Genomic DNA, 57,671 nt, shown 5'->3' on the forward strand with positions numbered 1-57,671 from the left:
CGTGCCTTTTTCCAGTGCCTGGTACACGTCGCCCGCAGGCATGTTCTGCGACACCACGCCAAGCTTGGCCATGGCCTCGCCAAACACGCCGCCGCCCAGGCGCATCTTCAGGCCCTTGAGGTCTTCCGGGCCCTTGATTTCCTTGCGGTACCAGCCGCCCATCTGCGTCGTGGTGTTGCCGGCGCTGGCGGTCTTGAAGTTGTATTTTTCAAAGAAGGCGTCAAGCAGCTTGCGGCCGTTGCCGTGGTCTTTCCAGGCCGACATTTGCAGCGGCGTAAAGCCAAAGGGCACGGCGCAGCTGAAGGCAAAAATAGGATCCTTACCCGTGAAGTAATAGGCCGCCGTGAGCGAAATATCGATGGTGTCGCCCTGCAGCGCATCGACCACGCCAAAAGCGGGCATCAGCTCACCCGCCGGATGCACCGAGATTTCAAACTTACCGCCCGAGAGCGCCTTGACGGTTTCCGACAGCTTTTCGGCGCTGCCAAAAATGGTGTCGAGCGACTTGGGAAAGCTCGCCGCCAGGCGCCAGCGCACCGTTTCCTGGGCATGTACGGCTGGGGCCACGCCTGCGGCCAACACGCCGGCGATACCGGCGTTTTTGATGAGAGAGCGACGATCCATGACAAGGGTCTCCTGTGTCGTTATAAAAAACCGGCCACCGCTTGGCAGTGGCCGCGCGCATTGTAAAAAGCCTCTATGCCGCCGCGCTTACAACGCGCCCCCGGACAAACCAGCAAAGCGGGCCCGAATGGCCGCCTCGATGCCCGCAGCGTCCAGCCCCTGCAGCGCCAGCAGTTTGGCCGGGTCGCCGTGCTCGATGAAGGCGTCGGGCAGGCCCAGCTGCAGCACCGGCAGGGAGACGCCGGCAGCGTTGAGCGCCTCGCACACCGCGCTGCCCGCGCCGCCCTGGATGCAGCCCTCTTCCAGCGTCACCAGCGCGTCGTGCGTGGCCGCCAGCTGCAGCAGCAGTTCGGTATCGAGCGGCTTGGCCCAGCGCATGTTGGCCACGGTGGCGTCCAATTTTTCTGCCGCCGCCAGCGCCGGGTACAACAGCGTGCCAAAGGCCAGGATGGCGATGCGCGGCCCGGCGCTTTCGCCTTGGCACTCACGGCGCACTTCGCCCTTGCCGTAGGGCAGGCCCTCCAAACCCTCCAGCGGCGCCACACCGGCACCGCTGCCACGCGGGTAGCGCACGGCCACGGGGTAGTTTTGCGCGTAGGCGGTAGAGAGCAGCTGGCGGCATTCGCGTTCGTCGGCCGGGCAGGCCAGGGCCATGTTGGGAATGCAGCGGATGAAGGCGATGTCGTAGGCGCCGGCGTGCGTGGCGCCGTCCGCGCCCACCAGGCCGGCGCGGTCCAGGGCAAAGACCACGGGCAGGTTCTGCAGCGCCACGTCGTGGATCAGCTGGTCGTAGGCGCGCTGCAAGAAGGTGGAGTAGATGGCAACCACGGGCTTCACGCCCTCGCAGGCCAGGCCGGCGGCGAAGGTGACGGCGTGCTGCTCGGCAATGCCCACGTCGTGGTAGCGCGCGGGAAAGCGACGGTGAAACTCGACCATGCCCGAGCCCTCGCGCATGGCCGGGGTGATGGCCACCAGGCGCGCGTCCTGCGCCGCCATGTCGCACAGCCACTGGCCAAACACCTGGGTAAAGGTTTGTTTGGCGGGCGTGGCCGGGGCCACCAGGCCCACGCTGGGATCAAACTTGCCCGGGCCGTGGTAGGCCACGGGGTCTTGCTCGGCGAGCTTGTAGCCCTGGCCCTTCTTGGTGACCACGTGCAGGAACTGCGGGCCCTTCAATTCGCGGATGTTCTCCAGCGTCGGGATGAGCGAGTCGAGGTCGTGGCCGTCGATGGGGCCGATGTAGTTGAAGCCGAATTTCTCGAACAGCGTCGCCGGCACCACCATGCCCTTGGCCTGCTGCTCCAGGCGCTTGGCGAGTTCGAGCAGGGGCGGCGCGTTTTTGAGCACGTTCTTGCCCACGTCGCGCGCCTTGGCGTAGAACTGGCCGCTCATGAGCTGCGCCAGGTAGCGGTTGAGCGCGCCCACGGGCGGGCTGATGCTCATGTCGTTGTCGTTGAGGATGACCAGGAGGCGCGCATCTTCCTGCACGCCGGCGTTGTTCAGCGCCTCGAAGGCCATGCCCGCCGTCATGGCGCCGTCGCCAATGATGGCCACGCAGTGGCGGCTCTCGCCTTTTTGCCGCGCCGCCAGCGCCATGCCCAGGGCGGCGGAGATGCTGGTGGACGAATGCCCGGTGCCAAAGGTGTCGAACGCGCTCTCGTCGCGGCGCGGAAAGCCCGAGACGCCGCCCAACTGGCGCAGCGTGCCCATGCGCTCGCGCCGCCCGGTGAGGATTTTGTGCGGGTAGGTCTGGTGGCCCACGTCCCACACCAGGCGATCGTGCGGGGTGTTGAAGACGTGGTGCAGGGCGATGGTCAGCTCCACCGTGCCGAGGTTGGAGCTCAGGTGACCGCCGGTTTTGGCCACGCTGTCGATGAGGTAGGCGCGCAGCTCTTGCGCCAGCTGCGGCAGTTCATGGCGCGCCAGGCGGCGCAGCGCAGCGGGCTCGGTGACGCGCTCAAGCAGGGGGTAGGTCTGGGTGGACATTTACTATCTTTTTGATAGCTACTCACGCTTATTCAATAAGCGTTAGCGGCCTAAAACACTTCAAAATTTCGTCAATGCGAGCGGTGCACCACGGCCTGCGCCAGCGCGGCCAGGGCCTGGGTGTCTTGCAGGCCGCTGGCATCGAGCGCGGCCTGCGCCTGGCGCAGCAAATCATCGGCGTAGGCGCGGGCGGCGGGCAGTCCCAGGAGCGACACGTAGGTGGGTTTGTCGTTGGCCGCGTCCTTGCCTGCCGTCTTGCCCAGGGTGGCCGAGTCCTGCGTCACGTCCAGAATGTCGTCCACCACCTGGAACGCCAGGCCCAGCGCCGCGCCGTAGGCCGCCAGCTGCGCCTGCGCCTGGGCACTGGCCGCGCCGCAGGCTGCGCCCATCGTCACGCAGGCTTGGAGCAAGGCGCCGGTTTTCAGGCGGTGCATGTGGCGCAGCTCGGCCTCGGTCAGTGCCAGGCCGACGCTGGCCAGGTCGATCGCCTGCCCGCCCGCCATGCCGTGCACGCCCGAGGCCTGCGCCAGCAGCCGGCACAGGCGTGCCTGCACGGCGGGGGCGATGGCGGCGTCGTCGGGCACCAGCAGCTCAAAAGCCAGCGCCTGCAGCGCGTCGCCCGCCAGCAGCGCCTGCGCCTGGCCGAACTGCACGTGCACCGTGGGTTTGCCCCGGCGCAGCAGGTCGTTGTCCATGCACGGCATGTCGTCGTGCACCAAAGAATAGGCGTGGATCAGCTCCACCGCGCAGGCCGCGCGCAGCGCTGCTGCCGCCTGGCCGCCCACGGCCTGGCTGGCGGCAAGCACCAAGAGCGGGCGCAGGCGCTTGCCCCCGCCCTGCACGGCGTAGCGCATGGCGGCGCCCAGATCGGCGGGCGCCTCTTGCGGCATCCACTGCACCAGCGCGGCCTCGACCTGCGCCAGCTGCTGCGCCGTCCAGGCCGAAAGATCAAACAAAGAAGCCGAAGAATTCACTGTGCTGTCCATGCGTGCGCCATCCCTTCATCGAGCACCTGAATCTGCGCCTGCACCGCCTGCAACCGGGCGCGGCAAAAATCGAGCAAAAAAGCGGCGCGCTGGTAACCGGCGAGCATCTCGTCGAGCGGCAGCTGGCCGGCCTCGATACGGGCCACGAGTTGTTCCAGCTCTTGCTGCGCTGCTTCGTAGCTGGCGGGGGCAGCTGGGGCGGTGGCCTTGGGCATGGTGCAAAAGGGGGGCGAGGGGGTGAAAACGGGCGATTTTAGGCGCAGCCCAAGGCCCTGCCGACGCGGCCCACGCCCTAGCGCGCACGCCAATACCAGCACCCACCCCCGGGATAACCATGGCGCCTATAATCCCTTTCCCTTGAAGCCGGCCCTGGGTATGCATCCCGGCCGGTTTTGTTTTTTCAGTCCCTCCCTGTGGGGAGTCTTTATCAGGTCGCCCATGTCTGATTTAAGTCTTCAGCTGCAGCAGGCCGCAAGCCAACTACCAGTTTCCAGCTATTTCGACCCCGCCCTGTTCCAGCGCGAGGTGCAAACCCTGTTCCAGCCCGGCCCGCGCTACGTCGGCCATGCGCTGAACGTACCGCAGGCGGGCGATTACTACGCCCTGCCGCAAGAGAGCGAGGGCCGCGCCCTGGTGCACAACGCCCGGGGGCAAATCGAGCTGGTCTCCAACGTCTGCCGCCACCGCCAGGCCATCATGCTCAAGGGCCGGGGCAACCTGCAAGGCCAGGGCAAGGGCCACGCCGGCGGCAACATCGTCTGCCCCATCCACCGCTGGACCTACGCCCCCAGCGGCCAGCTGCTGGGCGCGCCGCATTTCGCCCACGACCCCTGCCTGGACCTGAACAACTACCGCCTGCGCGAGTGGAACGGCCTTTTGTTCGAGGACAACGGCCGCGACATCGCCGCCGACCTGGCCGCCATGGGCGAGCGCGCCGCGCTCTCGTTCGAGGGCTACGCCTTCGACCGCGTCGAGCTGCACGAGTGCAACTACAACTGGAAGACTTTCATCGAGGTCTATCTGGAGGACTACCACGTCGGCCCCTTCCACCCCGGCCTGGGCAACTTCGTCACCTGCGACGACCTCAAATGGCAGTTCGGCCAGGAGTTTTCCGTGCAGACGGTGGGCGTGGCGCCGAGCTTTGGCAAACCCGGCTCGGATGTGTACAAAAAGTGGCACGAGGTGCTGCTCAAGTACCAGGGCGGCGAAAAACCCCAGCGCGGCGCCATCTGGCTGACCTACTACCCGCACATCATGGTCGAGTGGTACCCGCACGTGCTCACCGTCTCCACCCTGCAGCCGCTGGGCGTGAACAAGACGCTGAACATGGTCGAGTTCTACTACCCGGAAGAAATCGTTGCCTTTGAGCGCGAATTCGTCGAAGCGCAGCAAGCGGCCTACATGGAAACCGCCATCGAGGACGACGAAATCGGCGAGCGCATGGACGCCGGGCGCCAAGCCCTGTACCAGCGCGGCGACAACGAAGTCGGCCCCTACCAAAGCCCGATGGAGGACGGAATGCAGCACTTTCACGCCTGGTACCGCCAGAAAATGGGTACGCTGTAAATTCCATCGACTATGAATTTAGGCGACGCTGAAGAAGTCCCCGCGATGCGATGCGCCCCGGGTTGGGATGAGCTGCAAGGCGTAAAGCGCAGCAATAGCCATCGCTATTGCGAGCATTTGCAACGCCGCAGATCGCCCAAACCGGGGATGCAGCGCGCGCGCGGGACTTTTTCAGCGTTGCCTTAATAGCTGTTCACGCTTACCCCATAAGCGCTGGCAGCTATTTTTACGTCTAAAAAAACAATGCAAGCGCTGTGGATGGTGCTCGCCGGGCTGCTGTTTGCCAGCATGGGCATGTGCGTGAAGATCGCCTCGGCCGATTTCAATACCGCCGAACTGGTGTGCTACCGGGGCCTGGTCAGCGCCGCCCTGCTGTGGCTGCTGGCGCGCCACCAGGGCGTGGCGCTGGCCACCCGCCTGCCGGCCATGCACGCCTGGCGCAGCCTGGTGGGCGTGGCCTCGCTCGGCGCCTGGTTCTACGCCACCACGCAGCTGCCGCTGCCCACGGCGATGACGCTCAACTACACCAGCAGCCTGTGGATTGCCGCCTTGCTCACCACCGCCGGCCTGCTCGGCTGGAAGGGCCCGCGCCAGGCGCCGCCGCCCACCCTGCTGGCCACGCTGCTGCTGGGCTTTGGCGGCGTCGCCCTGCTGCTGCGCCCGAGCGTGGGCAGCGGCCAGGGCCTGGCGGCGGCCATCGGCCTGGCCTCGGGCCTGTCGGCCGCGCTGGCCTATCTGCAGGTCGGCGCCCTGGCGCGCGCTGGCGAGCCCGAGACGCGCACGGTGTTCTACTTTGCCCTGGGCGCCGCCATCGCCGGCGGCGCTGCCATGGCGCTCACCGGCCTCTCGCCCTGGCCCGGCTGGCACGCCCTGTGGCTGCTGCCCCTGGGCCTGTTTGCCGCCGGCGGCCAGTGGTGCATGACGCGCGCCTACACCTGCGCCCGCAGCGCCCGTGCCACCCTGGTGGCCGCCAACTTGCAGTACAGCGGCATCGTCTTTGCGAGCCTCTACGGCGTGCTGCTGCTGGGCGAGCACATCGCCGCGCTGGGCTGGCTGGGCATGGCGCTGATCGTCGCCAGCGGCATTGCCGCCACGGCGCTGCGCACCCGCACGGCAGCAGCTGCCTAAAAAGCCCGGCTTTTCCGGCAATTGGCGGGGCCGTAGAAACCCCACAATGCATCCCGTCATGCCGTACCGCACCCTCATCAGCGCCAGCGCCCTGCAAGCCTTGCAGGCCAGCGGCGCACCCCTGTTGGTTTTTGACTGCAGTTTCGACCTCAGCGCGCCCCAGGCTGGGGCACAAAGCTATGCCCAGGCGCACGTCCCGGGCGCGCTCCATGCCGACCTCGACCGTGACCTGAGCAGCCACGACCGGGCCCAAGCCGCCAGCGGCGGGCGCCACCCGCTGCCCGGCCGCGCCGCCGTCGCCGCCTGGCTCGCCGCCTGCGGCCTCGATACCGACATGCAAGTCGTGGTCTACGACCGCAACGGCTGCAACTACTGCGCGCGCCTGTGGTGGATGGCGCAATGGGCCGGACACGCCGACGTGGCCGTGCTCGACGGCGGCCTGGCCGCCTGGCAGGCTGCTGGCGGCGCGCTCGCCAGCGGCAGCGAGGCCGCACGCGCACCCGGCAACTTCACCCTGCAGGCGCCGCTGCGCGAGCTGCTCAGCGCCGACGCCGTGCAGGCCGGCCTGGGCGGCGCGCAAACCATCATCGACGCCCGCGCACCCGCGCGCTATCGCGGCGAAGTCGAACCGCTCGACCCCGTCGCCGGCCATATTCCAGGCGCGCTCAACCGCCCGTTTGGCGACAACATCGCCCGCGACGGCCGCTTCAAGCCCGCCGCCTTGCTGCGTGCCGAGTTCGAGGCCCTGTTGCACGAACGCGACGCTGCCGAAGTGGTGCACCAGTGCGGCAGCGGCGTCAGCGCCCTGCCCAATTTACTGGCCATGGAGCTCGCCGGCCTGCCCGCCGGGCGCCTGTTTGCCGGCAGCTGGAGCGAATGGTGCAGCAGCAGCGAGCGCCCGGTGGCGCGCGGCTGACGCCTGCCACAGCGGCGAGCGCGCCCGGCAGCGCTGTCAGGCAAATTCCTACAAGCACCGGCGCCAACGCCGACAACGCGCAGCGCCAAAGCCCGACTTAATTTTTGTTTGGGCCGAAATGACAATCCATTTCAACGGATTACGCCTTGCCCACCGGCAGCGCGAACCCCTTTTGAAAGGATTGCACCATGACCAACGAACAACTGCTCGCCGAGATCCGCGAAGCCAACCTCACCTACCTGATGTTGGCCCAGAACCTGATCCGCCACGACAAGGCCGAAGCCGTTTTTCGCCTGGGCATGAGCGAGGATGCCTGCGAAATCCTGTCCGCCCTGTCGGCCGCGCAGGTGCTCAAGCTGGCCTCGCGCAACACCTTGCTGTGCAGCTTCCGCGTTGACGATGAGCTGGTCTGGAGCTTGCTGACCAACCACAACCTGAAGAAGGCCGGCAGCGAAACCAGCAAGGTCGGCAACGAAGCGACCAACACCTTGCACGCCAACATCCTCATGGCCAGCCGCGTGGCCGAAGTGCTGTAACCGAGCCGCCGCACCGGAGAAGCTGCCATGACTGCCACCGCCGCCCCCGTCAAAAGCGTCCTCAACGAGTCCAAGCAGATCGAGCGCGCGGCGCTGCTGATCCAGATGGGCGCGCGGATGCAGGTGCTCGAATCGGAAACCACGCTCTCCTACGAGCGCCTGATCCGCCTGTACAAGGAAATCGCCGGCAAGTCACCCTCCAAGGGCCAGCTGCCGTTCTCCACCGACTGGTTCCTGACCTGGCAGGAGAACATCCACAGCTCGCTGTTCCTGAACATCTACGAATACCTGGCCAAGGGCGTGAGCCTGGACGCGGTCGAACAGCTGACCAAAGCCTACCGCCTGTACAACGAACAGATCGAGGCTGCCGGGCTCGAAGCCTTGCTCTCCTTCACCCGCGCCTGGCGCCTGGTCAAGTTCGTCGATGCCAACATGCTCACGCGCACCAAGTGCACCAGCTGCGCCGGCCTGTTCGTCTCCGAACCGTACGAGAACGCGCGCCACTACCAATGCGGCCTGTGCAACCCGCCGGCGCGCGCCGGCAAGAGCAAGAGCGCGGGCGCGCTGCAGCTGCATTAAAGCCCACCAAATTGCAGGCCAAATCGGCTGCTAGCGCTTACCAGGCAAGCGCTAGCAGCTATCTTTTTGGTAGCGTATCAATGCCCGTCAGCAGGCTGCGCACGTCGCTGTCCATGGGCAGGGCATAGTCGTAGGCAGAGAGAATCTGACCATCTTGCGGCCGCACCAGCTTGAGGCTGATGAACAGCTGCTGCGCCGTCGGCGCATAGGTACCCACAACCACCGCCTGCGCCTGCTGCGCCTGACTGACTTCACGCAGCTCGCGCGAGAGCAGCAGCTCGCCCTGCTCCGGGCGCATCAGGGCGCTGGTGCGCAGCTTGAGCTCGGTCACATGCAGCCCCCGCTGCGCCAGGCGCGCGGCCAGCTGCTCGCTCACCAAACGCCCCAGGCGCGAAGATTCATGCAGATGGTCGATATGGACCACCGTACCCACCAGCAGCGGCAGCTGGGGCTGGAGCAGCACGCCCTCGACCAATTTGTCCGCCGCCTCGTGGTTGCGCTGCACCAAGCTGCTGGCAAACCAGCTGCCCGCCCCCGGCCCACCTTTATCACCGTAGTAATAGTTGGCGCAGCCGCCCAAAAAACTGGCGGCCACCACGGCGGAGGAAAGCAAGAGCACGCGGGATGTCTTCATGCCCCGCATGGTAGCGGCGCATCGCCCCGGCATTGCCGGCAACAGCGCCCGCTTTGCCCGCCAATCCCGGCCACTCGTTAACCCGTGTTGCGCAGCCCCGCCGCAATGCCGTTGATGCAGATGTGGATGCCAGCCGCTGCCGACAGCAGGCAAGCCCAAGAAGGTTGCGCTGACCATCATCAATGCCATGCTCAAGTCCGGCAGCCCATGGTCGGCTACTTATTCACAGAAGGTTGGTGCGTGAAAAATACTTGACTTTGAACACAGCCGCGCCCCAAAGAAAAAGGGCGTGAAAGCCGCACCAGATAAGCGTGGGGCGCTATCAAAATTGCTGTGTCGATACCAATGTCCGTCAAGGGGGCTGGATGCCCGGCAACTGCGTTGGGTTCAGGAAGGCAATGCGGCCGTTGCCGGCCATGCCCCGCTGTCACAGGTCATCAGCCACGCGCACAAAGCTGCCGCGCGCCGCGTCTTCGTTGAAATACTCCACCTGCATCCGCGCGGCCCGGCCGGCGTCGCCCAGGAAAAACTGCACGGCCAATACAGAACCCGGCGGTGCGCTCTCGCCCTCGGACGTGAATACGAACTGGTCACCGCTCCAGTGGTGCAGCCGGTAGCGCACCTGCGCCGGGCCGAGCACGAGGTCGAGCGCATCGCCGCTGCGCTGCACCTCGGCGGCGCCATAGTAGGCATTGGTGTAACGCCCGCCGTACTGCGCCAGCGGCTGCGGCGGCAGCGGCGCGGCGGGCGGCTGCTGGCCGGCCAGCGCACCGAGCGGGTGGTACAGGCCGCGCATCTTCTCTTGCATCACAGCGAGCCAGTCGGTGCCGGGCGCATCGGGCGCCACAGCACCCAGCGCCCGTTCACCAAAGGCCAGCGCAATGGCTTCCGCCAGGCCGCGCGGCTGGGCGTTGGTGAGCACGGTGATGCCCAGGTCGGCCTGTGGCCACAGGATGAACGCGGTGTGCGCGCCGAGCAGGAAGGCGCCCGAATGCGAGACGCTGGGGTGTCCGTGCGGATCCGGCCCCACGTTGAAGCCGTAGCCGTAGGCGCCGCCGGGGCGCGCCGTCATCGCAGCCTGCAGCGCCGCCGCGTTCACGAGCTGGCGCCCCTGCCAGCGGCCCTGGGCCAGCACCAGCGCCATCCAGCGCGCCATGTCGGCCGCGCTGGCGCTGACGCCGCCTGCGGGCGACTGTGCATCGGGCTGGCGCGGCGGCTGCTGCACGGCGTAGCGCGCGGGCGTGGCGCCGTAGCTGGCCTCGCTGAGGCCGATCTGCACGTGGCCCCAGGCGCGGTTCTCGCGCGCGGCAAAGTCGGCGTAGCGTGAGCTGGTGCGCGCCATGCCCAGCGGCTGGTACAGCGTCTGTTCGGACAGGGTGGCCCAGTCCGTGCCGCGCGCCCGGGCCATGGCCTCGGCGGCGGCGGTGAGGCCGAAGTTGGTGTAGGCATAACTGCCGTAGGGGTTGAGCACGGCGTGGCGCAGGCGCTGCAGCACCTCGGCACGCGGGTAGCCCAGGTCTTCGAGCGGGTCACCCGCATGATCGGGCAGACCGCTGCGGTGCGCGTACAGGTCGCCCAGGGTCAGGCGGGCGTTGTCCTGCGCATCGGCGTAACCCAGAGCGAAGCCAGGCAGCAGGCGCTGCACGGGCGTATCCCAGCCGATGGCGCCCGGCCCGCCCTGCATCTGCGCGGCCATGACGGTGGCGCCGACCGGCTTGGAGAGCGAGGCGAGCTGGAACACCGTGTCAGCATCCACCGGCGCAGCCTGATCCACACGGCGTACACCGAAACCACGCGCGTACAGCGTCTGCCCCCGGTACGTGACCGCCACGGCCACGCCCGGCACGCCGGTGCGCGCCATCCACTGCGGCACCAAGGTATCGAGGTGCGCGGCGGCCTGCGCGACTGCATCTGGTCTGCTGTTGCCGCCACAGGCGTTCAACCCCAGAACCAACACCAGGCCGCCGAAACCGCCACGACAAAGAAGGGAAAGTGAAGGCAACATGGCTTGTACGTGTGTCGAAGTTCTACCGTTTTCATTCTAGGAGCCTGTCGGACTTGGAGCGTCGAAAGCGAAAATCGGCCCCAGCGAGACCAGTTTGTGCCGGATTTGCAGCCCAATAGCCGAGCTATTGGGCAAAAAGACGGTGTTCTCGAAGAGCGGCGAAGCCAAAAATGGGCCGCTGCGGTCGATTTGCAGCCGACGATTTCCAAATCCGACAGGCTCCTAGGCACAGGCCCGCAAGCGGTGCTGCGGGAACACATCCCACCCGGAGACCGGGCAAGATGCGGGGCACGAAGCCACCCCGCCGGAAATGCTATTTTTTTGATAGCTTTTAGCGCTTACTGCATAAGCTTCATCGGTATTTTTTGCTCCATACCCTCGCCCTTGCGGGCGAGGGCCGATTCACTCCAGCAGCACGGCCAGTCTGTTGACCAGGTCGAGGCTGGCGGGGGTGATGACGTCCATCGGCGCGCGCTCGGGCGCGTAGTTGAGCGACTGCTTGAGGCTCTCGCCGGTGGTGGTGGTGTTCAGGGGCAGCAGCATGATGGACGTCTTTCTCACGCCCCCCGGAGTCCGCGACGTGATGTCCATCACATCGCCGTTGCTCATGCGCCGCATCATGCGGTAGCCGCGGTACAGATCGAAGTCGCCCGACCGGAAGGCGTTATAGGTGGCGTCGGTTCTGCCCCGGCGTGTGTATTGAAGGATATCGAAATCGCGCACCGCCGACGAGTGCGCGGCTGGGTGCATGGTTTGTCCGTCGCTTGCCATGTAATCGACGGGCGGAGTGAGCACGAGCGCGTTGTACTTTTGCAGGCGCATGGGGTCGTTGCTGGCATTGGGGAAGTACACCGAGTAGTCCCAGCTCATGAAATCCAGAAAGGAGTTCTTGGCGTTCGTCATGACCGTGCGCATGTCACCGTTGCCCAGCGGCTGGTAGTCCAGCCACTTGGGCACCAGGCTCGGGTTGACGGGCGTGTCGCCGTCGAAGGGCCGCGCCACCCACCGGGCGCCGTAGATGGCCTGGTAGGCCCCGAAGTGCTGCACGAACACCAGCGCTGGCGCCTGGCCCTGGTTGAAGATGTAGACCGGGTACCAGGGCGTCTGCAGGGTTTTCATGCCGTCGCGGTAGAGCGTGAGCGGGTCGGCATTGGGGTTGTTGAAATCGACCGCCGCCACGCCTTCTTTGTTGGGCTTTCCCTCCTGCACATGGGCCAGCGCGTTCCAGGTGACCAGCTCCGCGCTGCCGCTGCCGTCGCTCTTCCAGCGCATGGGGATGTAGCCACCGGGCGCGACAGTCCAGGCCTTGCCCCTGGCGGGGTCGAGCAGCGTGCCCACCACGTAGTTGTAGTAGTCGATGTCTTGCAGGCTTTGGTACAGCTCGCTTTGCGCCGGGGCGGCAGTGGTGCCGAGCATGGCTTTCTTGTAGCCTGCCAGCACGGCGGGCGTCAGGTCGGTGCCCTGGCTCAGGGCCAGGCCCACGAGGTCGTAGGCGCGCGATGAAGCCTTCTGGAAGAACTGGTGGTAGCGCTCGCTCATCGCGGGCGTGACGTTGCTGACCGAGAAGCTGGTGAGGAAGGCCAGGTACGCGTCGAGCCTGCCGAGCTTTTCGCTCACCAGCATGATTTCCATCAGGTTGGGGAAGCTGGCGATGGCTTTGTCCATGCCGGGAATGTCCAGGTCGGGGCGCAACTGAGGGATGACGGCGTCGTAGGGCATCGTCTCGAAGCCGCTGACAAACATCTTGTCGAAGCGCACCAGGTTGCCGTCACCTGCGCCTGCACCTGCGCCTGCCTGCGGCGGGTTCTGGTTCTGCCGGGCGCGCTCCTTGATGTCGTCGAGCTCGGCGATGAGTTGCTGGTAGGCATCGCCGCCCTGGCCGGATTGAAGCTGCACCTCGTCGTTGTTGACGTTCAGCGGCTGCTCTTGCACCCGCTGCTTCGCGCGCTCCAGTTCTTTCTTGTCGTCGGCGGCTTTCTTCTTGTCGGCCAGGTACTGCTTCCACTGGTCGTAGGAGGTAAAGGCCGTGTCCGGCGGGACTTCCTCGTCATGCTTTTTGCCAACCGGGTCGGGCAGCTTCACGCCAGGGTCCTTGGGCAGGTTGCCCATGGGCGGCACCAGGGAGCTGCCCTGATCCTTCAACATATTCTGGATGCTGCTGACCCAGGCCGTGGTGTCGGCCACGCCGGCGGGCATGGCCTCGGCCTGGACTTGCACGTCGGTCAGCGCCTTGGCCCAGCCGTTTTGCTTGTAGAACTGCAAGGTGGTGCTGCCGCCCACGCCGCCCGCCAGCGACTGGTACTGGGCCGAGATCGAGCCGCCGTTGGTGGATTCGGTGTTGCCGTCGGCGGTGCGGAAAGAGAGCTTGCCGCTGCCGATGGCCTGGTTCATCGAGGTGGTTTGCGAGACGAAGGCGTCGCCGTTGGCGGCGTAGAAGTCGGCGATGGCGCTCTCGATCTTGCCGCGCAGCTCGACCATCTGGCGCACCAGCACGGGACGGATGGAGGCATCGGCGCAGATCTCGTGCTGCGCCTTCAGGTCGGCGAAGACACTTTCCATGCGCGAGAGGATCTGGATGTTGGCGTAAGGGTCGCTGTCGGCCAGCTTGTAGCGGCTGACTTTGACGCTGGTGGTGTAGGGTTTGCCGCCGCAGATGCCGATGGGCGTGCTTTCGGTGGTGGCGACGTAGCTGCTCAGCAGCTCGTCGGTGAGCTTGGTGCCGAGCAGGTAGCCGGTGAAGTTCTCGCTGCCGGAAAAACCGCTGCCCAGGATGGAGACGATGTTGTTGGTGTTGGCCGACACCATCTGCACGCTGACGGTGCCGTCGGACTTGCTGTTGCGGTGGGCGCTGGCATGGTGGTAGGCGGCCGCGCCCTTGGCACCGCCCCATTCGCCGCCAATGGAGCCGGATGCCGACACATCAAAGGTGAACTGGTCGGCGGAGGTGCTGGCCTCTTTGCTGCTGAGGACGCGCAGCACGGTTTTTTGCTGCGAACGGGAGGTGTCCACGTTCAGCCGACCGTCCTCCTTGAGCCGCCCCAAATCAAAAATGGGGCGAAGGCTGTAGGTGGACTGGGCCGAATTGATGCTGGAGCCGACCGAGAGGGACTTGATGGTCTCGGGCGTGATGGCGGTGCCCCTGCCCGCAGTCAGCAAGTAGCGCTCGAAATCTTCGTCATCCATGGCCGCATTGGCAGCCAGGGCGGGGTACTGCGAGGTATAGGTAGACGCGGGTGTGGGTGCGTCCGTGTCACCACCACCGCAACTGGCCAGGAAGGCCAGGCACGCCAGTGCCGAGGGCTGCAGGATCGAGCGGGTGGAATAGGCTCGTTGCATGTTAATTCTCCTTTTTTTATAGCAGCCAGCGCTTGCCTAGCAAGCGCTGGAGCCATTTTTTTATCAAACCACTTACGGCAGATAATCCACCGGCACCGGATAGCTCAGATGGTTCTTGACCACCGCCTGATCGTTTTCACGCGACTGGTTGGGGTCGGCGCCGTTGCACCAGATGTCGGACTTGGGATGCTTGGTGCCCTGCGCGGTGATAACGCTGCAGGCGCTCTTGTCCACGATGCTTTCCCTGTTCGCCGGGCAGGCCGACAGTGCGCCAGTGCATTTGGCAAACTTCTCCTTGACCAGCATGGTGTAGACGTTGTCCTTCACGTCGGTGAAGCGCACCTTCAAAGGATAGGAGGGCACGGTGCCGACGCGAAAGCCACCAATCTGCCGGCCCACGGGCATGACCATGTCCTGTTTGTCCTGCTCGCAATTGGGGTCGGCCGCGTCGGCGCCGAGCGAGCACACGCCATACTTCTTGAGCATCTGGACGTTGAGCTTGCCGACGATGGACAGCGGCGTACCCAGCCCGACCGAGAAGCCGTCGGCGTAGTTGAACGCCTTGTCGTTCTCCAGGCCCTGGGTGCCGCCCACGGTGAACACCAGCCCGTCGCCCACCTCGCTCATGAAGCCCACGGCGTCATCCACCGAGAAGCCGTAGGCGCTCATACCCAGATCGTCGTGGATCAGCTTGACGTAGGGGTTGAAGGCCAGCTTGGGATCGGCCTGCACGGCAGCCTGCTTGTAGTTGTATTGCAGGTCTTCGATGTAGAGCGTCTGCACGTAGGCGTGGTCGCGGCCATTGACGGTGGTCTTGGCCAACGGGTTGGCGTCCGCACCGCAGCCTTCGTTGTAGGGCACCCAGCCGTAGATGTGCTTGATGGCCTCCCAGAACTTGAACTCGGCCACGTGCGCCGGAATCTTGCGCGACCCCTCGGGCTCGCCCACGCACTGTTGGTTGGTGTACATCGCCAGGTACTGCTTGTGGTTCTGGGCGAAGAAGTCCTTGATGAGCGCCATCTCATCGCGCATGGCCTGCGGAGCGGGGCAGTCCTGGGGGTACTTCTTGCTGGTGTATTGCGAGATATCCTCGCTGCCCCAATCGACACACGAGCCCCACAGATCCTGGATGTTCTGCACCGCCTGGCCCCACTGCATGTTGCGCTGCTCGCCGGGGGTGCATTGGCCGTCCAGGCATTTGAGCACCGTCAGCACAGGCGGATTCTTGCCGTCAGTGGGTTTGACGGGAACGTCCGGGTCTTCCAACAGGTAGCCACCACGCTGGGCAAAGATGTTGTAGCCGCCGGGCAGGCGCAGCTCGCTCATGTTGTAGAGCGGCCAGCCCTCGCCCAGGCTGCCAGGCTGGACGAAGCTGCGCAGCGTGGCTCGGAAATCGCCCAATTTCATGGCCGAGCCGCTGTAGCCAATGTAGGGATTACCGCGCACGCCAATCGCCACGGGCATGTAGACATGATCGACGTAGGAGATGTTGTAGCCCACGTTCTCCGGCTTGAGCAGCGGCGTACTCTGCCCCGGCGGAATGATGGCGTCACCGAAGGTGTATTCCGACAGCTGCGCGAACACGTCTTCCTGGAACTGCACCGGGCTGGTGTAGGTGCTCAGCTTGCAGGCCGTGCCCGTGCCCTGGCAGATCACGTCGTCAGGGGTGGCCGTGGGCTTGTCTTCGCTGCCGCGCAGGCGCTTGTTGCGGTCGGCCAGCAGCACACGCCCGCCATTCCACCAGGTGATGTATTTGCCGGATGACAGTTCGCTGTAGAGCGGCAGCGTGAGGGTCACCGACGAACCGGGTGCAATGCCCTGGCCGTCGTTGACGTAGAGCTTGTAGACCGTGTCGGTGGCAATCGGGTCGTTGGTGCGCTTGCACGCCCGGACCCACTTGTTGTCCTTGTTCATGCTGGTGGCCAGCACAGGGTAAATGGGGCCTTCGGAATTGTTGTGGATGGTGATGGTCTTGGACGAAATCGGCACATCCTGGTTGTCATAGTCCTTGCAAACGATGGGCTTGTTAGCCTGGGGGGTGCCGGTGTCGGGCGGGGGGCCGGATGTGAGGGGGGGATTGCCGCCACCGCTGCCGCTGCCGCCGCAGGCCGTGAGAGAGAGCATGAGCGCCAGCGCGGCAGCGCTCGCGGGTCGCCGGGCCGCACCGTTCAAAATAGATGTGTACATGGCTTGAAACTCCTTGTTGATCGGACAGTTACGAATCTATGGAGAAACGGGCCACAGCAAGGACACAATCTGCGGTGCTGGCGTCCCAGGTTGAGGAAATGCGTCCCACCGGCTCGCCAAGCTCTTCTGTCAGAGCACCTCATCGAGCCAGTCCATGGAGACAGCGGCGGAATAGGCCAGATTGCCAATCTGGCAATGGCCGTCGGCGCCCTCATCAGCCGTGAACAGGTGCTGCGCCACCGGCCCAGCCACGGCGCTCAGAAAGCGTGCGCACTGCGCCTGCGGCTCCTGCCCCTCGCCGCTGCCCACCAGGGCCAGTGCCGGACAACGGATACGGCGCAGATCGGCGTCGGACACATGAAAATCCAACAGCCGCTGGTAGGTCTGTTTGAAGCTGCCCTGCCCCATGCGCACCATCAGACTGCGCATCATCTCGCGCTGCTGCGGTCGGATGGCGGTATCGGGGATGTGCTCCAGGTCAGCCAGGCGGATGTCCTCGGCGTCGGGCCACTGCGCCGGGTCGAAGCCGACGAACGACACCATGTAAGCGTGCAGATCAACGATGGGCGAATTGGCGATCAGCGCGCGAATGCGCGGCTCATTCGCCGCCATGCGCGTGGCGAAATAGCCGCCGTAGCTGATGCCCATGAGGGCCACACGGCGCGGATCGGTGCCCCGGCGCGCCAGCAGGAAGTCCAGCGCCGCACGGGCAACGACCTCGTACTCCGGCACAAAGGCCAGGCCGGGGTACCAGCGCAGCGTATCCATCTGCCCCGGCCCCGTCACCAGCAACAGGTGGTAGCCGCGCTCAAGTGCCGCGCGGCCGTAGGCCAGCCAGGTTTCCTCCAGCGTGCCGTCGTAGCCGCTAATGACGATCAGCGTCTTGCCCCGTCTGCGCCCCGCCTGTGGCGCGCGGAAGTAGTACGCGGGCAGCAGCTTGTCAGCAAAAGGCAGGACTACTTCCTCGCACGCCAGTTCGGGGGCGCACAGCATCGCCGCCAGAAAGCACTCGCGGCTCTTGAGGCCCAGCGCCGCGTGGCGCGGGTCCAGCACGCCACAGTAGTACTCGGCGGCACGGTAGTTGTTGCAAGCCACCAGGTACTGATCGCGCGCACTCAGCGCATGGCCGCGCCGCGCGCGCGCTTGCGCATCCTCCTCCTGGCGCATGGCGGCGGCGGAAAACTCGTTCATCCAGCTCACAGGCTGGCCGTTCTGGATGCGCTGCGCCAGCGCCAAGCACTCGCCCACAGAGGCCCCGCCATAGCGCGTGGCACCAAGCTGGCGCATGAGCTGGAAGTCCATCTCGGCATCGGCAAAACCGGCCACACGCGTCACACCGCGCTCCGTGCTGCCGGGCTGCACCACAGCTGCTTGAGTCCACGCCGGGTGCGCCAGCAGAGGCAACGCCAGCCCGGCAGCGGCGCCCACCATGAAACCGCGCCGCTGCGCCAATGGCTTGTCGTAGGGATTCATCGTTCAACTCCGTCCGTGCTGGGCACCCATGTGTGCCCGTTGATGCCATTCAGTGGGCGAGAGCCCAAAACGCGTGCGAAACAGCTTGCTAAAACCCGAGGCATCGGCGAAGCCACAGCGCCACGCCAGCGCGCCCACGTTCAGCTTCTGGGTTTGTGCGAGCAACCCCTGGGCGTGCTGCAGACGAATGTCGCGCAACACACCCATCACCGTCTGGCCCTGCGCCGCAAAGGCCTCGTACAACCGCGTGCGCGAGCAGCCCGCACCGCACGCTATCGCAGCCGCATCCAGGTCATGCCGGTGCGCCTGCTGCTCCATGAAGCGCAGCGCCGCCGCATGACGGCCCGCGTGCAAACTCTCGGCCCAATCGGGCAAATCGGCAGCCGCCCCCTGGCGACCCAGATTACGCAGCATGAGCAGCGCCAGCGCGCGCGTGGCGTCAAGCAGATCCGCATATTCGGCGATGTCCATCGCACCATGACGCAGCAGCAGGGCCGCATGATGCATCTGGCTCGACAGCGCTGGCGCCAGCGCACAGCGTGCGCTGAGCAGCTGAGTGACGGGCTCGCATCCAAGCGCAGCGAACACATCCTGGCGCGGTAGAACGAGGAAAACCTGGCTCGCACCCTGCTCCCAGCAATACGTGTCCGCCTGCTGGGGTACGCACAGGCTCAGCGCACCCGGCCCTTTGCGCGGATAGGCCCAGGGCAACAGATAGCCCGACTGCAGCAGCGTCAGCACCACCATGTCATCGGACTGCGCACGCTGCGAGCCGGTGCGCATCTCGTAGGCCGATGAGCGCGTGGCGCCCAGGGTGCAGGCGCTGCTGGACAGGGTACTCAGCTCAGCCTCTAGCGGCACCTCGGGTGCGGGACGAAAGTCCACCCAGCGGTGCGCGATCTCGCGCCACGCCTCATGGCGCAGCGCAGGCTCCACGTCGGCCGAGAAACGGCGCTCCAGAACGCAGGCGGGCGATATGGGATGCAACATGGAGCACAGTGTAGGAACGCCGCGCCGCCCCGTAGGCTCGCGCGGGACGCATTCCCACAACCTGGGACACCATCCATCTCAGGATGGCTCAGGCCGTGTGTTCAGCGCATCCAAGCACGCTGGTGCCACTCGGTGGGCGAGAGCCCAAAGCGCGCGCGAAACAGCTTGCTGAAGTCCGACGGATTGGCAAAACCACAGCGCCACGCCAGCCCACCCACGTGCAACCGGGCACTCTGCTCTATGCCGCGCCGCGCGCGCTGCAAACGCAGCTCGCGCAGTGCGCCCATCACCGTCTGACCCTGCGCAGCGAAGGCCTCGTACAGCCGCGTGCGTGAGCAGCCCGCCCCGCGTGCTATTAAAGCCGCATCCAAGTCATGCCGGTGCGCCTGCTGCTCCATAAAACGCAGCGCCGCCGCATGGCGGCCCGCGTGCAGACATTCGTTCAAATCAGGCAGGTCGGCAACCTCGCCCTGGCGCGCCAGGTTACGCAGCATGAGCAACGCCAACGCGCGCGTGGCATCGAGCACACCGCCATATTCCACGGTATCGAGCTGCCCAGGCCGGCGCACCACCAGCGCCAAGTGACCGAGCTGACTTGCCAACATGGGCGCCAACGCGCAGCGCTGCGGAAGCAGCAGCGTATTGCCAGGCTTGTACCCCAGCGTATCCCACACCAGGCGGCGCGGCAGCGCCAGATAGGTCTGGCGCGCGCCCGTGCCCCATTGGTAGCAGCCGGGCTGCTCAGGGACGTACATGCCCAACATGCCCGCCGTGACGTGTTGGTGCTCGCCGGGGGCAGCGTTCAAACGCATCTCCCCGGACTGCAGGAGCGACAGCACCACCATATCCTCCGCCGGGGGGACGTGCTGCGGGCCAGTGCGCATTTCATACGCGGTCGAACGCTTGGTGCCAAAGAAGCTGCTTTGACCACGCAGCAGGGACCAGGAGGCATCGAGCTCTTCGCTCGGCGACAGGGGCTGAACATCCACCCAGTTGTGCGCTACGTCGCGCCAGTAATCCAGGCGAATAGCCGGATCGACTTGGCTGGAAGACCAATGCTCCAGCACGCAGGGCGTGGGGGTAGGTGTCATGGTGGCAAATTGTAGGCAGCGACAGGCCGCAATGACCTACCGCACGCCCCCCACGATGGGACACATTGCCTGAACCTGGGACGCCAACACCCAAGATACCGAGACACGCTGACGCAGCCGCGCCCGCCCGCTCAACCCGTGTTGCGCAGCCCCGCCGCAATGCCGTTGATGCAGATGTGGATACCCGTCTGCACGCGCTCGTCGCCCTGGCCGGCGCGCCAACGGCGCACCAGCTCGACCTGCAGGTGGTGCAGCGGGTCGATGTAGGGGAAACGGTGGCGGATGGAGCGCGCCAGCGCCGTGTTCGCCGCCAGGCGCTGGCGCTCGCCGGTGATGCGTTCGAGCGCCTCGGTCGTGCGCTGCCACTCGGCCTCGATGGCGGCAAACACTTTCTTGCGCAGGCGCGCGTCCGGCACCAGCTCGCTGTAGCGCGACGCCAGGGCCAGGTCGCTCTTGGCCAGCACCATGTCCATGTTCGACAGCAGGGTGCTGAAGAACGGCCAGTGGCGGACCATCTTGCGCAGCAGCGCCCACTGCGCCTTGGGGTCTTTGCCCGGCATATCCACAAACGCCTGCACGGCGCTGCCAAAGCCGTACCAGCCCGGCAGCGTCAGGCGGCACTGGCCCCAGCTAAAGCCCCAGGGGATGGCGCGCAGGTCTTCGATGCGCTGGCTGGCCTTGCGGCTCGCGGGGCGCGAGCCGATGTTGAGCTCGGCAATTTCGCGGATCGGCGTGGCGTTGAAGAAGTAGTCGGTAAAGCCCGGCGTCTCGTACACCAGGGCGCGGTAGGCCGCCATGCTGTGCTGCGACAGCTGCTCGGCGGCCTGCAGGAAAGCGGGCGTGGCCGGCTTGGTCGGCTGCAAGAGCGTGGCTTCGAGCGTGGCGGCGACCAGGGTTTCGAGGTTGCGCCGGCCGATCTCGGGGTTGGCGTACTTGGAGGCGATGACCTCGCCCTGCTCCGTCAGGCGGATCTGCCCGCGCACCGTGCCCGGGGGCTGCGCCAAGATGGCCTGGTAGCTCGGGCCGCCGCCACGCCCAACGGTGCCGCCCCGGCCATGGAACATGCGCAGGCGCACGCCCGGCAGCTCGTCGAACAGCGCCACCAGCGCGATCTCGGCGCGGTACAGCTCCCAGTTGCTGGTGAAGATGCCGCCGTCCTTGTTGCTGTCGCTGTAGCCGAGCATGATGTCCTGCTCGCCGCCGCTGCGCCGCAGCATGTCGGCCACGCCCGGCAGGTCGTAGAAGGCGCGCATGATGGGCGCGGCGTTGCGCAGGTCGTCGATGGTCTCGAACAGCGGCACGACGATCAGGTCGGCCTGCGCATCCTCGCCCAGCTGGCCGTGCAGCAGGCCCACTTCCTTTTGCAGCAGCAGCACTTCGAGCAGGTCGCTCACCGTTTCGGTGTGGCTGATGATGTAGTGGCGAATCGCCTCGTGGCCGTAGCGTGCGCGCAGCTGCTGCGCGGCTTCAAAAATGGCCAGCTCGCTGCACGTCAGCGGCGAATACTGCGCGCCAACGACGCGCAGCGGCCGCGCGTCCTGCAGCAGGCGCAGCAGCAGGCTGCGCCGCGCCTCCTCGCCCAGGCTGGCGTAGTCTTCTTCGACGCGCGCCGTTGCCAGCAGCTCGGCGATCACGGCCTCGTGCTGGTCCGAGCTTTGGCGCAGATCGACCGTCGCCAGGTGAAAGCCGAACACTTCGACCGCCCGGATCAGCGGGTGCAGGCGCTGCACGGCCAGCAGCCCGCCCTGGTGCGACTGCAGCGAATCTTCGATCACGCGCAGGTCGGCCAAAAAGGCAGCGGCATCGGGGTAAGGGTTTTGCGGCGCCACCGCGTGGCGTGCGGCCTCGGTGCCGGTCAGCGCCTTGAGCGTCGCCGCCAGGCGCGCGTACACCCCGGTCAGGGCGCGGCGGTAGGGCTCGTCCTGGCGGTGCGCGTTGCCGTCGGGCGAGCGTTCGGCCAGGGCCTGCATCGCCGGCCCGATGGACACCAGGCGCGCCGACAGCGACAGCTCGCCGCCCAGGTAGTGCACCTGCGTCAGGTAGTGGCGCAGGGCCACGCTGGCCTGGCGCGTGAGCGCCAGCTGCAAGGTCTCGGCGGTCACATTCGGGTTGCCGTCGCGGTCGCCGCCAATCCACTGCCCCATGCGCAAGAAGCTGTGCACCGGCGCGCCGCCGAGTTCCTGCTCCAGCGCGGCGTAGATTTTGGGAATCTCGCCCAAGAAGGTGGCCTCGTAGTACGACAGCGCGTTCTCGATCTCATCGGCCACGGTGAGCTTGGAGTAGCGCAGCAGGCGCGTCTGCCACAGCTGCAGCACGCGGGTGTAGAGCTGGGCCTCGTTGTGCGCCAGCTCGCGCGGCGTGAGGGCGTCGCGCGCGCTGTTGTAGAGCTGGGCGCGCTCGGCAATGGCATCGCGCTCGGCCAGCAGCTGGGCAATGTCGCGCTCGGCCACCAAAATGCTCTGGCGCTGCACCTCGGTCGGGTGCGCCGTCAGCACCGGGGCGACGTAGCTCTGCGCCAGCGCCTGCACCACCTGTTCGGGGGCAATGCCGGCCCAGCGCAGGCGCGAGAGCGCCACCTCGATGCTGCCCTCCTGCTGGCTGCCCAGGCGCTCGTGCACCACGCGGCGGCGGATGTGGTGGCGGTCCTCGGCCAGGTTGGCCAGGTGGGAAAAATAGGTGAAGGCGCGGATCACGCTCACTGTCTGGTCGGCGCTCAGGCCCTTGAGCAGTTTTTTCAGCGCCTTGTCGGCCTCCTGGTCGGCGTCGCGGCGAAACGCCACCGACAGCTGGCGCACCTGCTCGACCAGGGCAAAGGCGACCTCGCCTTCTTGCGCGCGGATCACGTCGCCCAGAATGCGCCCGAGCAGGCGGATGTCCTGGATCAACGGCAAGTCCTTGTCGCTCTTGCGCGGCGACGCCTCGGGGGCGGGAGCAGCGCTCTCGAGAGGGGTGGCTCGGGCCATGGTCTGCAGTCTCCTGTTAGGGGTTTTCACCATGCTAGCATCCCCTTTTGGCCTTAGAGCGTGTTTACGATCTCCTCATGGTGTCCGTTGCCCCGCAAAAGCGGTGGCTGCAAGGCGCAAAGCGCAGCCGGGCTGGTGGCCCGGCGAGTATTTGCAACGCCGCAGGCGCCGCTTTTGCGGGGCAACCCTTCGGGCAAGGCAGCATGAGGAGACCGTAAACACGCTCTTACTGCCCAGCGCCTCCATGAAAGTTTCTGCATGAACCAAGCCGCCGCCTCCTCGCCCGCCCTGCCCATCGTCATCGCCACGCGCGAAAGCCGCCTCGCCCTGTGGCAGGCCGAGCACGTCAAGGCGCTGCTGCAGGCGCGCGGGCACCACGTCACCCTGCTAGGCATGACGACCCAGGGCGATCAGATTCTGGACCGCTCGCTCTCCAAGGTCGGTGGCAAGGGCCTGTTCGTGAAAGAGCTGGAAGTGGCCCTGGAAGAAGGCCGCGCCGACATCGCCGTGCACTCGCTCAAGGACGTGCCCATGGAGCTACCCGAAGGCTTCGCCCTGGCCTGCGTGATGGAGCGCGAAGACCCGCGCGACGCCTTCGTCTCGCCGCGCTACGCCAGCCTGGACGCGCTGCCCCAGGGCGCGGTGGTCGGGACCTCCAGCCTGCGCCGCCAGGTGCTGCTGCAGGCGCTGCGCCCGGACCTGAAGATCGAGCCGCTGCGCGGCAACCTCGATACCCGCCTGCGCAAGCTCGACGAGGGCCAGTACGACGCCATCGTGCTCGCCGCTGCCGGCTTGAAGCGCCTGGGCCTGGGCGCGCGCATCCGCTGCGAATTTGCCCCCACCGCCATGCTGCCCGCCGCCGGCCAGGGCGCCCTGGGCATCGAGGTGCGCAGTGACCGCGCCGACCTCATCGCCGCCCTGGCGCCACTGGCCGACCAGGCCACCTGGCTGACGGTGGCCGCCGAGCGCGCCGTCAGCCGCGCCATGGGTGGCAGCTGCTCCATGCCCCTGGCCGCGCACGGCCAGTGGCAAGGCGCCACGCTCGACCTGCACGCCGCCTGGGGCGACACCGAAGCGCGCCTGCCCCTGGTGCGCGCCCAGGCCAGCGCCGCCGTCACCACCCTGGCCCAGGCCGAGGCCCTGGGCGACGCCGTGGCGGCCCAGCTGCGCGCCGGCGGCGCCCGGGGCGCGTAAGCCATGGCAGGGGCGCAGCGCGTCATCGTCACCCGGCCACAGCCCGACGCGGCGCAGTGGGTGCAGGCCCTGGGGCAGCGCGACATCGCCGCTGCCGCCCTGCCGCTGATCGCCATTGGCCCCAGCCCCCAGCCCGTACACCAGGCGCAGCTGCAAACGGCGCTGGCACAGCTGGCGCAATACCGGGCGGTAATGTTCGTCAGCGGCAACGCCGCCCATTACTTTTTAGAGCAAAAAAACGCTTTAACGCTTATGCAGCAAGCGCTAGCAGCTACAAATTTAAGAGCATGGACACCCGGCCCCGGCACCGCCCAGGTGCTGCTGGCGCGGGGCCTGGAGCAAGCGCGCATCGACGGCCCCGCGCCCGATGCCGCGCAGTACGACTCCGAAGCCCTGTGGGCCCAGGTGGCCACGCAAATCACCCCCGGCGCGCGCGTGCTCATCGTGCGCGGCTGCCAGGCCGGCCAGGGCGATGCCAGCGGCCAGGGCCGTGACTGGCTGGCCGCGCAGCTGCGCGCCGCTGGCGCCACGGTCGATTTCGCCATTGCCTACCAGCGCAGCGCACCCGTTTTCAGCCCAGAGCAACAGGCCCTGGCGCACGCTGCGGCCAGCGACGGCTCTCTGTGGCTGTTCAGCAGCTCCGAAGCTGTGACGCATTTACAACAGGCCCTGCCCACCCAAAACTGGGCCCGCGCCCAGGCGCTGGCCACCCACCCGCGCATTGCACAGGCAGTGCGCGCCGCCGGATTTGGGCTGCTGCACGAATGCAAGCCGGCATTTACCGACGTGGTGGCATCGATAGAATCCGCCCTATGAGCGAGCAGCCCACCCCAGAGCACGCCCCCCCCGTGCCCGCCCCAGCCCCCCCCAGCGGCGGCCACTTTGCCCTGGCCCTGGCCACCCTCTTGGCCCTGGCCGGCCTGGCCAGCAGCGGCCTGCTGTGGCAAAAACTGGGCAACATCCAGGAACAACTGGCACGCCAAAGTGCCAACAACGGCGCCAGCGCCACCGAGGCCCGCACCCTCGCGCGCCAGGCCGAAGAAATCGCGCGCGACACCGCTGCCCGCCTGACGGTGACGGAAACCCGGGTCAGCGAAGTGGCGCTGCAGCGCAGCCAGCTCGAAGAGCTGATGCAAAGCGTCTCGCGCTCGCGCGACGAAACCCTGGTGGTCGATATCGAAGCGAGCCTGCGCCTGGCGCAGCAGCAAGCGCAGCTCACCGGCAGCCTCGAACCCCTGGTGGCGGCACTCAAGAGCGCGCAGCAGCGCATCGAACGCGCCGCGCAGCCGCGCCTGGCGCCGGTACAGCGTGCGATTGCGCACGACCTGGAGCACATCGCCCGCAGCACGGTAACCGACACCGCCGGCCTGCTCGCCCGCCTCGATGACCTGATGCGCCTGAGCGACGACCTGCCCACCCTCGGCGGCGTCGCCCACGCCAGCGCCATGCGCCGCCCCGGCGGCTCGGCGCCCGCCGCCAAAGACCACAGCAGCGCCCCCTGGTGGCAGGCGCAGCTCGCCAAAGGCTGGGAGCTGGTGCGCGACGAGGCACGCGGCCTGGTGCGCGTCAGCCGTATCGACCAGCCCGAAGCCGTGCTGCTGGCACCGGAGCAGGAATTTTTTCTGCGCGAGAACCTCAAGCTCAAGCTGCAAAGCGCGCGCCTGGGCCTGCTCGCGCGCCAGTTCGACGCCGCCCGCACCGACCTGGCCGGCGCCACCGCCGCTCTCAACAAATACTTCGACCCTGCCGCCCGGCGCACGCAAAACGCCGCCACCTTGCTGCAGCAAGTCCAGGCGAGCCTGAAAACGGCCGACCTGCCGCGCCTGGACGAAACCTTCACGGCCCTGAACACGGCCGCCGCCGGACGCTAAGGGGCCACCGACCATGCGCGCAGCACTGTGGTTTCTCGGCTTGTTTGGCGCCGCCGTCGCCGTGGCCCTGTTTGCCGGCAACAACCAGGGCACAGTCACGCTGTTCTGGCCGCCCTGGCGCCTGGATTTATCACTCAACATGGTGGTGCTGCTGCTGGTCGGCGGCTTCGTCGTGCTGCACGGCGCGCTTGCCGGCCTCAACGCCCTCACCACCTTGCCGCGCCAGGCCCGGCGCTGGCGCCAGCTGCAAAAAGAGCGCGCCATGCACGCCGCCTTCCTGCAGTCGCTCGCCAGCCTGCTGGCCGGGCGCTTTGTGCGCGCGCGCAAATCGGCGCTGACGGCGCTGGCGCAGGAAAACGCCCTGGCGCACCACGCCGAGCAGCTGCCACACAGCCGCCAGTTGCGCGCCCTGGCGCACATGCTCGCCGCCGACAGCTCGCACGCCCTGCTCGACCGCAGCACGCGCGACGAGCACCTGCGCCTGGCCCTCGACAGCGCCCCGCCCAGCAGCAAACAACACGAGCAAAGCCTGCGCGAGGGCCTGCAGCTGCGCGCCGCGCGCTGGACGCTCGACGACCGCGACAGCGCCGGCGCCCTCGAATGCCTGGCCGCCCTGCCCCAGGGCGCGGCGCGGCGCACGCTGGCGCTGCGCATCAAACTCAAAGCCTCGCGCCTGGCGGGCCAGACGCGCAGCGCGCTCGAAACCGCACGCCTGCTGGGCAAGCACCATGCGTTTTCAACGGCGGCGGCGCACAGCATCGTGCGCGGCCTGGCGCGCGACTGGATCCACAGCGCCCACGACCCGGCGCAGCTGCAGCAAGCCTGGCAGGCCCTGGAAGCGAATGAACGCGCCATGCCCGAACTGGCGATCGAAGCCGCGCAGCGCCTGAGCCAGCTCGGCGGCGACGCCAGCCAGGTGCGCCACTGGCTGCTGCCGGCCTGGGAGCATTGGCAAACCCAGGAGCTGCCTGACGCCCAGGTCTTGAAGCTGGTGCGCACTCTGGAGAGCAACCTGGCTGAAATCGACGCTGCCTGGCTCGCGCGCATCGAAAACGCCAGCCAAAGCCGCCCGCGCGATGCCCGCCTGACCTACCTCGCCGGCCTGGCCTGCCGCGAGCGCCAGCTCTGGGGCAAGGCCCAGCAGCTGCAGCACAAAGCCGCCCAGCAACTGCCCGACGGGCCCCTGCGCGCCAGCGCCTGGCGCCAGCTGGCCGAACTCGCCGAGCAGCGCAGCGATGCCGACGCCGCCGCCCGGGCCTGGAAGCAGGCCGCACTGGCAGCAAAATAAAGAAAAATGGCTCCAAGGCGCATGTAGCAAGCGCTACATGCTATAAAACAATAGCAATCAACTACACCATCTTGCCCGGCACCACCCAGGCGTCGAACTGCTCGCCCGTCAGGTGGCCGCTGGCGATGGCGGCCTGGCGCAGGGTCAAACCTTCGTGGTGGGCGCGCTTGGCGATCTCGGCGGCCTTGTCGTAGCCGATGTGCGGATTGAGCGCCGTCACCAGCATGAGCGAACGCTCGAGCAGCTCGTCGATGCGCGCCTGGTTCGGCTCTATGCCCTGGGCGCAGTGCTGGTCAAAACTTTTCATGCCGTCGGCCAGCAGGCGCAGGCTTTGCAGAAAGTTGTGCGCAATCAGGGGCCGAAACACGTTCAACTCAAAATTGCCCGAGGCGCCACCGATGTTGATCGCCACGTCGTTGCCCAGCACCTGGGCGCAGAGCATGGTCAGGGCCTCGCACTGCGTCGGGTTGACCTTGCCGGGCATGATGGAGGAACCCGGCTCGTTCTCGGGGATGGTGATCTCGCCCAGGCCGCTGCGCGGGCCGCTGGCGAGCCAGCGCACGTCGTTGGCAATTTTGAGCAAGCTCGCGGCCAGGCCCTTGAGTGTGCCGTGCGCCTGTACCAGGGCGTCGCAGCTGGCCAGGGCCTCGAATTTGTTGGGCGCCGTCACCAGCGGCAGGCCGGTGAGTTCGGCCAGCTCCTGCGCCACCGCCTCGGCGTAGCCCGGGGGCGCATTCAGGCCGGTGCCCACCGCCGTGCCGCCCAGGGCCAGCTCGCACAGATGCGCCAGGCTGGCGCGTACATGCGCCTCGGCGTGCGCCAGCTGCGCGGCCCAGCCGGAGATTTCCTGCCCCAGGGTGATGGGCGTGGCGTCCTGCAAATGGGTGCGGCCAATCTTGACGATGCCGGCGTAGTCCTGCGCCTTGGCCGCGAGCGTGCTGCGCAGCTGGTGCAGCGCCGGCAACAGGCGGCGCACCAGGCCCTCGACGGCGGCAACGTGCATGGCGGTGGGGAACACGTCGTTGCTCGACTGGCTCAGGTTGACGTCGTCGTTGGGGTGGATGCTGCGCGCCGGCCCGCGCACGCCACCGAGCATTTCGCTGGCGCGGTTGGCCAGCACCTCGTTCATGTTCATATTGGTTTGCGTGCCCGAGCCGGTTTGCCAGACGGCCAGCGGAAACTCCGCGCCATGGGCGCCGGCCATGACCTCGTCGCAGGCGGCGACGATGGCCGTGGTTTTGGAGGCACTGAGCAAGCCCAGGGAGTGGTTGACGTAGGCGCTGGCACGCTTGACCTGGGCCAGGGCCGCAATCAGCTCGGGCGGCATTTTTTCGCTGGAAATGGCGAAATGCTGCAGCGAGCGCTGCGTCTGCGCCCCCCAGAGCTGGCGCGCGGGCACGTCGATGGGGCCGAAGCTATCGCGCTCAGCACGCGTGGCGGCGCCGGGGGACGCAGGCTGCACAGAGGTCATGCCAAAAACTCCTCGCAAAGAAAGTCAAAACCAGGGCCAAGCACAAAACCTTGCCAGCATACCCACAAGCGCCACTTTTGCGCAGCCCGGGACGGCCCCAGGCGTCGCCTGCGCGCCAATCTGCCACAAGCAACCACGACAGCAAGCCGGACGCAAGGTGCAGGGCGATAATTAAAGGGTTTGCGTTTTGATACCCCACCCCACGCTATGACCCAGACCCTTATCCGCCAGCAAGACCTGATCGACTCCATCGCCGGCGCGCTGCAATACATCAGCTACTACCACCCGGCCGACTACATCGCCCACCTGGCGCGCGCCTACGAGCGTGAGCAAAGCCCCGCCGCCAAGGACGCCATGGCGCAGATCCTCACCAACAGCAAGATGAGCGCCACCGGCCACCGCCCCATCTGCCAGGACACGGGCATCGTCAACGTCTTCCTGAAAATCGGCATGGACGTGCGCTTTGAAGGCTTTGCCGCCGACCAGAGCCTGGAAGACGCCATCAACGAAGGCGTGCGTCGCGGCTACATGAACCCCGACAACACGCTGCGCGCTTCCGTCGTCGCCGACCCGCTGTTTGCGCGCAAGAACACCAAGGACAACACCCCCGCCGTCATCAACGTGCAGATGGTGCCGGGCAACCAGCTCGACATCACCGTGGCGGCCAAGGGCGGCGGCAGCGAGAACAAGTCCAAGATGATCATGATGAACCCCAGCGACAACCTGGTGGACTGGGTGCTCAAGACCGTGCCCACCATGGGCGCGGGCTGGTGCCCGCCGGGCATGTTGGGCATCGGCATTGGCGGCACGGCAGAAAAAGCCGTGCTGCTGGCCAAAGAGAGCCTGATGGAAGACCTCAACATGTACGAGCTGCAGGCCAAGGCCGCACGCGGCGAGACGCTCGACCAGGTCGAGGAACTGCGCCTGGAGCTGTACGAAAAGGTCAACGCCCTGGGCATTGGCGCGCAGGGCCTGGGCGGCCTGTCCACCGTGCTCGACGTGAAGATCAAGATGTACCCCACGCACGCGGCCAGCAAGCCCGTGGCCATGATCCCCAACTGCGCCGCCACGCGCCATGCGCATTTCGTCATGGACGGCAGCGGCCCGGTGTTCCTCGACCCGCCGAGCCTGGACCTGTGGCCCCAGGTGCAGTGGACGCCCAACACCGAAACCAGCAAGCGCGTCGATCTGAACCAGTTGACCAAGGAAGAAGTCGCCAGCTGGAAGCCCGGCCAGACGCTGCTGCTCAACGGCAAAATGCTCACCGGCCGCGACGCCGCGCACAAGCGCATCCAGGACATGCTGGCCAAGGGCGAGAAGTTGCCCGTGGACTTCACCAACCGCGTGATCTACTACGTCGGCCCGGTCGATCCGGTACGCGATGAAGTCGTCGGCCCCGCCGGCCCCACCACCGCCACGCGCATGGACAAGTTCACGCGCATGATGCTGGAGCAGACCGGCCTGATCGCCATGATCGGCAAGTCCGAGCGCGGCCCGGTCGCCATCGAGGCCATCAAGGACAACCAGAGCGCCTACCTCATGGCCGTGGGCGGCGCCGCCTACCTGGTGAGCAAAGCCATCAAACAGGCCAAAGTGGTGGGCTTTGCCGACCTGGGCATGGAGGCCATCTACGAGTTCGACGTGGTCGATATGCCCGTCACCGTGGCGGTGGACGCCGGCGGCACCAGCGCCCACATCACCGGCCCGGCCGAGTGGCAAAAGCGCATCGCCAGCGGTGAGTATTCGGTGACGAAGATCGCCAAAGCGTAAAACGGCGGGGCTGGCGCGCCGCTACCGGGCCCTGGCTGCGGCAGAGCTGCCCCGCCCCAGCCACAACACCGCCGTCCAGCCCGCCAGCGTCAGCCCCCCCAGCCAGGCCAGCAGCGGCGCCACCTGCGCCACCGAGGCGCCCATCTGGTTCAGGCGCAGGCTGGCCTGGATGCCGGCGGTGCTCGGCGCCAGCCAGCGCAGCCATTGCAGCGCCGGCGGCAAGCCCTCTGCCGGCCAGGTAAAGCCCGCCACGAACACCAGCGGCAGCGAGGTGAACAGCAGCACCTGCAGCGCCCGCTCACGGTCGGCCAGGGCCCAGCCGATCAGGGCCGCGCAGCCTGCCACGGCGGGCACAAACACCGCCAGCATCGCCAGCGCCCCCAGCGGGTTGGCGCCGTGCGGGTAGCCCTGCCAGATAAAAATCCAGCCCATGTAGAACAACCCCGCCAGCCAGCCCGGCAGGCACAGCGCCAGCAGCCGCGCCAGCCACAGCCGCACGCCGCCACCGGCGTGCCCCTGCTCGCGCAGCGTGCCAACGAACAGGGCGCCGCCCATGAGCAGGGTTTGCTGCAGGATGAGGATGGCCACCGCCGAGACGACGAAGCTGCCATAACCCTCGGTCGGGTTGAACAGCGCCAGCGGCTGCAGCTGCAGCGGCGCCCGGCTGGCGCTGGCCTGCAGCGCGCTTTGCCCACCGGCTTGCAGGCGGCGCAGCTCGACGCCGGCGGAGACGGTGCCAAAGGCTTCGGCAAAGCCGTACTGCACCTGCTTGCTGGCGAGGGGGTAGGCGCCGTTGGCGTACACCGGCACGGTGAGGTTGCGCGCGCGCAGCAGGTCACGCTTGAAGTCGCTCGGGATCAGGGCGTAGCCCATGACCTCGCCGCGCAGCAGCGCCTGGCGTGCCTGATCCTCGTCGGCGGTCACCAGCTGGGGGTCGATGCGCGGGCTGGCCTGGGCAAAGCGCAGCAGCTGGCGCGACAAGGCCGAGCTGTCTTGCACCACCAGCGCCACGGGCACGCGCTGCACCACCTCGGTGGCGTAAAACCAGGGGTAGAAAAAACCGTAGAGCAGCGGCGCGCCCAGCAGCAGCAGGACGGCGCCCTTGTCGCTGAGCAGGCAGCGCAGTTGCGCAAGCAGCAGGCGCAAAAAGGCCATGTCAGGAGCCCTCCGGGGCCAATTTTAAGAACAAAATTGGGCTGTAGCGCTTACCAGGCAAGCGCGAGCAGCTATCAAAAACAGAGCAAAACCGCACCGCTAGCGCCCTCCCCAACGCTGCGGCTGGCGCAGCCCGCGCGCCAGGCCGGCGCTGGCGGCAGCCAGCAGCACCAGCGTCGCCAGGCCCAGGGCGGCGATGGTGGGCAGGCTTTGCGCCAGCGGCGCGCCCATGAGCCACTGTTCGAGCTGCAGGCGCGCGTAATGGGTGTAGGGCATGGCCTCGGCCCAGGTGCGCGCCCCCGGGCTCATGGCCAGCAGCGGGTAGGCCACGCCGCAAAAGGCAAACGCCGGTGCTGAAAAAAACCCCGCCCCCGACAGCGCCGTGCGCAGCGACAGCGTAAGGCCCGAGAGTGCCGCGCCAGCGGCCAGGCTCACGGCCACCAGCAGCGCCAGCGCCAGGCCGATCCAGGCCATGCTGCCGGCCACGGCCCAGCCGCGCAGCTGCGCCAGGTACAGCAGCGCCGCCATGGTGCAGGCCCACAGGCTCAGGCAGGCGATGAGCAGCTTGCCCACCAGCGCGGCAAAAATGGGCCCCAGCCCCACGGGGGGCGCCCCCAGCCAGTCGCCCAGCGTGCGCTCGCGCAGCTCGCGGCCCACGCTCCAGGCGCCGGCGGTCATGGCCAGGATGTGCACCAGCGCCGGCATCAGGGCGGCGGCCAGAAACAGCTCGTAGTTGGTGGAGACGTTGAACAGCGCAACCAGCTGCGTTTTGATCGGCTCCATGCGCGCGTAGAGCGCCTGTCCCGGCGTGCCGCGCTTGGCGGCGGCCTGCATTTCAATGCCGGCACTGAGCGTGCCCACCACCTGGCGCACATCGCGCTGCACGAGACTGGACGCCGTCGCCAGCTGCGCGTTGTGCAGCAAGGTGATGCTGGCGCTGCGGCCTTGTTTAACGTCGCGCGCCATGTCCGGCGGAATGTGCACCACTGCGTACACCGCCATGCTCTGCAGTGCCGCCTGGGCCTCGGCGCGGTTGAGCACGGGCGCGCGCAGCTCCAGCCCCGGGCTGGCCTGCAACATGCGCTCCAACTGGCGCGACAGGGCCGTGCCGGGGTCTTCGTTCCACAGCGCGATCGGCAGGCGCTGGGGTTGGCCGGCAGAAAAAATCCAGCACAGCAGCGCCATCGCCAGCAGCGGCACCCAGGTGAGCATGGCCAGGTCGGCCCCGCTGGCGCGCAGCCTGGCGCCTTCGCGGCGCAGGCTGGCCCACAGGATGCTCACGGCTGCGCCTCAACGAGCACGCTCATGCCGGGGCGGGCGCCAGCAATGGGCTGCAGGGGTTTGGCGCGCACTTCAAAGGTGCGGGCGTCAAAGCCCTGGTTGCCGCGCGTGGTGCGCCAGGTGGCAAAGTCGGGTAGCACGCCCACAAAGTTGACTTCAAACTCTGCCGTCTGCCCGCCCAGCGCCGGCAGGCGACCGGTGAAATGGGTGTGCAGGGCAAAGCGCTGCAGCTGGTCTTCGCGCACGTTCAGCACGACCCACTGGTCTTGCAAATCGACCACCGTGACCACGGCCACGCCCTGGGGCGAGAGCTCGCCCACCTTGGCCAGCACCTTGGCCACTTCGCCACCCACGGGGCTGGCGAGCCGGGTCTCGGCCTGCGCGGCCTGCACCTCGGCCACCACGCCCGCCACCTGGCGCGCCTGGGCGTTGGCGGCGGCCTTGTCTTCGCTGCGCGCGCCGCTGGCGGCCATGTCGTACTGGGCGCGGGCGGCCTCGGCCTGGGCGGCATTGGCACGCCAGTTGGTGTGCGCCTCGTCGCGCTTTTGGGCCGACACCAGGCCCTGGTCGAACAGGCTTTGCACGCGCTGGTACGAGGTGCGGGCCAGTTCGGCGCCGGCCTGGGCGCGCTGCCAGGTCAGCTGGGCCATTTGCACCTCTTGCGGGCGCGCACCATGCTGGGCCTTGTCGGCCACGGCCTGGGCGGCGGCTTGCGCGGCCTCGGCCTGGGCGAGCTTGGCGCGCACCTCGGGGCTGTCCATTTCGATCAGCAGGTCGCCCGCCTTGATTTGCTGGCCCTCGGTCACGGCCACGCGGGCGATGCGCGCTGTGACTTTGGGGGCAATGTCGGCTTCGCGCGCCTCCATCTGGCCCTGAAAGTACGGCGCCGGCGGCTGCGCGCCACGCCAAAAGCCCCAGACGACAAAACCCAGCACCGCCAAAGCAAGCAGCAGCAGCGCAGCGCGGAAAAAACGAGAAGAAGCAGTTGCGGTCATGGTGCGTCAGCGGGAATCAAAATGTCGGCACGGGCCAGGTATTGGGCGAAGGTGTCGGCCTGGCCGCAGCTTTGCAGCAGCGCGGCCAGGGCCTGTACATACTGGTTGGCGGCCTGGGCGCGTTCGGTCAGCACCTTGGCCAGGTTGACGCGGGCCTCGATCAGCTCCAGCGGGGTGCTGGTGCCCTCGCGCAGGCCCGCTTCGCGCAGGCGCAGCAGCTCGCGCGCCAGGTCTTCCTGCGCCTGCTGCGCCAGGTACTGGCTGCGGGCGTGCTCGGTGGCGAGCCAGTTTTTTTCTACCAGCAGGGCAATGTCGCTGCGCGCCTGCGCCTCGACGAGTTCGGCCTGCTCGATCTTGCGCTGGCCCGAGGCCGCCAGGCGGTCGCGGTCCACGCTGTCCCACAGCTGCCAAAAAACCGAAACACCGGCCACCCAGTTCGGGCGCTGGCTGCTGTTGAGGCCGCTGCCGCCGCCCATCTCGCCAATGCCGTAGCCCAGCACCTGCGGGCGGCGCAGCGCCTCTTGCGCTTCGTGCAGGGCGCTGGCTTCGCGCCGCTTGGCCTGCACTTTCGACAGCCCGGGGTGGCGCTGCAAAGCGCTGTCGATAAAACCTGCCAACGGCGGCAGCGGCTGGCTGTGCACGAACAGCGGGCTGCTCGGCCGCAGCGGCGCCCCCGCCTTGAGCGTGCGCGCCAGGGCCGTGGCGGCGAGCTGCGCCTCGTCTTGGGCCTTGCGCGCCTGCTGCTGTGCATCTGCCAAAGCAGCCTGGGCCTGCAGCCGCTCCAGGCGCGAGATAACGCCGGTGGCCAGCATCTGCTGCGCGGCTGCATCGTGCTCGCGCACCATGGCCAGGGTGCTGGCGCGCAGCTGCGCGGCGCGGGCTGCGAGCTGGGCGCCAAAGTAGCGCTGCACCAGCAGCGCCTGCAGCGCCTGCTCGTCGTCCTGGGCGGCGGCCAGGGCCTCGTCGGTCTGGGCCGCGCAGCCGCTGCGCACGGCGTCAGCCAGGCCGCCGTTGTACAGCGGCCAGAGCAGCGCCAAAGCCGCGTTGGCACGTTGGCCGTTTTGCTGCAGGTTGTAGTCCGACGGCAGCTGCGGCAGCTTGCCCACGATGCCCCCGAGCTGCGGCGGCAGCTGGCCCACCACGCCGTTGACCTGCTGGCGCGCCGGATCAAGGTTGATGTTGGCCTGCAGGTCGTAGTGCAGCGCCGTGCCCGTGGCCAGCAGGCTGGGGCCACCGAGTTTTTCCACCCCATCACAGCGCAGCTGCGCACTTTGCACGGCCTTGTCGGCGGCGGCGAGCTGATCCGAGCCCGCCAACAGGCGCTGCTGCGCCTGGGCAAAGTCCAGCGACTGGGCCATGGCGGCTGCGCTGCCCGCCGCCAGGGCCAAGGTTGCCGTCAGCCGCCAAAAAACGGTGGTTTTCACCATCAAACGAATACGCCCCCGGGCGCCCCAAAAAAGCAAAACCGCGATTGTGCCGAAAACCCAGCAGCGGCTGCTTTCAATGCTTTGCACACATAGGAAACACTGCCGCAAACATGGGTTTGCCTGCCGCGCAAACACGAGTCCACAATGCTTCTTATGATCCGCCGCTCCAACGCCTAGCACATGTCTTTCAAAAAAGCCATGTACTGGATCAAGTCTTCGGCGGCTTGCATCCACTCCCCGGGCAAGAAGAAAGGATTTACCCCATGGACAGTGCCATTCTGAGCCTGCTGGGCGCCTTCCTGTTGTCGATCATTGGACTTTTCGTCTTCATGTGGTCGATGCGCAAGGGCCTGCTGGTTGAAAACCCCAAGGCGGCGGCCGCCATTTTCGCCAGCGGCGAAATCGGCCACACCGACGACCCCGCCCTGCGCCCAGAGCAGCGCGCCGCCTTGCAAGCCGCCGCTGGCGCGCCCGACCCGCACATCGCCCACGGCCCCAGCGCCGAGGAGCTGGCCGAACGCGTAGCTGCCGACGCGTCGAGCCGCCAGCCGGTGCTGCTGTTCATCGCCATGGCCTGCCTGTGGCTGCTGGTGGGCTCGGTGTTTGGCCTCACGGCCTCGCTCAAGCTGCACATGCCCGACTGGCTGGTGGGCGAAGCCTGGCAGACCTTTGGCCGCATCCGCACCATGCACCTGTGGGGCGTGCTCTACGGCTGGATCACAAACGCGGCCCTGGGCGTCATCCTCTGGCTCATGCCGCGCCTGATGCGCACCCCGCTGGTACACGGCTGCTGGGCCATGGCCGGTGGCGTGCTCATCAACATCGCCATCGCCTGCGCCCTGCTGGCCTTTGGCGCCGGCTGGACGGCGGGCATGGAGTACCTGGAGATGCCCTGGCAGATCGGCACCCTGGTGGTGGCCGGCATGGCCTGCGTCATCTACAGCGCCTACAGCACGGTGGCGCAGCGCAAGGCCGAGTCGCTGTACGTGACGAGCTGGTACCACCTGGCCGCCATTTTGTGGATTGCGCTGCTGTTCATCGTCGCCAAGATGCCGGGCGTGCACTACGGCGTGCAGCAGGCCACCACCAACTGGTGGTACGGCCACAACGTGCTCGGCCTGTGGTTCACGCCGGTGAGCGTGGGCATCATCTACTACTTCCTGCCCAAGATCATTGCGCGCCCGATCCGCTCGTACAACCTGTCTATCCTGGGTTTCTGGACGCTGGCCTTCTTCTACGGCCAGGTCGGCGGCCACCACCTGGTGGGTGGGCCAGTGCCGGGCTGGCTCATCACGCTGTCTATCGTGCAGAGCATGATGATGATCATCCCCGTGGCGGCGTTCTCCATCAACATGGCGCACACCATGTGGGGGCGTATGCACCTGGTGCGCTATTCGCCCACGCTGCGCTTCATGATGTTTGGCGGCGTGATGTACATGCTGTCGTCGCTGCAGGGCTCGTTCGAGGCGCTGCGCGCGGTCAACCAGGTAACGCACTTCACGCACTTCACGGTGGCGCACGCGCACCTGGGGGCCTACGGTTTCGTCACCATGGTGCTGTTTGGCGCCATCTACTTCATGATGCCGCGCCTGCTGCAGCGTGAATGGCCGTTCCCGCGCCTGATCTCGCTGCAGTTCTGGCTGGCGGCGGTGGGTATCACGATCTACTTCGTCGGCCTGACGATTGGCGGCTGGCTGCAGGGCGAGTACATGCTCGACGCCGCCAAGCCCTTCATGGACTCGGTGGCGGTCACGATTCCCTACCTCAAGTCGCGCAGCGTCGGCGGTGCGTTGATGCTCGCCAGCCACCTGGTGTTCGTCGGCCACGTACTGGCCATGGCCCTGCGCATGGGCCCCGCGCGCACAGAACCGGCCATGTTTACAAGCAACCCGAAAATGATGGAGCTGGCCCATGGAGAATGAAGTCAAGCTGGCCGCCGGCGCCATGGTCACGCTCGCTGCTGCCACGGCGGTGCTGGTGGTGCTGCCCTACATCCAGGTGCGCGACGTGAGCGCGCCCCCCGGCCTCAAGCCCTACAGCGCCGCCGAGCTGCGCGGGCGCGAGGTGTACATCGCCAACGGCTGCGTCTACTGCCACAGCCAGCAGCCACGCGACAAGAGCTTTGGCCCCGACGCCGAACGCGGCTGGGGCCGGGCCTCGGTGCCGGGCGACTACGTGTTCGACAAGCCGCACCTGCTCGGCAGTATGCGCACCGGGCCGGACCTGTTCAACATCGGCGTGCGCCAGCCGAGCAAGGACTGGCAGCTGGGCCACCTGTACCAGCCGCGCGCCTACGTGCCGGGCTCGATCATGCCCGCCTACCCCTTCCTGTTCGAACTCAAGGCCAGCGCCGCCCCGGGCGACGAAGTCCTGAAGCTGCCGCCCGACTTTGCCCCCAAGGGCCAGGTGGTGGTCGCCAAGCCCGAGGCGCTGGACCTGGTCAAGTACCTGCAGGCGCTCAACCACAGCTACCCCGTGCTGCCGCCCGAGCCCGCCGGCGCCGCTGCCAAACCTGCGGCCGCCCCCGCCTCCTGAAAGCCTGCCATGCGCCAAGACACCGATAGCCGCGCCCAGGCGCGCGAAAACGAAGACCCGGAAGAAGCCGTCCGCCCCATCCCCGTGAGCGCCGCCCTGGTGGTGATTGCCATGGTGGTGTTCGGCCTGCTCTACATCCCACTGAGCGGCCCCCTGGGCGACACCAGCCTGGGCGACCAGCGCACCCGCGCCGACCTGGCCGGCTCGGCTGGTGGCGCCAGCGCAGCCGTGGACGGCAAGGCGATTTTTGCCGCCCAATGCGCTGCCTGCCACCAGGCCAACGGCAAGGGGCTGCCGGGGGTGTTCCCGCCCCTCGATGGCTCGGAATGGGTGCAAGGCGCGCCCAAGGTGCTGGCCAACATCTTGCTGCACGGCATCACCGGCCAGATCACCGTCGCGGGCAATAAATTTGAAGGCGCCATGCCCAGTTTTGCCCAGCTCTCCGATGCCGAGCTGGCCGGCGTCGCCAGCTTTGTGCGCAGCAACTGGTCGAACAAGGCCGAGCCCATCGGCGCCGACCTGTTTGCCCAGGAGCGCAAGGCCAGCGCCAGCCGCAGCACCCCGTTCGAGGGCGAAGCGGCGCTCAAGGCCATCGCCCCATAACCCCCCATGCTGCGCACCGCCCTCGCCAGCGCCCTGCTGCTGCTGTGCGGCTGGGCCGCTGGCGCCTGGCTGACGCTGGACTACGAGGTCTGGACCGACGAGGGCGCGCGCCGCCTACAGGTGGCGCGCCAGCCCGTGCCCGTGCCCGCCGTCACCGTGCAAGACAGCAGCGGCGCCACCTTGCCGCTGCCCACGCTGCTGGCCGAAGGCGGCGGGGTGTCCATCGTCGATTTTTTCTACACCCGCTGCGAAACCGTGTGCCTGAGCCTGGGCAGCAGTTTTCAGCAGCTGCAAGCCGCCCTGCAGGCCGAACCCGCCACCGGCGTGCGCCTGCTCTCCATCAGCTTGGATGGCGCGCGCGACCGCCCCGCCGACCTCGCCGCCTACGCCCGGCGCCTGCAGGCCGACCCGGCACGCTGGCGCTTCGTGCGCCTGCCCGATGCCGCCCAGGAGCAGGCCCTGCTGCAGCGCCTGGGCGTGGTCGTGGTGCCCACGGGCCAGGGCGATTTCGAGCACAACGCCGCCCTGCTGGTGTTCAACGCCCAGGGCCGCATGGTGCGCGTCTTTGACCTGGCCGAGCAAGAACTGGCGCTGAACTACGCGCGCCATCTGGCGGGGGCCGGGCCATGAAGCGCATCACCCCCTCTGCCCGGCAGCAGGCGCTGCTGGGCGCTGCCTTGCTGCTGCTGGCCGCCCTGCCCGGGCTGCGCCCGTGGCTCGAAGCGGGCATGTGGCGCCACATGGTGCTGCAGTTTCCGCTGCTGCTGCTCGCTGGTGCCCTGCTCGCCGCCACGCTGCCCGCCCCGGCGCGCACCGCCCTCGCGCGCTGGAATGCGCAGGGCATGACGGGCCTGGTGGCCGTGGGCGTGGTGCTGACGGTGCTGATGGTGCCGCGCGCGCTCGATCTGGCACTGCGCGAACCCGGCGTGGAGCTGGCGAAATTTGCCGCCCTGCTGCTGGCCGGCGCCCTGCTGCGCCTGTCCTGGCCGCGCGCCGGGCTGGTGGTGCAGGGCTTTTTCCTCGGCAACCTGCTGCCCATGATGGCCGTGGTCGGCCAGCTCTACATCGACTCGCCGCTGCGCCTGTGCAACGCCTATTTGCTCGACGACCAGGAGCGCCTGGGGCGCTGGCTCATCGCCCTGGCAGCGCTGGCAGCCCTGGCCTGGCTGGCGCAGGTGGCATGGTGGCTGGTGCGCCGCGAGGCCCAGGGCCAGGCGCTGACGCAAAGCGAAGCACCGGCCCGGGAAAATTCCACTGACGGCAATGGGTCACGGTTCATAAAATTTTAAAAACCACCCGAAGGAGACCGCCATGGCCCTGCCCTCACCCGCTGCCGTGCAGCAGCTGCACCACTTTGCCCACCGCTGCCGCGATGCCGAGGAGACGCGGCACTTCTACGAAGACATCCTGGGCCTGCCGCTGTACCACATCATCCAGAGCGACTACGTACCCAGCACGGGCGAATACTGCCCGTACACGCATTTCTTCTTTCGGCTGCAAGACGGCTCGTTCATCGCCTTCTTCGACCTGGGCGACGACGTGCTGCCCGCGCCCTCGCCGAACACGCCGCGCTGGGTCAACCACGTGGCCTTTCGCGTCAACACGGTGCAGGCGCTTGAAGACACCCGGGCGCGGCTGCAGGCGCATGGCATCGAGGTGCTGGGGGTGACGGACCACCATATCTTCAAGAGCATCTATTTCTTCGACCCCAACGGCATTCGCCTGGAGCTGGCGGCGCAGGTGGCCGACGCCGCACACATGGAACGCGAGAGCCACAGCGCCCACGCCCGCCTGGCCGAGTGGACGCAACGCAAGCAGCAGTGGCGCCAGGAGCGCGCCGCCGGCCAGGCACAGGCGCCCCTCAAGCCCCAGCACAACGACCGGCCGGAATACGCACCAAAATCCGAATAAAAACAGCCTCCAGCGCTTACCAGACAAGCGCGAGCAGCTATCAAAATAGAAGCACCACACGGGCGCTAAAATCCTCCCGTTGCCGCCCAGGCCCGCCCGGGGCGGCCCCGCCTTTGCACGGCATCGCGCGCGATGCCGTTTTTCATTGCCCCACCACCCCCTCACCTGCCATGAGCGACACCCCTGCCCAGCCCGGCCTGCAATCCCTGTCCAAGTCTTTTGAACCCGCGCCGCTCGAAGCGCACTGGGGCCCCGAGTGGGAAAAGCGCGGCTACGGCCACGCCGGCGTGCGCGGCACGGGCCAGGCCGACGCCAGCGCGCCCGCCTTCGCCATCCAACTGCCGCCGCCCAACGTGACGGGCACGCTGCACATGGGCCACGCCTTCAACCAGACCATCATGGACAGCCTGACGCGCTACCACCGGATGCTGGGGCACAACACGGCCTGGATTCCGGGCACCGACCACGCCGGCATTGCCACGCAGATCGTCGTCGAGCGCCAGCTGCAGGAGCAAGGCGTGAGCCGCCACGACCTGGGCCGCCCGGATTTCGTGAAAAAGGTGTGGGAGTGGAAGGAGCAGTCGGGCAACACCATCACCACGCAAATGCGCCGCCTGGGCGACACCGTGGACTGGAGCCGCGAGTACTTCACCATGGACGACAAGCTCTCCAAGGTGGTGACGCAAACCTTCGTCCAGCTGTACGAGCAGGGCCTGATCTACCGCGGCAAGCGCCTGGTGAACTGGGACCCGGTACTGCAGTCCGCCGTCTCCGACCTGGAGGTGGAGAACGAAGAAAAAGACGGCTCGCTGTGGCACATCGCCTACCCGCTGGCCGATGGCACCGGCCAGCTCGTCGTCGCCACCACGCGCCCCGAAACCATGCTGGGCGACGTGGCCGTGATGGTGCACCCCGAGGACGAGCGCTACGCGCACCTGATCGGCAAGATGGTGAAGCTGCCCTTGTGCGACCGTGAGATTCCGGTGATTGCCGACGCCTACGTCGATAAGGAATTCGGCACCGGCGTGGTCAAGGTCACGCCCGCACACGACCAGAACGACTATCAAGTAGGCCAGCGCCACCAGTTGCCCATGGTTTGCGTGCTGACGCTCACAGCCACCATCAACGACAACGCACCGGAAAAGTACCGGGGCCTAGAGCGCTTCGCCGCGCGCAAGGCCGTGGTGGCTGACCTCGAAGCCCTGGGCCTGCTGGTCGAGACGAAAAAGCACAAGCTCATGGTGCCCATCTGCACCCGCACCGGCCAGGTGATCGAGCCCATGCTGACCGATCAGTGGTTCGTTGCCATGAACAAGGTCGGCCAGGGCGACGCCACGGGCAAATCCATTGCGCAAAAGGCCATTGATGCGGTCGCCAGCGGCCAGGTGCAGTTTGTGCCCGAGAACTGGGTCAACACCTACAACCAGTGGATGAACAACATCCAGGACTGGTGCATCAGCCGCCAGCTCTGGTGGGGCCACCAGATTCCGGCCTGGTACGACGAGGACGGCAAGGTGTATGTCGCCAAGAGCGAAGCCGAGGCCCAGGCACAAGCCCCCGGCAAAACGCTCAAGCGCGACCCCGACGTGCTCGACACCTGGTACTCGTCGGCCCTCGTGCCCTTCTCCACCATGGGCTGGCCAAATCAAACAGATTCGGCCACCGACGACTACAACCTCTACCTGCCCAGCAGCGTGCTGGTCACGGGCTACGACATCATCTTCTTCTGGGTCGCCCGCATGATCATGATGAGCACGCACTTCACGGGCCGCGTGCCGTTCAAGCATGTGTACATCCACGGCCTGGTGCTCGACGCCCAGGGCAAGAAGATGAGCAAGAGCGAGGGCAACGTGCTCGACCCGGTCGATCTGATCGACGGCATTTCCCTCGCCCCCCTGCTGGACAAGCGCACCCAGGGCCTGCGCCGGCCCGAGACCGCGCCCAAGGTGCGCAAGGCCACGGAAAAGGAATTCCCCGACGGCATCCCCGCCTACGGCGCCGACGCACTGCGCTTTACCTTCGCCGCGCTCGCCAGCCTGGGGCGCTCCATCAACTTCGACAGCAAACGCTGCGAGGGCTACCGCAACTTCTGCAACAAGCTCTGGAACGCCAGCCGCTTCGTGCTGATGAACTGCGAGGGCTTTGACTGCGGCCTGGACACCACCCAGGGCTGCAGCGGCGACTACCTCAGTTTTAGCCAGAGCGACCGCTGGATCGTCTCGCGCCTGCAAAAAATCGAGGCCCAGGTGGCCCAGGGCTTTGCCGACTACCGCCTGGACAACGTCGCCAACACGCTCTACGACTTCGTCTGGAACGAGTTCTGCGATTGGTACCTGGAAATCGCCAAGGTGCAGATCCAGACCGGCACCGCGCAGCAGCAACGCGCCACGCGCCGCACGCTGATCCGCGTCTTGGAAGCCATCTTGCGCCTGGCCCACCCCATCATTCCGTTCGTGACGGAAGCTCTGTGGCAAGTCGTGGCCCCCGTGGCCGGTCTGCCCGGCGCGTCGATTGCCGTGGCCGCCTACCCGCAGTCGCAACCCGCCAAGATCGACGAGGCCGCCGAGGGCTACGTGCAGCGACTCAAGCACATGGTGGACGCCTGCCGCCAACTGCGCGGCGAAATGGGCGTCTCGCCCGCGCAGCGCCTGCCGCTGCTGGCCGTGGCCGACAACGCCGAAGAAGCGCAGTTCTTGCGCGCCAACGCCGCCGTGCTGCAAAACCTGGCCAAGCTCAGTGAGGTGAAAGTGTTTGACGACGCCGCCGCCTGGGCTAAAGAAGCGCAGAACGCCCCCGTCAGCGTCATCGGCGCGGCGCGCCTGGCGCTGTTCGTCGAGATCGACGTGGCGGCAGAAAAAGCCCGTTTGGGCAAGGAAGCGGCACGCCTGTCGGGCGAAATCGCCAAGGCCAACGCCAAGCTCGGCAACGAAGCCTTCTGCGCCAAAGCCCCCGCCGCCGTGCTGGAGCAAGAGAAAAAGCGCGTGGCCGACTTTGGCGCGACGCTCGCGCGCATCGAGGAACAACTCGCCCGCCTGGGCTGACCCCACTCCCCTCCCCCCTTCACGGGAGAGGGGCCGGGGGAGAGGGAGGTTTTGACGCAGCGCACAGCACTTGATGCCCCCTCTCCCCCACCCTCTCCCGCAAGGGGAGAGGGAGCCAACCTCAAAAACCAGGAACTCGCATGACCGCTACCCGCATCCGCAAAGCCGTTTTCCCCGTCGCCGGCCTGGGCACGCGCTTTTTGCCCGCCACCAAGGCATCGCCCAAGGAGATGCTGCCGGTGGTCGATAAACCGCTCATCCAGTACGCCGTGGAAGAAGCCTACGAGGCCGGCATCCGCGACATGGTGTTTGTGACGGGCCGCAGCAAGCGCGCCATCGAAGACCACTTCGACACCGCCTACGAGCTGGAAAACGAGCTGGAGCAGGCCGGCAAAAAGGACATGCTGGAGCTCGTGCACAGCATCGCGCCCGACGACATGAACTGCCTGTTCGTGCGCCAGCCGCGCAGCCTGGGCCTGGGCCACGCCGTGCTGTGCGCCGAGCCGCTGGTGGGCAACGAGCCCTTTGCCGTGCTGCTGGCCGATGACTTAATGGTGGGTGAGGGCAAAGGCCCCGGCGTGATGGCGCAGATGACCGCTGCGTTTGAAAAACAAGGCCGCTCCCTGCTGGCCGTGCAGGAGGTGCCCCAGGAGCACACCAAGCGCTACGGCATCGTCAAAGGCGAGGCCGCAGGCGGGCCGCTGATCCGCGTCGATCAAATCGTGGAAAAGCCCGCGCCCGAAGTGGCCCCCTCGCGCATGGGCGTGGCCGGGCGCTATGTGCTGACGCCGCGCATCTTTGAAGAAATCCGCAACCAGCCGCGTGGCGTGGGCGGCGAGATCCAACTCACCGACGCCATCGCCCGCCTGATGGCGCATGAGGCCGTTTACGCTTACCAATACAGCGGCAAGCGCTACGATTGTGGTAGCAAAGAAGGCTTTTTGGAGGCCACGGTAGAGCTGGCCCTGCAGCACCCGCAGGTGGGGGCGCAGTTTCGGGCGTATTTGCAGGGCTTGGCCTTGTAACACCCTCGCTGCGACACCCGCTGTCGCAGCGCGTTCCTATGATGCGCCGCTGCAGCCGCACACCGCCGCTGCCCGCATTGCAGGAACGCACGTATGAGCACCGCCCCACCCACTCCAGCCACCCCTACGGGCCGCAGCACCCCGTCGATTGAGCAGCAACTCACCCAGGCCGCAGAGTGGATCGCCAGCGCCGACGGCCTGCTCATTGCCGCAGGCGCAGGCATCGGCATCGACTCCGGCCTGCCGGACTTTCGCGGCAAGGCAGGCTTCTGGCGCGCCTACCCCGCGCTGAAAAAAGGCCGCCTGCCGTTCGACCGCATCGCATCGCCCGACGCCTTTCGGCGGCTCCCATCCACCGCCTGGGGCTTTTACGGCCACCGCCTCAACCTCTACCGCGCCACGCAGCCGCACGCCGGGTTCGCGCTGCTGCGCACCTGGGGCGCGCGCATGCCGCACGGCTGCTTTGTGTACACCAGCAACGTCGATGGGCAGTTCCACAAAGCAGGCTTCCCCGAGTCGCGCATCGTGGAATGCCACGGCTCCATCCACCGCCTGCAATGCGTTACCGACTGCGCGGGCCACCTCTGGTCCGCCGCAAACTTCCACCCCCAGGTTCATGAAGCCACCTGCCAGTTGCAAAGCGAGCTGCCGCGCTGCCCCCACTGCGGCGCGCTGGCGCGGCCCAACATCCTGCTGTTCAACGACGGGCACTGGAACGACCTGTGGACAGAGCGCCAGCACATGCTGCTCGACGCCTGGCTCGGCAGCACCCCGCCCCCGCTGGTCATCGAAATCGGCGCGGGCCGCGCCATCGCCACCGTGCGCCACTTCAGCCAGCGCATGCAGCAGCGCGGCAGCAGGCTCATCCGCATCAACCCGGACGACGCCCGCGTCAACAACGCCCACGCCATTGAACTTTCGCTGGGTGCCAGGGATGCACTGGAACAAATCAACGCCCTGTTGGTGTGACAGGGCATGACCATGCTCTACCGCCCCCGGCGCGACTGGACGCTCGCCAGCTTCACCCCCCGCAAGAGCAGCCAGCATGCGCGGGCGGCGGGCATCCGCTTCGTCGCGCAAGAGCGCCCCGCGCCCACCACCCTGGTGCTGGCCGGGCCGCCGGGCAGCGGCAAAACCCACCTGCTCCACGCCCTGGCCCAGCACGCGCGCCGCAACCCCACCATCGACCAGATCGCCTGCCTTGGTGCCACCCAATGGGCGCAGGAAATAGCCGCCGGGCTGCACTTTGGCGACAGCCACCGGGTGCTGCAACACTTTGCGCAGCAAGACCTGCTGGCCCTGGACGACGCCGACCGCCTCTGGGGCCTGCCGCAGGCGCAGCAGGCCTTTGCCCAACTGCTGCAAGAGCGCCAGGCGCAAGGATTGCGCACGCTGCTGACGGCGACGCTGTATTCGGCTGGGAGCCACAACCCGCAACCGCTGTGCGCGCTGCTGGCTGAGCAGGCGGCGGTGCGGTTGTGGTGAATGCAGGCTTCCAACATTCCCTGGCACTTTTCCGCCAATTATCTGCCCGCTGGATGGCGCACCAACCCAGGAGTTTGGCGCGTGGATCCACCGCTATCATTTTCACGGCACATGACCGCTGATACTGGCCGCGGGAAAGCCATCGGGCCAGTCATTCACAACACTCACCAGACACCATTCCTGCACCATCGTCCGCACCAATGAAAAACCGGGCACTCCCTCACAAAACCACCTGTAAACATAACATGCGACAAACAACTGAAGAAAACCGACTCTTGGAGAAGATTGCCTATCTTGCATATTATTTTCAAGATTTATATCTTGATTCTTGTGGAGATGGGCATTCAGAGTTGATAGAACAACTAAACCTCATCCCGGGGAAATTAGACTGGAATAAATTGAGGGAAATTCTGAGTTATCTCATTCGCCATAAAAAATACGGAATAACAGAATCCGCACTGGCAACGATCCACTGGCTCCGCACGATTCACCCTGACCTTATCCCGATGGATGACGAAATAGAGAAACTCACCAGAATATGCAAGCGCTACGAAATACCGATTGACAGAACGATAGGCGCCAAAGAAATAAAACACCGCAAAGGCTTGCAGTTAGTCCGGTACTTCTGGCTCATGCAGCAGCACATCGTTGGCAAACACAGCCGCGCACCCACGTTCTTTTTCAGCGATCAGGAACTGTGCATCGGGTCCACCGAGGCCTCCGCTGCGACGGGAGAAGAGCATCGGGAACACGTCGTGCCCTGTGCCTACATCCGTGATTTGTTCATCGGAAATAGTGACAAAAAAGGTTACTTCCACCAAAAGCGACTGGTGACACTCGACCGGGAGGATGTCCCCTATGCCAATCAACTGGCAACCCGGGTGACCCGTCTGCTCTGCGTGGTCTACGTATCAAACGACCAGTGGGAAAAACTGGACAAAGGAGACAGCCCGCTGAAGGTCAGAATGCCAGAAGGCTGGAACCCCGAAACGGACGATATTCTTGCTCGCCTCAAATTTCACGGCTGGAACAAAATAATCCCGATACCAAATAGCAAACACAGCCCCTCAGTACAGTTCTGAACGTCAAGGCGGCACTGCGGGCAGTGCTCTGCGCTTCTTCAAATGGATAGCGCCCAGCGCTTGCCATTCAAGGGCTACAACCGTTTTGACTCTTACGGCGCAGCTCAAAGCATTCCTTTGTCCCAAACAACAAGGAATGCGCCATGCACCAGCCCGCACCCCTCGCCAGCATCGCCCACACCCGCCAGGGCGAGCTGCTGGCGCTGACCTTCCACGACCGCACGCTGGTGGCACGCTGGGCCTCCGGGCCGCCCTATCCGCCGGGCAGCTTCTACCAGCAGTGGGCGGCTGACCGGCTCCAGGCCTAGAAGACCGACCCAGAACGCCGGCAAATCATCGACTGGCTGGCGCAGCAGGGCATGGGCTGGCAAGCCTGCGCGCCGTTTTTGCCGGGGTGGAAGGCCGACGGCAGTTATTGGGGTGACATGTGCCTGGACATGGCCTGCGCCCCGCAGCACCCGCGCTACCAGGCGCTGCTCTCGTACTTGTATCCAGCAGGCGGCAGGCGGTTTGAGAAGGCAACGCTTTGGCGCATACCGCGCGATAGCGGCTTATTGAATGCCGATGCATGCGGTCTATCAAGCCAATGGATGGTGCCCCATGCACTTTTGTGAAAAACACTGCACCTACAGCCACTGAAACCTCAACCCACCAGAAAGCAAATTCATGCTCCCGAATCTATGTCGCTTCGCCACAAACGACATCCAGAGCTACCAAACCTTTCCCCCCTCCGAATGATCACACAATGCCTGGAAAGGTTTCTACGCGGCCCTTCAAAAACAACTGCAAGACGGACGCTGGGACTATGTGGCCCATCCGGCAGGCGGATTCATGGGGTTTTGGTGGCACTTCAAAGATACCCATGACTGCGATGCATATCTACAGCTTGAGCAGGATAAGCTGTGCTTCAAAATATCCGTGGACGATGAAGAAAAAAGAAAAAACCTTCGCCAGCTGTGGCATGAAAAAATCCTTTCAAAATGCCAGGAAAGCGGACTCAAAGCAAAACGCCCCAACCGCTTTGGCAACGGCCAATATATGACGGTAGCCATCCTGGATCAGGAATATCAAGCAGTGAATGACAAGGGGTTGATTGATATGCCGGGCACGCTCAAAACCCTGCAATCCGCACAATCCGTTCTGGATGCTTGTTGGCCCACGGTATGACACAGCGCTGCCCGCGCACTGACACGGCCCGCAAAGCCTGAACAGTGCGCCTGCCGCACCACCACACCCATCCGCACCCATTTACACACCACCATGACACCACCCATGCACATCCACGCCTTCCAGCAAGCCATTGCCCCCGCCGCCCTGGGCCGCACCCGCGCCGGGGCGCCGCAGGATGCGCTGGCCATCCAGACGGTGGCCGAGCGCCACCTGTGGCAAAAGCCCCAGGGCCACTTTGCGGGCGTGGCCGAAGGCGGGTTTGCCTGGGTGTCGGTGGCCGATGGCGTGGCGTCCAGCCCCTGCGCCGCCCTGGCCAGCCGCAGCCTGCTGCAGGTTTTGCACGCCAGCGCCCTGCCCCAGGCCGCCAACGCGCTGCCGGGCCTGGTGCGCCGCGCCCGGCACGACTGGCAAAGCCGCCACCTGCGCCCACGCACCCAGGGCGCGGCCTGCACGCTGGCCAGCCTGCTGCATGTGCAGGGCCAGGTCTGCGCCGTCAACTGCGGCGATTCGCGCATCTGGCGGCTGCGCCCGCAGGCGGATGGCAGCGTGCAATGGCTGCAGATCAGCCGTGACCACACGCTGTGGCAACAAATGCTGGATGCGGGCGAGGTGCAGCCCGAAGATGCGGCGGACTACGCCAGCATCTACCAGGGGCTGGCGCATTGCCTGGTGCTGGGCGACAGCGACGAGGAAGAAGCGAGCGCAGACGCAGACTGGCTGCACATCTGGCACGGCCAGGCCGCCCTTGGCGACTGCTACCTGCTGGCTACGGACGGGCTGCACGACAGCCTGCCCGCAGCGCGCCTGCAAGCGCTGTGGCAGGCGCAGCAGCCGCCGCAGGCCAACTTGGACGCGCTGCATGCGGCGTACCGGCAGGCGGGTGCGCCGGATGATATTTCAGTGATTGTGCTGGAAATTCAAAAATGATAGCTGCTGGCGTTTATCCATCAAGCGCTAGAGGCTGAAAACACTCCAAATCCACAAGCGACACAATGCGTCGCACCCATGCGGACAATGCCTCCATCCCATCAGGAGCCCCCGCATGGCCTACCGCCACCCCCGCCCGCCCCAAAAGCCAGAGCCACACATCGCGCTGTGGATGCTGCGCCTGCTGACCTTGCCCGAGGCACCGAGCCAATTCGTGGGCAAGGAAGGCTTCTCGCACAATAGGCTGGCCTTTGCCGTGGGGCTGGATCACTGGATTGACCCCGAGGATCGCCCCTTCGACCCCCAGGCTGCCCGCGCCGATCTGTACCAGTTGCTGGCCCAGGCGCAACGGGCCTGCGCCCATGCGCCATTGCCTGCCGTGCTGCAAGGCAACGTGCAGCGACTGGCCACGCTGCTGGGGCTGGGCGCGGTGGAATCGCAGGTCTTGGTCTTTGCCGTGTGCCTGCACACCGAGCCGCTGCTGGAAAAAGCGGCGGACACGCTGGAGTCGCTCTCGTCCCCCCAGGTCATCCAGACTCTGGCGGCAGTGCTGGACGCGCCCGCCGCGCAAGTGCGCCAGGCGCTGGCCAACCAGGGCTTGCTGGCCCGCACGGGCTTGCTCACCATTGACAAACGTTGCAGCAGCGACCTCAAAAGCAAGCTGGATCTGCTCTCCAACGATTTTTCCGACCAGATGCTGGCAGCGGAAATCAACCCCATCGAACTGCTGCGCGGCAAAATCCAGCCCGCCCCCGCCGCCACGCTGCAACTGGCCGACTACGCCCACATCCAGCCCATGCTGGACATCATCCGCCCCTGGCTGCGCCACGCCCAGGCCAGCGGGCGGCGCGGCGTCAACCTGCTGTGCTACGGCCCGCCCGGCACCGGCAAGACCGAGCTGGCGCGCAGCCTGGCGCAAGACCTGGACTGCCCGCTGTTTGAAGTCAGCAACGAGGACGAGGACGGCGACCCCATCGACGGCATGAACCGCCTGCGCGCCTTTCGCGCCGCGCAAAGCTTTTTGGCGCAACGCCGCGCCCTGCTGCTGCTCGACGAGGCCGAAGACGTGTTCAGCGAAAGCCCCCTGCGCCGCAGCGCCGCGCAGTCGAGCAAAGCCTGGCTCAACCGCGCGCTGGAGGACAACCCCGTGCCCACGCTGTGGCTGACCAACGACGTTGCCAGCCTGGACCCGGCCTTTGTGCGCCGCTTCGACATCGTGCTGGAGCTGCCCGTGCCCCCGCGCGCGCAGCGCCAGCGCATGTTGCAGGCGCAGGGCGGCGGCTGGCTCGACGCCCCGCGTCTGCAGCGCCTGGCCGAGTGCGAGCAGCTCTCGCCCGCCGTCATCGCCCGCGCCAGCAGCGTGGCCCAGGCGCTGGCCCCCCGCATCGGCCAGGAAGCCAGCGCCCACGCCCTGGAACGGCTGGTCAACCACACCCTGCAGGCCCAGGGCCACCGCCCCCTGCAGCGCCACGACCCGCACCGCCTGCCCGAGCTGTACGACCCGGCCTTCACCCACGCGGACACGGACCTGAACGCCCTCGCCCAGGGGCTGGCCGCCGCCCAAACCCAGGGCCACGGCGCGCGCCTGTGCCTGTACGGGCCACCGGGCACCGGCAAAACCGCCTTTGGCCGCTGGCTGGCCGAACGGCTGGACAAACCACTGCAAGTGAGGCGCGCTTCCGACCTGCTGTCGATGTACGTGGGCGAGGCCGAAAAAAACATCGCCCGCGCCTTCCGCCAGGCCGAGGACGAGGGCGCACTGCTGCTGATCGACGAGGTGGACAGCTTTTTGCAAGACCGCCGGGGCGCGCAGCGCAGCTGGGAGGTCACGCAGGTGAACGAAATGCTCACGCAGATGGAGGGCTTTGCGGGCATCTTCATCGCCAGCACCAACCTGATGGACGGACTGGACGCCGCCGCGCTGCGCCGCTTTGATTTGAAGGTGAAGCTGGACTACCTGCGTGCTGACCAGGCCTGGGCGCTCTTGCAGCGCCACTGCGCCCCACTCGGCCTGGCAGCGCCCGGCGCGCCCGAGCAGGTGCGCCTGGCCCGGTTGCGCCAACTCACCCCCGGCGACTTTGCCGCCGTGCTGCGCCAGCAACGCTTTCGGCCCCTGGCCGATGCCGGGGCGCTGGTAACAGCGCTGGAGGCGGAATGCAGCTTGAAGGGCGGGGGCCAACAGGCCATGGGCTTTGTGTGACGCCCGCCCAATTTTGAATATGCGAATAAAAAAGGCTGATAACCCTTGCTGGTAAAGCGTAAGCAGCTATTAATTCAATAGCAATCAATCCCCTCAAAAGGCAAGCACCATGCACCCAATTAGCGCATCCCCCCTGGCCCTGCTGGCCATAGGCCCCTCGGCCCAAGCCTTGAGCGCCGATCTGCAGCGCCACCTGCCCGCCAGCGTCCGCATCCTGGCCACTGCCGATGGGCTGCGCGCACAAACCATGGGCCGCGTCGGGCTGCTCATCCTCGTCATCCACCCTGCCACGCTGCAAGACATTACCGCCCTGACGTCCTTGGCCGATGAATGTGGGCAAGACGGTTTTGGTGTGCCCACGCTGTGCATACGGGCGCGCACCACGGGAGATGCCGAACGGCTATTCGAGCATTTCGGTGCCTGGCACCTGCTGCGCCCGCATATCGACGCCACCGTCCAAGCGCCCAACGCAACGCCCGAGCAACTCTCAACCTGGCTGGCCCAGGCCGTGGGCGTGATGGCGCAGTCCGTGGGCGACGAGGCACAGATTGGGCTGGAGATAGAAGACATCACCAACCTGCTGCGCGGCAGCGGAACAGCCCTGTGGCTCAGCGCCCAAGCCAGCGGGCCTGATCGCGCCACCGAGGTGGTGCAGCAGCTTGGGCGGCAGCTGGAGCTTTGCGCTACGCCGCCGGAGCAGCTGCACCGGGCGATTGTTTGGGTTCAAGGTAGCACCGCATTATTGAAATTGCGCGAAACGAGAACAGTCGTGAAAGGGCTGCAAGAGCGCATGGCGCCGCAAGCCAGAATGCTGTTTAGCTCCCCCTATGATGAGAGTTTGGGGGAGGTGATGCGGGTGTGGGTGTTGCTGCCGAAGTGCGCATAGCAGCCGCCACGGCAAGTAATCGCATTTTTTAGGAAGCACGATGCAAGAAAAGGATTTAGGGGTCCAAGTAGCCGTTTGTAGTGCGGCGCAACTGTTTTCACCGGCGTTCTGGGGGGGGCAACACGCACAACGCAGACACCATCTACACCAAGCCAGTAACTGGCCGTCTGCGTATCCCGGAATATCAGCGCCCCTACCGCTGGGGTGAACAGCAGATCAACGCCTTGCTGCAAGACCTGCACGAACACAAGAAAAACAAGCATGTCAAGACCCGCCTGTTTGTAGATCGCGCTACAAAACACACACTGCTGCACTCAACAAACCCATGCCCCGCCGCCCCGAAACCCTGGACACCGCCCTGCTCATGGTCGAGCTGCTGCGCCGCATTCCGCGCGGGCGCAAGATTTCCACGTCCGAATTGCACGCACAGCTCCAGGGCGCAGGGTTTGACCGTGACCTGCGCACCATCCAGCGCCAGCTGGAAACGCTGAGCCAGCATTTCGACATCGAGCGCGACGAGCGCAGCAAGCCCTATGGCTACCGCTGGCTGGAGCGTTCGCAGGGCCTGGCGCTGCCGCACCTCACGCCGCAGGAATCGCTGTTGCTGCTGCTGGCGCAAGAGCACCTCAAGCACCTGCTGCCCGCGCGCCTGATGCAGTCCATGGATGGCTTTTTTTCCCAGGCGCGGCGCAATCTGGAGGCTGCGCCCGACACAAGCAGCGCCAAACTGGAGCGCCAATGGCCGCACAAGGTGCGCGTGGTGGCCACCAGCCAGCCGCTGCTGGCGCCAGCCATCGCCGCCGGGGTGTTCGAGGCCGTGAGCGAGGCCCTGTACGCCAACCGCTGGCTGGAGCTGGACTACCGCAACGCCGCCGGCAAGCTGCGCCAGGCCAAGGTCATGCCCCTGGGGCTGGCGCAGCAGGGGCCGCGCCTGTACCTGGTGTGCCGCTTTGAGGATTACGACAACGAGCGCAGCCTGGCGCTGCACCGCATCCGCAAGGCCAGCGTCTGCACCCTGGGCTTTGAGCGCCCGCCAGACTTTGATTTGCAGCGCTACGACGAGGATGGCCGCTTTGGTTTTGGCGAGGGCCAACGCATCCGGCTGACGTTTGAGATAGAAGCCGGCACGGGCCTGCACCTGACGGAGTCGCCCCTGTCACGCGACCAGCAGGTGGCAAAAACGGAGGATGGCTGGCTGCACGTTGCCGCAACGGTGGTCGATAGCGCCATGCTCGACTGGTGGCTGCGCGGCTTTGGCGCCCATGTGCGCGCCATCACAAAAACACCACTGCCCGCAAACCGCCCCGGCGGGGGCGATGTTTGACCGTGCTGTGGTGTTCGATGCTGGCGCGCAGCATGGCTGCGACAAAATGTGCCGCTTGCAAACGCCGCCACAACCTCAGCGGCGCACATGCACCTGCTGCAGCTGCCCCTCGAAGGCCTCCAGCAAAAACCGCTCCTGCGGCTTCTCCGACGCGGTCTTGGGGATTTGCGCCAGCACCTGGATGAAGCCCGGCACCATGCCGGCCTCCAGCTGCTCGCGGCACAGGGCAAAGAGCGCCTGCGCGTCAAAGCGCGCCGCGTCCTTGGGTACGACGGCGGCGACCACCTCCTTCTCGCCCGGGGCCAGGTGCGCGCTGGTCACGCCATAGACGTACACGTCGTCCACCAGGCCCGATTCGGCAATCGCCTTTTCGATGAAGGCGGTGGCGATGAATTCGCCGTTGCGCCGGATGCCGCTGCCCTTGCGGTGGTCGAAGTACAGCCACCCTTCGGCGTCCTGGTGCACCACGTCGCCCATGTGCAGCCAGCCGCCAGCGCATTTGCGCTTGGACGCCTCGGGGTTGCCGAAGTACTGCACCACGAACGGGTCGCCGCTGGCGTGGCGAAACAGCAGCTCGCCCGGCTGGCCGGGCGCCACGTCCTGGCCATCTTCATCGACGATGCGGTGCACCAGCGTGGGCGGCGGCTTGCCGATGCTGCCCACCGGGCCCTGGCCGGGGTAGTTGAAGGTCAGGCCCCCTTCGGCGGCGCCGTAGAACTCCAGAATCTGCACGCCAAAGCGCTGCTGAAAATCCTGCCAGATGGCCGCTGGCATACCGGCGGACACCACGCAGCGCACCGGGTTGTCGGCGTCGTTGGCGCGGGGCGGCTCGGCGTACACCGCCGTGGTCATGCCGCCCAGCAGGGTGAAGCTGGTGGCGCCGTATTTGCGCGTGATGTCCCACAGCCGCGACTTGGTAAAGCGCCGCGAGAGCACGCAGCGCAGGCGGCAGGCCAGGGCCGCGCCCAGGGTGAGGAGCTGCGCGTTGGCGTGGGTGAGCGACAGGCCGGAATACAGCACTTCGTCATCGCGGTAGGCAAACAGGCGCTGGGCCAGCGCCGCCGTGTCGCAGTAGCGCCGGTGCGTGAGGACGATGCCCTTGGGGTCGCCCGTGGTGCCGGAGGTGAAGATCAGCTCCAGCGCGCTGTCCGGGTCGGTGGTGGCAATGGGCAGGTCGGGTGCGGCCAGGGGCGCGGCGGCTTCCCAGTCGATCACGCCCGGCCACGCGCCCAGGGGCTGGCTGCCCTCGTCGGTGGCAAAAGCCAGTACCACGCGCAGGCCCGGCAGGCGCGCACGCAGCGGCTGCAGGTGGGGCAGCGCGTAGTCGGCGGCAAAGGCGGCGCTGCACTGGCTGCTGGTGAGCAAAAAATGCAGCTTGTCGCCCTTGGTGCGCGGGTCGATGGGCACGACGGCGGCGCCGACGATGCTGGCCGCCACCATGGCCTCGACGAATTCCACATGGTTGGCCATGAGCAGCGCAATGCGCTCGCCGGGCTGCACGCCCTGCTGCTGCAGCACCTGCGCCAGGCGCTGGCCGTTGTCCCACAACTGGCGGTAGCTGCGCACCTCGTCGGGGCGCTGGCCTGCGCCCTCGATGGTCAGCACGTCAAAGTCCGGCGCCTCCAGCGCCCGGCTGGCGATCAGGCCGGCAAAGATGTTGTTGGGGTAGGTCATGGATGCAATCTCCGGTGGTTCATCGCGGCGCCGCCGCTGTGCTCCCCTCTCCCCTGGCGGGAGAGGGGCCGGGGGAGAGGGGGCGCTTGGTAGTGGCGCAGCGCCAGGGACTACCCCCTCTCCCCAACCCCTCTCCCGCAGGGGGAGAGGGGCTTGTGCCCTGTGCAAGCGTGGGATGCGCCATTTCAGCGGCCCAGCAGCGTCAGGCAGGCCACGGCCTCTTCCACGCCCGCGAGGCCGCCGCCGTTTTCCGCCAGGGCGATGCGTACGCCCGGCACCTGCCGGCTTCCGGCCTCGCCGCGCAGTTGCGTGACCAGCTCGAACACCTGCCCCAGGCCGGTGGCGCCAATCGGGTGGCCCTTGCTCTCCAGCCCGCCCGAGGGGTTGATGGGGATGCGCCCGCCCAGCGCCGTCTCGCCGCGCTCGGCGGCCAGGCCCCCCTGGCCCTCGGGCACCAGACCCAGCAGCTCCGACTGCAGCACCTCGCCGATGGCGGTGGCGTCGTGCACCTCGGCCACGTTCACATCTTGCGGAGCCACGCCGGCCTGTGCGTACAGCCGGTGCGCTGCCTTGCGCACCAGGTGGTTTTGCAGGTTATCCGCCGCGCGGTCGCTGCCGGTTTGCAGCACGCAGCCGAGCACGCGCACCGCACGGCTGGCATTGCCCTGCAGGCGCTTCAAACCCGCCGCGTTGCAGACGATGGCCGCCGCCGCGCCGTCGCTCACCGGCGAGCACATGGGCAAGGTGATGGGGTAACTGATGGGCGGCGCGGCCAGCACCTGCTCCACGCTCATGGCCTCGCGGTACTGCGCCAGCGGGTTGTGCACCGAATGCCCGTGGTTCTTGGCCGCCACCGCCGCAAACTGCGCCTGGGTGCTGCCGTACAGCCCCATGTGCAGCCGGCCCATGGCGGCGTAAATGTCCATGAACACGCTGTAGGGGCGCGGCGACTGGCTGCCCGCAGGCGGCGTGACGCCCTCGCCCATGGCCAGAAGGCGCGCCTTGCTCGCCTGCACGTCATGCACGTCCCAGGCGCCATCGAAGGCGGCGAACATGCGCGCCTTGTCCTCGGACACCATTTTTTCCGCGCCCACGGCCAGCACGATGTCGGCTGCGCCGCTTCGTACCTGCTGCACCGCCAGGTGCAGCGCGGTGCTGGCGCTGGCGCAGGCGTTTTCCACGTTGACCACCGGAATGCCGGCAATGCCCATGGAGCGCAGCGCCAACTGGCCGCGCACCATGTGCTGGCCCTCCATGTGGCCCTGGGTGGCGTTGGCGAAAAAGGCCGACTGCAGCTGGGCGCGCTCGCAACCGGCGTCCTGCAGTGCGGCCTGTACGGCCTGGCGCGTGAGGTCCTTGACGCTTTGGCCCAGGTGGCGGCCAAAGGGCGTCATGCCCACGCCGGCGATGAATACGGTGTCCACAAGCTGCTCCTACAAAAAATACTCGGCTGAAAATGGGGCGCCCCCTCTCCCCAACCCTCTCCCGCGAGGGGAGAGGGGGCGTTGGCTTGAAGCGCCATGCCTGTTCATCCCCCTCTCCCCAACCCTCTCCCGCAAGGGGAGAGGGGGCCATACCTGCCGTCGAGCACAGGCTCAATCTCGCTCCCCAACCCTCTCCCGCGAGGGGAGAGGGGGCCATACCGTGCTTGCGGCACAGCCGGGCACACGCGGGGTGCACCCCTCCCCCCTCGCGGGGGAGGGGCTGGGGGAGAGGGGGGGGGAACACCCTCAGACCTCAAGAAATAGGCCTCTAGCGCTTATCCATCAAGCGTTAGCAGCTATCAAAATGATAGCTATCACTGCTGCTTGATGTCGTAGGACAGGTAGCCCTCCGCCGCCTGCGCGGCCAGCAGCTGGCGTGCGCCCAGGATGCGTGCGCCCGAGCCGAAGCCCACGGCCTTGAGCTGCTTGTTCAGCACGCGCATGGCGGCCTCGGCGCCGAACACGCCGGTCTGCGAGTAGGCGCAGCTGCCGCGAATGATGACGCTGACCGACTGCGTGTTGCCCCGCGCCTGGCAGGACACCAGGGCGCGGTGCACCTCGGGCGTCTCGCGCGGCGGCTCCACCTGGGTGATCTGCTGGCCGATGGCGTTGGTTACCTGCTCCTGCGCGGCGGCGTCCAGGCTGCGGTGCTCCTGCTCGAACTGCTGCAGCACGCCGAAGACGGCCATCATCATGTCCTGGTTGCCCAGCGAGAACAGCACCTGGCAGTTCTTCACCCGGGGGTCGCGGTGGTACCACACCGGCTCGCCCGCGCCGCCCCAGGGCATGGCCTTGAGGATGCGGTGCACGCCGGGCACGCTCACGTCATACGCCGTGGCCCAGGGCCATTGCACCAGTTCGCCGCCCTTGAG

Annotated in this window: 48 protein-coding genes (2 of these 48 cut by a window edge); 28 read left to right on the forward strand and 20 right to left on the reverse strand. The window is 66.7% G+C overall.

Annotation, left to right across the window (positions count from 1 at the left end):
* The 4 genes from G7045_RS09260 to xseB all read right to left on the reverse strand — a co-directional run.
* Positions 1 to 624, reverse strand: partial view of a TRAP transporter substrate-binding protein gene (locus G7045_RS09260; protein WP_166159363.1) — the 5' portion only. It extends 459 nt beyond the left edge of the window; only the first 624 of its 1,083 coding nucleotides appear in the window; its start codon is at positions 622 to 624; the stop codon falls past the left edge of the window.
* A gap of 87 nt (positions 625 to 711) precedes the next feature.
* Positions 712 to 2,610 carry a 1-deoxy-D-xylulose-5-phosphate synthase gene (gene dxs / locus G7045_RS09265; RefSeq protein ID WP_166159364.1) on the reverse strand — a complete coding sequence of 633 codons (1,899 nt, stop codon included), beginning with the start codon at positions 2,608 to 2,610 and terminating at the stop codon, positions 712 to 714.
* Between the two features lie 71 nt (positions 2,611 to 2,681).
* Entirely contained in the window at positions 2,682 to 3,596 is a 915-nt protein-coding gene (locus tag G7045_RS09270; protein ID WP_166159365.1) for a polyprenyl synthetase family protein, read from the reverse strand.
* Entirely contained in the window at positions 3,581 to 3,811 is a 231-nt protein-coding gene (xseB, locus tag G7045_RS09275) for an exodeoxyribonuclease VII small subunit (protein WP_166159366.1), read from the reverse strand. The genes G7045_RS09270 and xseB overlap by 16 nt, the downstream gene beginning before the upstream one ends.
* Positions 3,812 to 4,034: 223 nt before the next feature.
* Between xseB and G7045_RS09280 the strand changes: the two genes are divergently transcribed.
* From G7045_RS09280 to flhC, 5 genes are all read left to right on the forward strand, one after another.
* The gene (locus G7045_RS09280; RefSeq protein WP_166159367.1) at positions 4,035 to 5,162 is read left to right on the forward strand and encodes an aromatic ring-hydroxylating dioxygenase subunit alpha; all 1,128 of its coding nucleotides are present in this window, start codon (positions 4,035 to 4,037) and stop codon (positions 5,160 to 5,162) included.
* Between the two features lie 243 nt (positions 5,163 to 5,405).
* Positions 5,406 to 6,290 carry a DMT family transporter gene (locus G7045_RS09285; protein ID WP_166159368.1) on the forward strand — a complete coding sequence of 295 codons (885 nt, stop codon included), beginning with the start codon at positions 5,406 to 5,408 and terminating at the stop codon, positions 6,288 to 6,290.
* Positions 6,291 to 6,348: 58 nt separating this feature from the next.
* Positions 6,349 to 7,206 (forward strand): sulfurtransferase, encoded by an 858-nt coding sequence (locus G7045_RS09290; protein WP_166159369.1) that lies wholly within the window; start codon positions 6,349 to 6,351, stop codon positions 7,204 to 7,206.
* 188 nt (positions 7,207 to 7,394) lie between these two features.
* Positions 7,395 to 7,742: a flagellar transcriptional regulator FlhD gene (gene flhD / locus G7045_RS09295; protein WP_166159370.1), complete on the forward strand. Its 348-nt coding sequence runs from the start codon at positions 7,395 to 7,397 to the stop codon at positions 7,740 to 7,742.
* A gap of 27 nt (positions 7,743 to 7,769) precedes the next feature.
* Positions 7,770 to 8,321, forward strand: a complete 552-nt coding sequence (gene flhC, locus G7045_RS09300; RefSeq protein ID WP_166159371.1) for a flagellar transcriptional regulator FlhC — start codon at positions 7,770 to 7,772, stop codon at positions 8,319 to 8,321.
* A gap of 58 nt (positions 8,322 to 8,379) precedes the next feature.
* Here flhC and G7045_RS09305 read toward each other — a convergent pair whose 3' ends face one another.
* The 8 genes from G7045_RS09305 to ppc form a co-directional block, all read right to left on the reverse strand.
* A complete protein-coding gene (locus tag G7045_RS09305) occupies positions 8,380 to 8,955 on the reverse strand; it encodes a FlgO family outer membrane protein (RefSeq protein WP_166159372.1) in 576 nt (191 codons plus the stop codon).
* 427 nt (positions 8,956 to 9,382) lie between these two features.
* Positions 9,383 to 10,960, reverse strand: a complete 1,578-nt coding sequence (locus G7045_RS09310) for a serine hydrolase (protein ID WP_166159373.1) — start codon at positions 10,958 to 10,960, stop codon at positions 9,383 to 9,385.
* 402 nt (positions 10,961 to 11,362) lie between these two features.
* Entirely contained in the window at positions 11,363 to 14,296 is a 2,934-nt protein-coding gene (locus G7045_RS09315) for a hypothetical protein (protein ID WP_166159374.1), read from the reverse strand.
* 72 nt (positions 14,297 to 14,368) lie between these two features.
* Positions 14,369 to 16,483: a hypothetical protein gene (locus G7045_RS09320; RefSeq protein WP_166159375.1), complete on the reverse strand. Its 2,115-nt coding sequence runs from the start codon at positions 16,481 to 16,483 to the stop codon at positions 14,369 to 14,371.
* 129 nt (positions 16,484 to 16,612) lie between these two features.
* A complete protein-coding gene (locus G7045_RS09325) occupies positions 16,613 to 17,956 on the reverse strand; it encodes an alpha/beta fold hydrolase (RefSeq protein WP_240919197.1) in 1,344 nt (447 codons plus the stop codon).
* A 3-nt stretch (positions 17,957 to 17,959) separates the two neighbouring features.
* Positions 17,960 to 18,946: an AraC family transcriptional regulator gene (locus G7045_RS09330; protein WP_166159376.1), complete on the reverse strand. Its 987-nt coding sequence runs from the start codon at positions 18,944 to 18,946 to the stop codon at positions 17,960 to 17,962.
* A 101-nt stretch (positions 18,947 to 19,047) separates the two neighbouring features.
* Positions 19,048 to 20,037 (reverse strand): AraC family transcriptional regulator, encoded by a 990-nt coding sequence (locus G7045_RS09335; RefSeq protein WP_240919198.1) that lies wholly within the window; start codon positions 20,035 to 20,037, stop codon positions 19,048 to 19,050.
* A gap of 131 nt (positions 20,038 to 20,168) precedes the next feature.
* The gene (ppc, locus tag G7045_RS09340; RefSeq protein WP_166159377.1) at positions 20,169 to 23,000 is read right to left on the reverse strand and encodes a phosphoenolpyruvate carboxylase; all 2,832 of its coding nucleotides are present in this window, start codon (positions 22,998 to 23,000) and stop codon (positions 20,169 to 20,171) included.
* 258 nt (positions 23,001 to 23,258) lie between these two features.
* Here ppc and hemC point away from each other — a divergent pair, with 258 nt between their 5' ends.
* Genes hemC through G7045_RS09360 form a run of 4 tightly spaced genes read left to right on the forward strand, consistent with a single transcriptional unit; the run spans position 23,259 to position 27,353 of the window.
* Entirely contained in the window at positions 23,259 to 24,194 is a 936-nt protein-coding gene (hemC, locus tag G7045_RS09345) for a hydroxymethylbilane synthase (RefSeq protein ID WP_166159378.1), read from the forward strand.
* A gap of 3 nt (positions 24,195 to 24,197) precedes the next feature.
* Entirely contained in the window at positions 24,198 to 25,010 is an 813-nt protein-coding gene (locus tag G7045_RS09350; RefSeq protein ID WP_166159379.1) for a uroporphyrinogen-III synthase, read from the forward strand.
* Positions 25,007 to 26,065 carry a uroporphyrinogen-III C-methyltransferase gene (locus tag G7045_RS09355; protein WP_166159380.1) on the forward strand — a complete coding sequence of 353 codons (1,059 nt, stop codon included), beginning with the start codon at positions 25,007 to 25,009 and terminating at the stop codon, positions 26,063 to 26,065. Before G7045_RS09350 ends, G7045_RS09355 begins: the two co-directional genes overlap by 4 nt.
* Positions 26,066 to 26,078: 13 nt before the next feature.
* On the forward strand, positions 26,079 to 27,353 hold the full coding sequence (locus tag G7045_RS09360; RefSeq protein WP_166159381.1) for a heme biosynthesis HemY N-terminal domain-containing protein: 1,275 nt from the start codon (positions 26,079 to 26,081) through the stop codon (positions 27,351 to 27,353).
* 61 nt (positions 27,354 to 27,414) lie between these two features.
* Here the strand turns inward: G7045_RS09360 and fumC are convergent, their stop codons facing one another.
* The gene (fumC, locus tag G7045_RS09365; protein ID WP_166159382.1) at positions 27,415 to 28,824 is read right to left on the reverse strand and encodes a class II fumarate hydratase; all 1,410 of its coding nucleotides are present in this window, start codon (positions 28,822 to 28,824) and stop codon (positions 27,415 to 27,417) included.
* A 207-nt stretch (positions 28,825 to 29,031) separates the two neighbouring features.
* Here fumC and G7045_RS09370 point away from each other — a divergent pair, with 207 nt between their 5' ends.
* Complete coding sequence (locus G7045_RS09370; protein ID WP_166159383.1) at positions 29,032 to 30,594, forward strand: fumarate hydratase; 1,563 nt, start codon at positions 29,032 to 29,034, stop codon at positions 30,592 to 30,594.
* Between the two features lie 21 nt (positions 30,595 to 30,615).
* On the opposite strand, the gene G7045_RS09375 is transcribed toward G7045_RS09370, so the two are convergent.
* The 4 genes from G7045_RS09375 to G7045_RS09390 form a co-directional block, all read right to left on the reverse strand.
* Positions 30,616 to 31,749 carry an ABC transporter permease gene (locus G7045_RS09375; protein WP_166159384.1) on the reverse strand — a complete coding sequence of 378 codons (1,134 nt, stop codon included), beginning with the start codon at positions 31,747 to 31,749 and terminating at the stop codon, positions 30,616 to 30,618.
* Between the two features lie 99 nt (positions 31,750 to 31,848).
* Positions 31,849 to 33,030, reverse strand: coding sequence for an ABC transporter permease (locus G7045_RS09380; RefSeq protein ID WP_240919199.1), 1,182 nt, complete (start codon positions 33,028 to 33,030; stop codon positions 31,849 to 31,851).
* Positions 33,027 to 34,025 (reverse strand): HlyD family secretion protein, encoded by a 999-nt coding sequence (locus G7045_RS09385; protein ID WP_166159385.1) that lies wholly within the window; start codon positions 34,023 to 34,025, stop codon positions 33,027 to 33,029. Before G7045_RS09385 ends, G7045_RS09380 begins: the two co-directional genes overlap by 4 nt.
* A complete protein-coding gene (locus G7045_RS09390; RefSeq protein WP_166159386.1) occupies positions 34,022 to 35,452 on the reverse strand; it encodes a TolC family protein in 1,431 nt (476 codons plus the stop codon). Before G7045_RS09390 ends, G7045_RS09385 begins: the two co-directional genes overlap by 4 nt.
* Positions 35,453 to 35,715: 263 nt before the next feature.
* On the opposite strand from G7045_RS09390, the gene G7045_RS09395 reads away from it, so the two are divergent.
* From G7045_RS09395 to G7045_RS09475, 18 genes are all read left to right on the forward strand, one after another.
* Positions 35,716 to 37,374, forward strand: coding sequence for a cbb3-type cytochrome c oxidase subunit I (locus G7045_RS09395; protein ID WP_166159387.1), 1,659 nt, complete (start codon positions 35,716 to 35,718; stop codon positions 37,372 to 37,374).
* Complete coding sequence (locus G7045_RS09400) at positions 37,364 to 37,987, forward strand: cbb3-type cytochrome c oxidase subunit II (protein ID WP_166159388.1); 624 nt, start codon at positions 37,364 to 37,366, stop codon at positions 37,985 to 37,987. Before G7045_RS09395 ends, G7045_RS09400 begins: the two co-directional genes overlap by 11 nt.
* Before the next feature lie 9 nt (positions 37,988 to 37,996).
* Positions 37,997 to 38,590 carry a cytochrome c gene (locus G7045_RS09405; RefSeq protein WP_166159389.1) on the forward strand — a complete coding sequence of 198 codons (594 nt, stop codon included), beginning with the start codon at positions 37,997 to 37,999 and terminating at the stop codon, positions 38,588 to 38,590.
* Between the two features lie 6 nt (positions 38,591 to 38,596).
* A complete protein-coding gene (locus tag G7045_RS09410; RefSeq protein WP_166159390.1) occupies positions 38,597 to 39,220 on the forward strand; it encodes an SCO family protein in 624 nt (207 codons plus the stop codon).
* Positions 39,217 to 39,879 carry a hypothetical protein gene (locus G7045_RS09415; RefSeq protein WP_240919201.1) on the forward strand — a complete coding sequence of 221 codons (663 nt, stop codon included), beginning with the start codon at positions 39,217 to 39,219 and terminating at the stop codon, positions 39,877 to 39,879. The genes G7045_RS09410 and G7045_RS09415 overlap by 4 nt, the downstream gene beginning before the upstream one ends.
* A gap of 22 nt (positions 39,880 to 39,901) precedes the next feature.
* Complete coding sequence (locus G7045_RS09420; RefSeq protein ID WP_166159391.1) at positions 39,902 to 40,501, forward strand: VOC family protein; 600 nt, start codon at positions 39,902 to 39,904, stop codon at positions 40,499 to 40,501.
* 170 nt (positions 40,502 to 40,671) lie between these two features.
* Entirely contained in the window at positions 40,672 to 43,542 is a 2,871-nt protein-coding gene (locus G7045_RS09425) for a valine--tRNA ligase (protein ID WP_166159392.1), read from the forward strand.
* Positions 43,543 to 43,682: 140 nt separating this feature from the next.
* A complete protein-coding gene (gene galU, locus G7045_RS09430; protein WP_166159393.1) occupies positions 43,683 to 44,567 on the forward strand; it encodes a UTP--glucose-1-phosphate uridylyltransferase GalU in 885 nt (294 codons plus the stop codon).
* A gap of 93 nt (positions 44,568 to 44,660) precedes the next feature.
* Entirely contained in the window at positions 44,661 to 45,536 is an 876-nt protein-coding gene (locus G7045_RS09435; RefSeq protein ID WP_166159394.1) for a Sir2 family NAD-dependent protein deacetylase, read from the forward strand.
* Positions 45,537 to 45,548: 12 nt separating this feature from the next.
* Positions 45,549 to 46,052 carry a DnaA ATPase domain-containing protein gene (locus G7045_RS09440; RefSeq protein WP_166159395.1) on the forward strand — a complete coding sequence of 168 codons (504 nt, stop codon included), beginning with the start codon at positions 45,549 to 45,551 and terminating at the stop codon, positions 46,050 to 46,052.
* 275 nt (positions 46,053 to 46,327) lie between these two features.
* Positions 46,328 to 47,134, forward strand: coding sequence for a hypothetical protein (locus tag G7045_RS09445; protein WP_166159396.1), 807 nt, complete (start codon positions 46,328 to 46,330; stop codon positions 47,132 to 47,134).
* A gap of 143 nt (positions 47,135 to 47,277) precedes the next feature.
* Positions 47,278 to 47,442, forward strand: coding sequence for a hypothetical protein (locus G7045_RS09450; protein WP_166159397.1), 165 nt, complete (start codon positions 47,278 to 47,280; stop codon positions 47,440 to 47,442).
* A 523-nt stretch (positions 47,443 to 47,965) separates the two neighbouring features.
* The gene (locus G7045_RS09455; RefSeq protein WP_166159398.1) at positions 47,966 to 48,301 is read left to right on the forward strand and encodes a hypothetical protein; all 336 of its coding nucleotides are present in this window, start codon (positions 47,966 to 47,968) and stop codon (positions 48,299 to 48,301) included.
* A 93-nt stretch (positions 48,302 to 48,394) separates the two neighbouring features.
* On the forward strand, positions 48,395 to 49,231 hold the full coding sequence (locus G7045_RS09460; protein WP_166159399.1) for a PP2C family serine/threonine-protein phosphatase: 837 nt from the start codon (positions 48,395 to 48,397) through the stop codon (positions 49,229 to 49,231).
* A gap of 115 nt (positions 49,232 to 49,346) precedes the next feature.
* Positions 49,347 to 51,431 carry an ATP-binding protein gene (locus tag G7045_RS09465; RefSeq protein WP_166159400.1) on the forward strand — a complete coding sequence of 695 codons (2,085 nt, stop codon included), beginning with the start codon at positions 49,347 to 49,349 and terminating at the stop codon, positions 51,429 to 51,431.
* 109 nt (positions 51,432 to 51,540) lie between these two features.
* Positions 51,541 to 52,317, forward strand: coding sequence for a hypothetical protein (locus tag G7045_RS09470; RefSeq protein WP_166159401.1), 777 nt, complete (start codon positions 51,541 to 51,543; stop codon positions 52,315 to 52,317).
* 80 nt (positions 52,318 to 52,397) lie between these two features.
* Positions 52,398 to 52,808, forward strand: a complete 411-nt coding sequence (locus tag G7045_RS14950) for a DUF262 domain-containing protein (RefSeq protein WP_370521616.1) — start codon at positions 52,398 to 52,400, stop codon at positions 52,806 to 52,808.
* Positions 52,703 to 53,641 carry a helix-turn-helix transcriptional regulator gene (locus G7045_RS09475; RefSeq protein ID WP_370521766.1) on the forward strand — a complete coding sequence of 313 codons (939 nt, stop codon included), beginning with the start codon at positions 52,703 to 52,705 and terminating at the stop codon, positions 53,639 to 53,641. The genes G7045_RS14950 and G7045_RS09475 overlap by 106 nt, the downstream gene beginning before the upstream one ends.
* Before the next feature lie 75 nt (positions 53,642 to 53,716).
* Here the strand turns inward: G7045_RS09475 and G7045_RS09480 are convergent, their stop codons facing one another.
* The 3 genes from G7045_RS09480 to G7045_RS09490 all read right to left on the reverse strand — a co-directional run.
* A complete protein-coding gene (locus G7045_RS09480) occupies positions 53,717 to 55,315 on the reverse strand; it encodes an AMP-binding protein (RefSeq protein WP_166159403.1) in 1,599 nt (532 codons plus the stop codon).
* A gap of 185 nt (positions 55,316 to 55,500) precedes the next feature.
* The gene (locus G7045_RS09485; RefSeq protein WP_166159404.1) at positions 55,501 to 56,739 is read right to left on the reverse strand and encodes a thiolase family protein; all 1,239 of its coding nucleotides are present in this window, start codon (positions 56,737 to 56,739) and stop codon (positions 55,501 to 55,503) included.
* Between the two features lie 374 nt (positions 56,740 to 57,113).
* Positions 57,114 to 57,671: the end of a trans-acting enoyl reductase family protein gene (locus G7045_RS09490; protein WP_166159405.1), read on the reverse strand. 558 nt of this gene lie beyond the right edge of the window; 558 of the gene's 1,116 nt are visible here — the last part of the coding sequence; the start codon falls outside the window, past its right edge; it ends in the stop codon at positions 57,114 to 57,116.

Source organism: Acidovorax sp. HDW3 (assembly GCF_011303755.1).
Lineage (GTDB): Bacteria > Pseudomonadota > Gammaproteobacteria > Burkholderiales > Burkholderiaceae_C > Paenacidovorax.

Coding starts and splice junctions, on each gene's coding strand:
- dxs (WP_166159364.1), bottom strand. CDS start 2,610: ATGTCCACCCAGACCTACCCCCTGCTTGAGCGCGTCACCGAGCCCGCT.
- G7045_RS09270 (WP_166159365.1), bottom strand. CDS start 3,596: ATGGACAGCACAGTGAATTCTTCGGCTTCTTTGTTTGATCTTTCGGCC.
- xseB (WP_166159366.1), bottom strand. CDS start 3,811: ATGCCCAAGGCCACCGCCCCAGCTGCCCCCGCCAGCTACGAAGCAGCG.
- G7045_RS09280 (WP_166159367.1), top strand. CDS start 4,035: ATGTCTGATTTAAGTCTTCAGCTGCAGCAGGCCGCAAGCCAACTACCA.
- G7045_RS09285 (WP_166159368.1), top strand. CDS start 5,406: ATGCAAGCGCTGTGGATGGTGCTCGCCGGGCTGCTGTTTGCCAGCATG.
- G7045_RS09290 (WP_166159369.1), top strand. CDS start 6,349: ATGCCGTACCGCACCCTCATCAGCGCCAGCGCCCTGCAAGCCTTGCAG.
- flhD (WP_166159370.1), top strand. CDS start 7,395: ATGACCAACGAACAACTGCTCGCCGAGATCCGCGAAGCCAACCTCACC.
- flhC (WP_166159371.1), top strand. CDS start 7,770: ATGACTGCCACCGCCGCCCCCGTCAAAAGCGTCCTCAACGAGTCCAAG.
- G7045_RS09305 (WP_166159372.1), bottom strand. CDS start 8,955: ATGAAGACATCCCGCGTGCTCTTGCTTTCCTCCGCCGTGGTGGCCGCC.
- G7045_RS09310 (WP_166159373.1), bottom strand. CDS start 10,960: ATGTTGCCTTCACTTTCCCTTCTTTGTCGTGGCGGTTTCGGCGGCCTG.
- G7045_RS09315 (WP_166159374.1), bottom strand. CDS start 14,296: ATGCAACGAGCCTATTCCACCCGCTCGATCCTGCAGCCCTCGGCACTG.
- G7045_RS09320 (WP_166159375.1), bottom strand. CDS start 16,483: ATGTACACATCTATTTTGAACGGTGCGGCCCGGCGACCCGCGAGCGCT.
- G7045_RS09325 (WP_240919197.1), bottom strand. CDS start 17,956: ATGAATCCCTACGACAAGCCATTGGCGCAGCGGCGCGGTTTCATGGTG.
- G7045_RS09330 (WP_166159376.1), bottom strand. CDS start 18,946: ATGTTGCATCCCATATCGCCCGCCTGCGTTCTGGAGCGCCGTTTCTCG.
- G7045_RS09335 (WP_240919198.1), bottom strand. CDS start 20,037: ATGACACCTACCCCCACGCCCTGCGTGCTGGAGCATTGGTCTTCCAGC.
- ppc (WP_166159377.1), bottom strand. CDS start 23,000: ATGGCCCGAGCCACCCCTCTCGAGAGCGCTGCTCCCGCCCCCGAGGCG.
- hemC (WP_166159378.1), top strand. CDS start 23,259: ATGAACCAAGCCGCCGCCTCCTCGCCCGCCCTGCCCATCGTCATCGCC.
- G7045_RS09350 (WP_166159379.1), top strand. CDS start 24,198: ATGGCAGGGGCGCAGCGCGTCATCGTCACCCGGCCACAGCCCGACGCG.
- G7045_RS09355 (WP_166159380.1), top strand. CDS start 25,007: ATGAGCGAGCAGCCCACCCCAGAGCACGCCCCCCCCGTGCCCGCCCCA.
- G7045_RS09360 (WP_166159381.1), top strand. CDS start 26,079: ATGCGCGCAGCACTGTGGTTTCTCGGCTTGTTTGGCGCCGCCGTCGCC.
- fumC (WP_166159382.1), bottom strand. CDS start 28,824: ATGACCTCTGTGCAGCCTGCGTCCCCCGGCGCCGCCACGCGTGCTGAG.
- G7045_RS09370 (WP_166159383.1), top strand. CDS start 29,032: ATGACCCAGACCCTTATCCGCCAGCAAGACCTGATCGACTCCATCGCC.
- G7045_RS09375 (WP_166159384.1), bottom strand. CDS start 31,749: ATGGCCTTTTTGCGCCTGCTGCTTGCGCAACTGCGCTGCCTGCTCAGC.
- G7045_RS09385 (WP_166159385.1), bottom strand. CDS start 34,025: ATGACCGCAACTGCTTCTTCTCGTTTTTTCCGCGCTGCGCTGCTGCTG.
- G7045_RS09390 (WP_166159386.1), bottom strand. CDS start 35,452: ATGGTGAAAACCACCGTTTTTTGGCGGCTGACGGCAACCTTGGCCCTG.
- G7045_RS09395 (WP_166159387.1), top strand. CDS start 35,716: ATGGACAGTGCCATTCTGAGCCTGCTGGGCGCCTTCCTGTTGTCGATC.
- G7045_RS09400 (WP_166159388.1), top strand. CDS start 37,364: ATGGAGAATGAAGTCAAGCTGGCCGCCGGCGCCATGGTCACGCTCGCT.
- G7045_RS09405 (WP_166159389.1), top strand. CDS start 37,997: ATGCGCCAAGACACCGATAGCCGCGCCCAGGCGCGCGAAAACGAAGAC.
- G7045_RS09410 (WP_166159390.1), top strand. CDS start 38,597: ATGCTGCGCACCGCCCTCGCCAGCGCCCTGCTGCTGCTGTGCGGCTGG.
- G7045_RS09415 (WP_240919201.1), top strand. CDS start 39,217: ATGAAGCGCATCACCCCCTCTGCCCGGCAGCAGGCGCTGCTGGGCGCT.
- G7045_RS09420 (WP_166159391.1), top strand. CDS start 39,902: ATGGCCCTGCCCTCACCCGCTGCCGTGCAGCAGCTGCACCACTTTGCC.
- G7045_RS09425 (WP_166159392.1), top strand. CDS start 40,672: ATGAGCGACACCCCTGCCCAGCCCGGCCTGCAATCCCTGTCCAAGTCT.
- galU (WP_166159393.1), top strand. CDS start 43,683: ATGACCGCTACCCGCATCCGCAAAGCCGTTTTCCCCGTCGCCGGCCTG.
- G7045_RS09435 (WP_166159394.1), top strand. CDS start 44,661: ATGAGCACCGCCCCACCCACTCCAGCCACCCCTACGGGCCGCAGCACC.
- G7045_RS09440 (WP_166159395.1), top strand. CDS start 45,549: ATGCTCTACCGCCCCCGGCGCGACTGGACGCTCGCCAGCTTCACCCCC.
- G7045_RS09450 (WP_166159397.1), top strand. CDS start 47,278: ATGCACCAGCCCGCACCCCTCGCCAGCATCGCCCACACCCGCCAGGGC.
- G7045_RS09455 (WP_166159398.1), top strand. CDS start 47,966: ATGGGGTTTTGGTGGCACTTCAAAGATACCCATGACTGCGATGCATAT.
- G7045_RS09460 (WP_166159399.1), top strand. CDS start 48,395: ATGACACCACCCATGCACATCCACGCCTTCCAGCAAGCCATTGCCCCC.
- G7045_RS09465 (WP_166159400.1), top strand. CDS start 49,347: ATGGCCTACCGCCACCCCCGCCCGCCCCAAAAGCCAGAGCCACACATC.
- G7045_RS09470 (WP_166159401.1), top strand. CDS start 51,541: ATGCACCCAATTAGCGCATCCCCCCTGGCCCTGCTGGCCATAGGCCCC.
- G7045_RS09480 (WP_166159403.1), bottom strand. CDS start 55,315: ATGACCTACCCCAACAACATCTTTGCCGGCCTGATCGCCAGCCGGGCG.